59 protein-coding genes and 1 pseudogene are annotated in these 57,671 nt (G+C 34.9%); 18 read left to right on the top strand and 42 right to left on the bottom strand.

Annotation, left to right across the window (positions count from 1 at the left end):
- Window positions 1-149: 149 nt before the first annotated feature.
- The 9 genes from AB447_RS24560 to AB447_RS26030 form a co-directional block, all read right to left on the bottom strand.
- Entirely contained in the window at window positions 150-611 is a 462-nt protein-coding gene (locus AB447_RS24560; RefSeq protein WP_048356194.1) for a NucA/NucB deoxyribonuclease domain-containing protein, read from the bottom strand.
- A gap of 282 nt (window positions 612-893) precedes the next feature.
- Window positions 894-1,037, bottom strand: coding sequence for a hypothetical protein (locus tag AB447_RS26040; RefSeq protein WP_156416023.1), 144 nt, complete (start codon window positions 1,035-1,037; stop codon window positions 894-896).
- The gene (locus AB447_RS24555) at window positions 1,027-2,160 is read right to left on the bottom strand and encodes a Rap family tetratricopeptide repeat protein (protein ID WP_057957794.1); all 1,134 of its coding nucleotides are present in this window, start codon (window positions 2,158-2,160) and stop codon (window positions 1,027-1,029) included. Before AB447_RS24555 ends, AB447_RS26040 begins: the two co-directional genes overlap by 11 nt.
- A 217-nt stretch (window positions 2,161-2,377) precedes the next feature.
- Window positions 2,378-2,533 carry a hypothetical protein gene (locus AB447_RS26035; RefSeq protein ID WP_156416022.1) on the bottom strand — a complete coding sequence of 52 codons (156 nt, stop codon included), beginning with the start codon at window positions 2,531-2,533 and terminating at the stop codon, window positions 2,378-2,380.
- 916 nt (window positions 2,534-3,449) lie between these two features.
- Window positions 3,450-3,692 carry a hypothetical protein gene (locus AB447_RS24550; protein WP_048356560.1) on the bottom strand — a complete coding sequence of 81 codons (243 nt, stop codon included), beginning with the start codon at window positions 3,690-3,692 and terminating at the stop codon, window positions 3,450-3,452.
- Between the two features lie 33 nt (window positions 3,693-3,725).
- Window positions 3,726-3,959: a hypothetical protein gene (locus AB447_RS24545; RefSeq protein WP_057957793.1), complete on the bottom strand. Its 234-nt coding sequence runs from the start codon at window positions 3,957-3,959 to the stop codon at window positions 3,726-3,728.
- Between the two features lie 686 nt (window positions 3,960-4,645).
- Window positions 4,646-5,059 (bottom strand): IS200/IS605 family transposase, encoded by a 414-nt coding sequence (tnpA, locus tag AB447_RS24540; protein ID WP_048354127.1) that lies wholly within the window; start codon window positions 5,057-5,059, stop codon window positions 4,646-4,648.
- Between the two features lie 439 nt (window positions 5,060-5,498).
- Window positions 5,499-6,668 carry a competence protein CoiA gene (locus AB447_RS24535; RefSeq protein ID WP_048354129.1) on the bottom strand — a complete coding sequence of 390 codons (1,170 nt, stop codon included), beginning with the start codon at window positions 6,666-6,668 and terminating at the stop codon, window positions 5,499-5,501.
- A 535-nt stretch (window positions 6,669-7,203) separates the two neighbouring features.
- Window positions 7,204-7,356: a hypothetical protein gene (locus AB447_RS26030; protein ID WP_156416021.1), complete on the bottom strand. Its 153-nt coding sequence runs from the start codon at window positions 7,354-7,356 to the stop codon at window positions 7,204-7,206.
- Window positions 7,357-7,754: 398 nt separating this feature from the next.
- Here AB447_RS26030 and AB447_RS27135 point away from each other — a divergent pair.
- Window positions 7,755-8,151 (top strand): annotated as a pseudogene (locus AB447_RS27135) (hypothetical protein).
- A gap of 653 nt (window positions 8,152-8,804) precedes the next feature.
- Here AB447_RS27135 and AB447_RS24525 read toward each other — a convergent pair.
- Together AB447_RS24525 and AB447_RS24520 are read right to left on the bottom strand one after the other, a co-directional pair.
- Window positions 8,805-8,984 (bottom strand): hypothetical protein, encoded by a 180-nt coding sequence (locus AB447_RS24525; RefSeq protein WP_048354130.1) that lies wholly within the window; start codon window positions 8,982-8,984, stop codon window positions 8,805-8,807.
- Window positions 8,985-9,201: 217 nt separating this feature from the next.
- Window positions 9,202-10,065: a hypothetical protein gene (locus AB447_RS24520; protein WP_048354131.1), complete on the bottom strand. Its 864-nt coding sequence runs from the start codon at window positions 10,063-10,065 to the stop codon at window positions 9,202-9,204.
- A 793-nt stretch (window positions 10,066-10,858) separates the two neighbouring features.
- On the opposite strand from AB447_RS24520, the gene AB447_RS26025 reads away from it, so the two are divergent.
- From AB447_RS26025 to AB447_RS24490, 4 genes are all read left to right on the top strand, one after another.
- On the top strand, window positions 10,859-11,035 hold the full coding sequence (locus tag AB447_RS26025) for a hypothetical protein (RefSeq protein ID WP_156416020.1): 177 nt from the start codon (window positions 10,859-10,861) through the stop codon (window positions 11,033-11,035).
- A 204-nt stretch (window positions 11,036-11,239) separates the two neighbouring features.
- On the top strand, window positions 11,240-12,202 hold the full coding sequence (locus tag AB447_RS24505; protein WP_057957791.1) for a trypsin-like serine peptidase: 963 nt from the start codon (window positions 11,240-11,242) through the stop codon (window positions 12,200-12,202).
- A 2-nt stretch (window positions 12,203-12,204) separates the two neighbouring features.
- Window positions 12,205-12,585: a DUF2606 family protein gene (locus AB447_RS24500; protein WP_048354134.1), complete on the top strand. Its 381-nt coding sequence runs from the start codon at window positions 12,205-12,207 to the stop codon at window positions 12,583-12,585.
- Window positions 12,586-12,996: 411 nt separating this feature from the next.
- Entirely contained in the window at window positions 12,997-13,386 is a 390-nt protein-coding gene (locus AB447_RS24490; protein ID WP_053075390.1) for a helix-turn-helix domain-containing protein, read from the top strand.
- Between the two features lie 711 nt (window positions 13,387-14,097).
- Here AB447_RS24490 and AB447_RS24485 read toward each other — a convergent pair.
- The 26 genes from AB447_RS24485 to AB447_RS24350 all read right to left on the bottom strand — a co-directional run bounded on the left by AB447_RS24485 (window position 14,098) and on the right by AB447_RS24350 (window position 36,346).
- Window positions 14,098-15,450, bottom strand: a complete 1,353-nt coding sequence (locus tag AB447_RS24485) for a replication initiation protein (RefSeq protein ID WP_048354136.1) — start codon at window positions 15,448-15,450, stop codon at window positions 14,098-14,100.
- A gap of 1,027 nt (window positions 15,451-16,477) precedes the next feature.
- The gene (locus AB447_RS24480) at window positions 16,478-17,146 is read right to left on the bottom strand and encodes an SEC-C metal-binding domain-containing protein (protein ID WP_048354137.1); all 669 of its coding nucleotides are present in this window, start codon (window positions 17,144-17,146) and stop codon (window positions 16,478-16,480) included.
- Window positions 17,147-17,175: 29 nt separating this feature from the next.
- The gene (locus tag AB447_RS24475) at window positions 17,176-17,469 is read right to left on the bottom strand and encodes a hypothetical protein (protein WP_053075391.1); all 294 of its coding nucleotides are present in this window, start codon (window positions 17,467-17,469) and stop codon (window positions 17,176-17,178) included.
- 122 nt (window positions 17,470-17,591) lie between these two features.
- Window positions 17,592-18,257, bottom strand: a complete 666-nt coding sequence (locus AB447_RS24470; RefSeq protein ID WP_048354139.1) for an ABC transporter ATP-binding protein — start codon at window positions 18,255-18,257, stop codon at window positions 17,592-17,594.
- Window positions 18,257-19,540 carry an ABC transporter permease family protein gene (locus AB447_RS24465; protein ID WP_048354140.1) on the bottom strand — a complete coding sequence of 428 codons (1,284 nt, stop codon included), beginning with the start codon at window positions 19,538-19,540 and terminating at the stop codon, window positions 18,257-18,259. Before AB447_RS24465 ends, AB447_RS24470 begins: the two co-directional genes overlap by 1 nt.
- Window positions 19,541-19,546: 6 nt before the next feature.
- Window positions 19,547-20,533: an ABC transporter permease family protein gene (locus AB447_RS24460; RefSeq protein WP_048354141.1), complete on the bottom strand. Its 987-nt coding sequence runs from the start codon at window positions 20,531-20,533 to the stop codon at window positions 19,547-19,549.
- 30 nt (window positions 20,534-20,563) lie between these two features.
- Window positions 20,564-20,953 (bottom strand): hypothetical protein, encoded by a 390-nt coding sequence (locus AB447_RS24455; RefSeq protein ID WP_048354142.1) that lies wholly within the window; start codon window positions 20,951-20,953, stop codon window positions 20,564-20,566.
- 411 nt (window positions 20,954-21,364) lie between these two features.
- Window positions 21,365-21,664 (bottom strand): hypothetical protein, encoded by a 300-nt coding sequence (locus tag AB447_RS24450; protein WP_048354143.1) that lies wholly within the window; start codon window positions 21,662-21,664, stop codon window positions 21,365-21,367.
- 118 nt (window positions 21,665-21,782) lie between these two features.
- On the bottom strand, window positions 21,783-22,031 hold the full coding sequence (locus AB447_RS24445; protein ID WP_048354144.1) for a hypothetical protein: 249 nt from the start codon (window positions 22,029-22,031) through the stop codon (window positions 21,783-21,785).
- A 113-nt stretch (window positions 22,032-22,144) separates the two neighbouring features.
- On the bottom strand, window positions 22,145-22,417 hold the full coding sequence (locus tag AB447_RS24440; RefSeq protein WP_048354145.1) for a hypothetical protein: 273 nt from the start codon (window positions 22,415-22,417) through the stop codon (window positions 22,145-22,147).
- 248 nt (window positions 22,418-22,665) lie between these two features.
- Entirely contained in the window at window positions 22,666-22,863 is a 198-nt protein-coding gene (locus AB447_RS24430; protein ID WP_048354147.1) for a hypothetical protein, read from the bottom strand.
- A gap of 536 nt (window positions 22,864-23,399) precedes the next feature.
- Window positions 23,400-24,125 carry a sigma-70 family RNA polymerase sigma factor gene (locus AB447_RS24420; protein ID WP_048354149.1) on the bottom strand — a complete coding sequence of 242 codons (726 nt, stop codon included), beginning with the start codon at window positions 24,123-24,125 and terminating at the stop codon, window positions 23,400-23,402.
- Between the two features lie 386 nt (window positions 24,126-24,511).
- Complete coding sequence (locus AB447_RS24415) at window positions 24,512-25,285, bottom strand: hypothetical protein (protein WP_048354150.1); 774 nt, start codon at window positions 25,283-25,285, stop codon at window positions 24,512-24,514.
- Window positions 25,286-25,535: 250 nt separating this feature from the next.
- Window positions 25,536-25,829 (bottom strand): hypothetical protein, encoded by a 294-nt coding sequence (locus AB447_RS24410; protein ID WP_048354151.1) that lies wholly within the window; start codon window positions 25,827-25,829, stop codon window positions 25,536-25,538.
- A gap of 55 nt (window positions 25,830-25,884) precedes the next feature.
- Complete coding sequence (locus tag AB447_RS24405) at window positions 25,885-27,174, bottom strand: lysozyme family protein (protein ID WP_053075392.1); 1,290 nt, start codon at window positions 27,172-27,174, stop codon at window positions 25,885-25,887.
- 14 nt (window positions 27,175-27,188) lie between these two features.
- Complete coding sequence (locus AB447_RS24400; RefSeq protein WP_048354152.1) at window positions 27,189-27,536, bottom strand: hypothetical protein; 348 nt, start codon at window positions 27,534-27,536, stop codon at window positions 27,189-27,191.
- Window positions 27,537-27,737: 201 nt separating this feature from the next.
- On the bottom strand, window positions 27,738-28,520 hold the full coding sequence (locus AB447_RS24395) for a metal-dependent hydrolase (protein ID WP_048354153.1): 783 nt from the start codon (window positions 28,518-28,520) through the stop codon (window positions 27,738-27,740).
- 192 nt (window positions 28,521-28,712) lie between these two features.
- Window positions 28,713-30,203, bottom strand: coding sequence for an ATPase, T2SS/T4P/T4SS family (locus tag AB447_RS24390; RefSeq protein WP_053075393.1), 1,491 nt, complete (start codon window positions 30,201-30,203; stop codon window positions 28,713-28,715).
- Window positions 30,204-30,241: 38 nt separating this feature from the next.
- On the bottom strand, window positions 30,242-31,111 hold the full coding sequence (locus AB447_RS24385) for a hypothetical protein (protein WP_048354154.1): 870 nt from the start codon (window positions 31,109-31,111) through the stop codon (window positions 30,242-30,244).
- A gap of 13 nt (window positions 31,112-31,124) precedes the next feature.
- The gene (locus AB447_RS24380; protein WP_048354155.1) at window positions 31,125-31,871 is read right to left on the bottom strand and encodes a hypothetical protein; all 747 of its coding nucleotides are present in this window, start codon (window positions 31,869-31,871) and stop codon (window positions 31,125-31,127) included.
- A gap of 29 nt (window positions 31,872-31,900) precedes the next feature.
- Window positions 31,901-32,389: a hypothetical protein gene (locus AB447_RS24375; protein WP_048354156.1), complete on the bottom strand. Its 489-nt coding sequence runs from the start codon at window positions 32,387-32,389 to the stop codon at window positions 31,901-31,903.
- 27 nt (window positions 32,390-32,416) lie between these two features.
- Window positions 32,417-33,082 (bottom strand): hypothetical protein, encoded by a 666-nt coding sequence (locus AB447_RS24370; protein ID WP_048354157.1) that lies wholly within the window; start codon window positions 33,080-33,082, stop codon window positions 32,417-32,419.
- A 33-nt stretch (window positions 33,083-33,115) separates the two neighbouring features.
- On the bottom strand, window positions 33,116-34,438 hold the full coding sequence (locus AB447_RS24365; RefSeq protein WP_048354158.1) for an acetate and sugar kinases/Hsc70/actin family protein: 1,323 nt from the start codon (window positions 34,436-34,438) through the stop codon (window positions 33,116-33,118).
- Window positions 34,439-34,956: 518 nt separating this feature from the next.
- Window positions 34,957-35,280 (bottom strand): hypothetical protein, encoded by a 324-nt coding sequence (locus AB447_RS24360; RefSeq protein ID WP_048354159.1) that lies wholly within the window; start codon window positions 35,278-35,280, stop codon window positions 34,957-34,959.
- 207 nt (window positions 35,281-35,487) lie between these two features.
- Window positions 35,488-35,811: an HU family DNA-binding protein gene (locus AB447_RS24355; RefSeq protein WP_048354160.1), complete on the bottom strand. Its 324-nt coding sequence runs from the start codon at window positions 35,809-35,811 to the stop codon at window positions 35,488-35,490.
- A gap of 1 nt (window position 35,812) precedes the next feature.
- Window positions 35,813-36,346 (bottom strand): hypothetical protein, encoded by a 534-nt coding sequence (locus AB447_RS24350; RefSeq protein WP_048354161.1) that lies wholly within the window; start codon window positions 36,344-36,346, stop codon window positions 35,813-35,815.
- 552 nt (window positions 36,347-36,898) lie between these two features.
- Between AB447_RS24350 and AB447_RS24345 the strand changes: the two genes are divergently transcribed.
- Both AB447_RS24345 and AB447_RS26020 read left to right on the top strand, forming a co-directional pair.
- Window positions 36,899-37,657: a hypothetical protein gene (locus tag AB447_RS24345; protein WP_048354162.1), complete on the top strand. Its 759-nt coding sequence runs from the start codon at window positions 36,899-36,901 to the stop codon at window positions 37,655-37,657.
- 418 nt (window positions 37,658-38,075) lie between these two features.
- The gene (locus tag AB447_RS26020) at window positions 38,076-38,291 is read left to right on the top strand and encodes a hypothetical protein (RefSeq protein ID WP_156416019.1); all 216 of its coding nucleotides are present in this window, start codon (window positions 38,076-38,078) and stop codon (window positions 38,289-38,291) included.
- 241 nt (window positions 38,292-38,532) lie between these two features.
- On the opposite strand, the gene AB447_RS24335 is transcribed toward AB447_RS26020, so the two are convergent.
- A complete protein-coding gene (locus AB447_RS24335) occupies window positions 38,533-39,036 on the bottom strand; it encodes a MerR family transcriptional regulator (RefSeq protein WP_048354164.1) in 504 nt (167 codons plus the stop codon).
- Between the two features lie 493 nt (window positions 39,037-39,529).
- On the bottom strand, window positions 39,530-40,960 hold the full coding sequence (locus AB447_RS24330; protein WP_053075394.1) for a hypothetical protein: 1,431 nt from the start codon (window positions 40,958-40,960) through the stop codon (window positions 39,530-39,532).
- Window positions 40,961-41,584: 624 nt separating this feature from the next.
- Here AB447_RS24330 and AB447_RS24325 point away from each other — a divergent pair.
- The gene (locus AB447_RS24325; protein WP_048354165.1) at window positions 41,585-42,346 is read left to right on the top strand and encodes a CPBP family glutamic-type intramembrane protease; all 762 of its coding nucleotides are present in this window, start codon (window positions 41,585-41,587) and stop codon (window positions 42,344-42,346) included.
- 62 nt (window positions 42,347-42,408) lie between these two features.
- Here AB447_RS24325 and AB447_RS24320 read toward each other — a convergent pair whose 3' ends face one another.
- Both AB447_RS24320 and AB447_RS24315 read right to left on the bottom strand, forming a co-directional pair.
- Complete coding sequence (locus tag AB447_RS24320; RefSeq protein ID WP_048354166.1) at window positions 42,409-42,780, bottom strand: helix-turn-helix domain-containing protein; 372 nt, start codon at window positions 42,778-42,780, stop codon at window positions 42,409-42,411.
- An 893-nt stretch (window positions 42,781-43,673) separates the two neighbouring features.
- On the bottom strand, window positions 43,674-44,660 hold the full coding sequence (locus AB447_RS24315) for a DUF1002 domain-containing protein (RefSeq protein ID WP_048354167.1): 987 nt from the start codon (window positions 44,658-44,660) through the stop codon (window positions 43,674-43,676).
- Window positions 44,661-44,969: 309 nt separating this feature from the next.
- On the opposite strand from AB447_RS24315, the gene AB447_RS24310 reads away from it, so the two are divergent.
- The 10 genes from AB447_RS24310 to AB447_RS24265 all read left to right on the top strand — a co-directional run bounded on the left by AB447_RS24310 (window position 44,970) and on the right by AB447_RS24265 (window position 54,298).
- On the top strand, window positions 44,970-45,644 hold the full coding sequence (locus tag AB447_RS24310) for a hypothetical protein (protein WP_048354168.1): 675 nt from the start codon (window positions 44,970-44,972) through the stop codon (window positions 45,642-45,644).
- Between the two features lie 174 nt (window positions 45,645-45,818).
- Window positions 45,819-46,967, top strand: coding sequence for a hypothetical protein (locus AB447_RS24305; RefSeq protein WP_048354169.1), 1,149 nt, complete (start codon window positions 45,819-45,821; stop codon window positions 46,965-46,967).
- 53 nt (window positions 46,968-47,020) lie between these two features.
- Complete coding sequence (locus AB447_RS24300) at window positions 47,021-47,743, top strand: hypothetical protein (protein WP_048354170.1); 723 nt, start codon at window positions 47,021-47,023, stop codon at window positions 47,741-47,743.
- Window positions 47,744-48,568: 825 nt separating this feature from the next.
- Window positions 48,569-49,507, top strand: a complete 939-nt coding sequence (locus AB447_RS24295) for a hypothetical protein (protein WP_048354171.1) — start codon at window positions 48,569-48,571, stop codon at window positions 49,505-49,507.
- 18 nt (window positions 49,508-49,525) lie between these two features.
- Entirely contained in the window at window positions 49,526-50,395 is an 870-nt protein-coding gene (locus tag AB447_RS24290; RefSeq protein WP_082634705.1) for an AAA family ATPase, read from the top strand.
- Window positions 50,396-50,441: 46 nt separating this feature from the next.
- A complete protein-coding gene (locus AB447_RS24285) occupies window positions 50,442-51,722 on the top strand; it encodes a hypothetical protein (RefSeq protein ID WP_048354173.1) in 1,281 nt (426 codons plus the stop codon).
- Window positions 51,723-51,818: 96 nt separating this feature from the next.
- On the top strand, window positions 51,819-52,058 hold the full coding sequence (locus AB447_RS24280; protein ID WP_048354174.1) for a hypothetical protein: 240 nt from the start codon (window positions 51,819-51,821) through the stop codon (window positions 52,056-52,058).
- 142 nt (window positions 52,059-52,200) lie between these two features.
- Window positions 52,201-52,809: a single-stranded DNA-binding protein gene (locus tag AB447_RS24275; RefSeq protein ID WP_048354175.1), complete on the top strand. Its 609-nt coding sequence runs from the start codon at window positions 52,201-52,203 to the stop codon at window positions 52,807-52,809.
- Between the two features lie 17 nt (window positions 52,810-52,826).
- A complete protein-coding gene (locus AB447_RS24270; protein WP_053075396.1) occupies window positions 52,827-53,609 on the top strand; it encodes a hypothetical protein in 783 nt (260 codons plus the stop codon).
- Window positions 53,606-54,298, top strand: a complete 693-nt coding sequence (locus AB447_RS24265; RefSeq protein WP_411801452.1) for a class D sortase — start codon at window positions 53,606-53,608, stop codon at window positions 54,296-54,298. Before AB447_RS24270 ends, AB447_RS24265 begins: the two co-directional genes overlap by 4 nt.
- An 87-nt stretch (window positions 54,299-54,385) precedes the next feature.
- Here AB447_RS24265 and AB447_RS24260 read toward each other — a convergent pair whose 3' ends face one another.
- The gene (locus tag AB447_RS24260) at window positions 54,386-56,518 is read right to left on the bottom strand and encodes a SpaA isopeptide-forming pilin-related protein (RefSeq protein ID WP_057957790.1); all 2,133 of its coding nucleotides are present in this window, start codon (window positions 56,516-56,518) and stop codon (window positions 54,386-54,388) included.
- Window positions 56,519-57,671: the final 1,153 nt, after the last annotated feature.

Here is a 57,671-nt window from a genome sequence, read left to right as displayed (position 1 = left end):
TTTATCAATCCTTATTCATTTTAAATCTCAAACCTAACAACTAAATTTTATTATATCATTTTTTTATTGATTGATTTAAAAATAATAAATCAAAAATATAGTAACAAAAAGAAGAAACCATTATCGTTTCTTCTTTCTGCTATGTATTGCTATTTGACTTCAAATAAAACCTTTGCTCCATCCGGCAATTCATGCAATTCATGTGATACCCATGATCCTGCACCCCTATTATCTTCCGGAGATATGTATTCAATATCAGCTCCCGCTCCACCTTCGCTACACATTGCCATTGGGTACTCGTCTCTGTCGTATCCCCGCTTCGTTGGAACGTCTTTTAACGATTCTTTTCTGTTCTCTTCCACTCCATCTCGATCAATAGTGCATATCTTAGAAGCACCTTTAGCAATGGCATCATTTATATGCTTAGCAGTCTCTGGATACTTCGATGACGGAAAACTTATTTTATAGTCGTATGTCTCGCTCGATGTTCCTTGGGCTACTTTTTCATTTTTCGTTGAACCAATTATGTCACTTAACCAAGAAGCATCTACTTTATAAAGCCCCGCTACAATCGCTATGACAACCACAATAACTGACAATAATTTTTTCATCAGTAACACCTCGTTTATTATTATAGTTTAATTATATAAAAACATATACTTTTAGTCAAATCGATTTCAGAAAATAAACTGCTGTCAAAGTACAACAGCAGTTTTCATTAATTTTCAGAGACCTGTATCCCCATATACGTCTAATCCAAGATTAACACCTACAGAAGATTTGTTATTGAGACCTTGAAAAATTAAAAAAGAGGCTTCATATAAGATAGCCTCTTTATCTTGAGAAAACATACCTCTATAAACTGACGCAGTTTAAACAAGACCAAGTACTCTTTATGCTAATTCAGATTTAGTTTCAATGCTCGAAGTGATCACTTTTCCAGCAACTTTATAAGAGTTAGATGATAGAGCGAAATTTATTGACAATGTTGCAATTGCGGCAAAAGATAGAAGTCCTAATAATAGCTTATTTTTCATAAAGCACATCTCCCCTTCTAATTTGTTTTCTTGCCAGAATACCTCTTCGATAAAACTGAGCTGACTCTTCAAATCTGTCAACTTCATTATAATATGAGGCGGCATCTATTGCCAATTCCTCAACATCAGCGTACAAGGATTTTGACTCTAAATAATCAAATCCTTTTTCTACAATCTTATGATCTGATTCATCTAGATATACGCCTTTCAAAATATTGAGTTGTGCTTCATGTTGCTTGTCCTCTAAAGACTTGGCGCTTCTTATCCCTTTTTCATAAAGATCTAATGCTTGTGGATAATTTCTTTGTTTAATGCAGACATACATTAACTGAAAGTAAGCTTTCGGCACATGAGAAAAACTTTCGGTTTCAAAAATTGTTAATGATTCTTTTATATATTCATAAGCTTCCGAAAATTTTTTCAAATAAAAATAACAGTTACCCACATTGAAGTATGCAGAAGCTAATAAATACTTGCTTTGAATATTTTTAGCCTCTATTAAAGCGTTTTGAAAAGGCTCTAAAGCCTCTTCGTATCTCATGCAGTCCATTTGATTTCCAGCCATGACAAAATAACAAAAGATTTTTTTCTCTTTGAGTGTTTCGTAAGCCTTGAAAGTGTCAAGCGCCATTGTAGCATAATTCATAGAGAGGTAATTCTGGTTGAGGTGATAATAAACTTCTGCCATCTTATAATTAAATTCAGCTCTTTCAATTTCGTCAGTAACAGACGAGAGTTTCTGTTCAGCTATCTTATAGCAAGTGATAGCCGTATTGAAGTTCTTTTGTTTAAACTCATACATACCTTTAAAGAACCAGAAATAATAATTGATCATTTCATCAACTTGGGTTTTTTCAATCTTTTCTTTTTTTGACTCAATATTCACCAAAGAATCTCTTATGTCTATAGCTTTGTTCGGTCTCAAATCTTTCAACATGATTTTATGACGAAAATCAAGCAAGTTATAATAAATGAGTACTTCTTGATCTTCCTCCATATCCTCTATCTCTCTTTTTATTTCAGCTTTAAGGAATTCTGCATCGGTCACATTGTTAAGTCGGATCATGGAGTACCATTCGTTCATTTTAGAAGCAACTATTTCTGATGGAATTTTTTGTTTCATGAATTGAATCCCCTTCCATTATTAAACTTAAATACCTTACAATCCAGTTATTGTATAATGATATCACATTTCCTATTCTTAGAAAATTAAGAATTGAAAATATTCGGTATACCGCAACTAAAAGAGTACAAAAAAAGCCTTGATATTTTCTCGCAAGGCTTATCGCTATTTTATTTAAAGTTTGCTAGGGTTTGCCTAGCCTGTTCCAATGACAATTCTAATGATGAAACAGATATCCTATTTGAGGTATGCGAGACCCCAACTGATAAACTCCATCTTTTTCTACTATAAAGACCGTTTTGTCTTTTAATTTTTTGTGTTCCTTCACAGAAAACCCTTCTGACTTTAGATAAGCAACAGCATTTTTATCCATTCTATAGCCTCCAATATATTTTTAATAATATTATATATCAATTTATACTTTTAGTCAAACGGATGGAACAAAAAAAGAGAGCGGCTCTTAGAACCAATCTCTTTCCAACGTTTCTTAACCTCTATCCTGCCTTTCTCAGCGGACTACCGTAACATGTATCATCATAGCACATAATGCCTTCCTCGCATTTCGTTCCATAAGAAAAAGGCAAGGGAGGGAGCCTGCGACTTTAGACGCCGGAGTCTTCCGTAGCTGAAGTCATCTGTTCAATTGCCCTTTGATAGGTCGTTAGCTTATTTAAGTATGAATCCAGATATACTCCACTAGCTTGCAATCCATCTGAATCATAAAGCGTTTCATTATTTTCAATTTTTCTTTCAAGATTCGCTATAATACCTTTAATTGTTTCAATTTGATTTATTAATGGTTTTTTAATTTTATATTAATTATAATTTTTAATATACTTTTTGTCAATAAAAACTCAGAGAGTCAACTCCGCAATTAACAAAAAAGAGAGCGGCTGTTAGACCGCTCTCTTCAAAACCTTCTTATACCCTATTTTCAGCGTTTCTCAGCCTCGAAACGCTGAAAATAGGTCCTGTTCTTAATTCCTTTAAAACTGCTGTTTTATACAATCTTACAGTCGATTTTTAACATCATTTTTATAATTTGTTGCGTAGAAATATCCATTCGGTACATTCAACTTTTACAATTGGTGTAAATTCATCTTTGTTATTTTCGTTTACTTCCTTATATTCATAACCTTCAATAACCTCATTATCTAAAATGTATTCATAGTTCCTACACAGTTAAATGTTGATTCAATAATTTTCATTGCTTCATAAGTGTTTTTATTTGTTTTAATAAATTCCATTTTCATCATTTCCCTTTCTGTTTAAAATTCTTGTTTTATTCTTTAGTTTTCAAAAATCAATTCTGAATTACTGTCTATTAGAGAATCCGACAGTATAACATTTTTATATTCGTCATATTCTAAGTCAGAAAGATAAACCTTAAACCCTTTTTTACTACTTGATTTTATAAGGCTTACAAGTTTTTCTGCTTCATTAAGCGCACTATCTTTAAATAAAAAACTACTCATCTTTTCCCCGCCGTTATTGGATTTTAACACTACACCGTAAAGAGTTTTGATACTCATATATACCATTTCCTCCTATGTAAAATTGTTGTTTTATATACTTCTAAAATTTATATAATCTTTTAGAACAATTTCACCATTTCGACTATCTTCGATTCTATAGTCTGTTTGGTTAAATTTCTTTTTATGTTCTTCATAAAACTCTTTTAATGCTCCTAAATCTTCCGATACCGCTATAGTTACCCATCTGTAAGACTGATGGGTGCTATTACTCAACTGTGTTTCTTTTACAATATGAGGTTCTGCGTAGTCTAATCTATAATTCACTTTAGCCGCTCCATTCTGTTTAAAATATGCATTTTATTCAACCAACTCTGTATTTCGATTTTATTATATATTTATATATACTTTTTGTCAAGTTCGACCCGAAAAGTCATAACCAAAATAAACAAAGAAGAGAGCGATCATTAAATCATCCTCTCTTTATCTCAATTACTTACTCAGAAACTTTTCCTTCAAGCACAACCATGCTGGCCCGTTATTTAACCCGTACTCATCCATTGAACTGCCATCCACTTGTTAAAATATAATATTGATGATAAAATGGATAATAAAAGTATTGCAATATTTTTATCATCTGACTATTTAATGTCATGATGTTAACTAAAAAGACTCGACTGCTGGGAACAGTCGAGTCAATCGCACAAAGCAGGCCATTAGCGGCCAAAGCTCTTTTGTGTCTTTTTTTGAATAGACTACCCCTGTAACTTTCCAGGTCTCAAGGGTGGTCAATTGCTGAATATTTCTTTTTTGGCATTATGAGAAAAGGTCATCCCATCAATGGGCGGCCTTTTCTTTTGGCATAAATACAGCTTTTCCATAACGGAATTAAAGATTTTCCGAACTATAAAGCCCACTCCTTTCGAACACAGCCAAACGATTTCGAGAAAACATCTCTTGTTCCTCTGATAGATAAAGTCTAAATTTGTATGCTTTCAATCGTTCCACAGGATTCACCTATCTTCTCTTTTATTTTGCCCTTGGCTTTGTATATATTGCTTGATGACTTCAATCGGAACGCCTCCGGTTGTCAAAAGACAGAAGCTTTTCGACCAGAACATTTCTTTCCATAGGTGTTCTTTTACTGTTGGGAAATCACGTTTTATCAGTCTGGAGCTGGCACTTTTGTAAGCATTGATGAATTTAGTCAGCTCTGTCTTTGGATGTGATTTGAACTTGATATGAATATGATCTTCGTCATGATTCCACTCTATCAACGTGATATGATAAGATTCAGCAATTCTAACGAATGTTTGTTTTGCGTATTCTGATATTTCATCATCAATCACTTTTCGGCGATACTTTGTCACTAACACTAAGTGATAATACAGCGAGAACACTGAATGGTTATTACTGTCTAATATCATAATATTATCAACCTTTCGTTCACATAAGACTGATTATATCATGGCACAAAAAAAAGAGACAACTCTTAGGCTACGCCTAACCGATATTCATCTCCCACTTACTCATTGGGCTACGCCCTACACATTCCTTGAAGTGGAAGTCTTCTGTCGAGAACTGATAAACACTATGTATACAGCCGCAATAATAACATTTAAAATCTCAATTTTCATAACAAAATTATTCAAAATCATTAATAGAAACATTACTAATGTCGTATACCACCATATAAACTCGTATTTTTTGTCACTCATACTTGGTATACCCCCTCTTTTCTCTACATTTTTCTGCCGCTCCATATCAAATCAAAACAGCGGCGATCTCCTTTGTTCCCGAGACGATAAATCCTTCTAATCACCTTTACTTCGTTCAAACAAGACGCAAACTGAATCTGTTATGAAATTATTTGAATTTAAAAAGCTGTTTAATTGACTTAAGAATAATAGTCAGCCATCGTTTATTTTTATTGATTTTTTCTTTTAATGGATTGTTGCTGTAATCATTGCTTTTAAAGTCCTGAATATTAGCATGTCTCTCTGGAGACTTGGCTTGAACAATGTTAGAAACTCTCGGCACATCTTCTTTTTTGTCACTCTTTTGATCCATCTTCGGTTTCTGAACTGAAACTTTCGAAATTTGAGGCTGATTAGACCGTTTGAAATGATCTATGATCGACTCGGTCTCCACATTCTTTTTTGACAAAAACAACTCGGCACTCTTTATTTGGATCCGCTCATCCTCCATGAACAGAAGAAAAGCAACATAATTATTAAAACGCTTGAGTTTTTCAATCTTGAAGAAAGCGGAAGGAAGGAGCTCTTTTAATTTAGAAAAGAGGTTTTTGCTCCCTGTCTTCAAATAACCATAGCCATAATACAAATTTTTCTTGCTATAAATCGAATCTTTTCCCAATTGACATAAAAATAACGATTTATTATTGTCTCTTCGAATGACTCTATTGAATTTGAAATCCATTTTCACTGGAAAGAACCTGTATTCACAAACCTTTTTTGTCTTGGGTGTTTTTTTGCCGGAACATTTTTGAATAAATCCCTTACTGTCCATGACAAAAAGAGAATCTAATCGAAGCATTTCTACTAATTCATACGGGATTTGTTTGCGTTTTTTCTCATTATGAAACTGTTCGTATCCAAATCTGTTGATATGGAAAATCCAAAGAACAGGATAACCAAGTTTATTATAATCCTGAGTTCGTTCTTTTACGTCTTTAAATTCTATTTTGGAAGCTTGGAACTCTACAACGAGCGTTTGAGACTGTCCGTAAATAACCATATCAGCTCTTCTATTTGGAATTAAACACTTTTCCAGCTCAATTGTTAGGCTAGGATATTTATTTTTTAAAAAATTAAAAAAAATCTTTTTCATATCGTAGTGCTCTTTACTCTCATTATCCCCTGAAAAAGGGCAGTCGACTAAAGCTTTATGAGCAAAATGAGGGCGATTTATTTCGCCTTTCCTATATATCATTTCACTATAACAATGCGGGCAATAATAGAGGTCGCCTCTGGATAACTCTTCCCATGCATAGACAATTTCTTTGGATTCATTCATCGCTTTTGCTTGCAGTGTTCTCCCCTTCTTTCTGAGAAAAAATACATTGTTCCTTCATTGCACCATCCAATTATGCACATATTTTCCTTCTTCTATTTTAACCTAATCAGTGTGAATTCGCCCATCTCTAGGCGGTGTGATGAGTCGCCTTTTTAGAGAATCAAATACAAGTCCTCCAATCCAGTGCTAAAACGCCCCCGAACAGGGATAAACACGTCTGAGAATATGCTCAGATTCACTTCTGAGGGGTTTTAGGCAAATGGGTGAGAAAGGAGCGGTAACATTAATGACGACAACTTATCCGCCCTTTAATGAGAGCGGACTCTCTTCTTATTATTAGACTCCATACGATATATCGATCTTCTGTCTTCTCAGTACAGCGGCCGCTCCCCTTCATTCCTCCGAGTCTAATCCTCTGGCATTTTTGCCGCTACATAGCGTTATAGTGCCCCCCTTACGTACACTCAAAAACCCCTTCACACACTGTGAGGGGTTCCTAACGTCGTCTTACTGCGTTCTTTCTCTTCTCTCTGTTTTAAAAGGGAAGGGAGTCATCAACCAAATCGCCATCTTTTTCTTTTCCCGGCTTCTCTTGAATTGATTCGGGGGAGAATGACCAAGCCACCACGCACAACAGGGATAGGCAATAAACGGTTATTTCTATAACTTGCAGTTTATCCTCATCCATTTTGAACCTCCAAATATTTAATAAAGATTGAAAGTTAAGAGTCGTAGATAGCAAAGCCGTTGGATTATCTAGGTCTAGCCGGGTTAGATTCCCGTATAGAAAACAACTGATCGAATTAAGTCTTGGACTGCAAAAGCCCCTTCATTTTCTCCAGAGAAATTTTATTAAGTTCTAAACTTAGTCAAGATCTTGCTCTCCGTAGCAACTTAAAACATCGGGCACTTTCTCTTCAATACAACATGCTTATGGCCTCTTTCTTCCATAACGCAATTCATGCATTTTTGTGTCATCGCTCCACCAATTTCCTTTAATTTGAATTAGTGTTATAATATGTAAACGAAAGGGAGGGATTTTTCATGAAAAAATTTATAGTTTGTACAATGTTATCTCTATTATTAATGCTGAATTTCAATGTACAGAACTCGATGGCAAAAATCAAAAAAGAACAGACAAAAGTGAGTTTCACAATGACTGAAGATAACATTGGGTTTCTCATGGGAGACGACAATAATCGAAATAATTCACCCAACTTGGCTGTTCTACAGATTTACAATATTTAATGCAGAAGGATGTACCCTAAACATTAAATTGCAGAGAATTACGCTAGGTGGAGACCTTTTAACATTTAGTGAGAAAGAGTTTACGGGGAATCATTTTGACTTTAGTGCAACGGACAAAGTAGAGGGACATCCGTCTAGAAACCATTATTTGAATATCACTAAAGTGTCTGGTTGTGGAGATGCCAAAATCAAAGGATTTTATGGTTTTGAACATAAAGAGCCGGACTGGTTCTAAAATGCTCGTTGACACTCCCACCCATAAATAGGCAAGCTGGCTAACGCCAGTGGGATTCTTGAATGACTAAGCGTTCTCAGTCCATTTCTGTTTTGAACAGCCTTCAAGATTGCGGTGTGTCATCACCACTCCCACGACAGACCATATAGGTTCGTAGGCTACGGCACTATGACCATGACGTACAGATGGTTTCGTTCTACATGTTTTTGCGTGTTGTACTTCACGACACATATAGTTTTACGTGCGAAATGACTTTGTTCGCAAAACCCCATACTATATCTAGTTTTCAACGAACGAGAGTGTTTTAGAGACTTTTGCTTGTCTATATGAAAATGATACCATTTCAAATGCTTGATGTACAGAACATACCTTCGGTATTTATCTGTACACTGCATTTGCCCTCACTATCATCCCATGTCTAAAGACGGGCTACGCCCTGCATGGGCTTTCTCGTTTGGAAAATCTGTAAACCCAAGAGGACTCATGCTTTGGAGTCCTCTTGGGTTTAAATGTATGAACCAAACTCTTCAAATGTACCCTCAAGAAGTTTTATCGCATGTTTACTATTAAGCATAGCTTAAGGAATGGCTTCTCACAGCATCTTTCAACCATGTTCTCTCCCTCCCCTCAATGGTACGTACCTAATCTCATTTTTAAACCTTTTGCTTATCATAGCCGAAAAATCCATGTTTCACTTTCACAGTGTGAACCCCTGACCAAAACGTTTCGACCTTAAAGTAGTACCAATCACCATTCTTTTTCAAAAACTCTTTTATATCGTAACCTTCTTTAATCAAGTATTCTTGAATTTCTTTCTTCTTGTCTCCAAACATACCATCTATCCCTTCCTTTTTTTAAAAATTTTACCACGATGCGTAGATAATTGCCTTTATTTTTCCGCTTTTTTCTGAGTCTCATTTCGTTTCAGCTATCGGGATATGCAACTTATAAAGTCGATAGGCGGAATTGTACCAAATTGAAATAATAACTGAGAGAAAGAGGAATCAAAAAAGGCCCCGAGAGCGGAACCTTTAACAATAATGATTTATTTTAATATTTGTAGGGCGTAGTTGAACTGAAAATGTACGGGATAGGATTTTTCGATCCGATATTCTCAAGCTTGTATCTGAATTTAGTGTTGAAGTCAAGGTTGCGAACATTAACTTTAAAGAACGTAATGCCTTTCTTTGTAACATAAAAAGTCTTGTAATCTTTCCAGCCTTTTTTGCTTTTATATTGCAATGTGGCTTTTATTTTCCCAGAACGTTGGGGCCAAATTGATGTACCAGGAGATCCTGTTACGACACCGTTCATTTTGTATGCATATCCATAGCCGAAGGTGTTTGTGTAAACGGCTTTTTTATAGAATAAATTTCCTTGTCGGCTAACGTCTACACCAAATTTAGTTTTTCGTATGGTCTCCTTGGTTTTTGCAGGGTTTAAATCAGCATATGCCTTTTCCTCAGCTTGGCTAAATTTTAATCTTGAATTTGACATAAAGTTGTATGGAATAGCCTTTTTAGAACCTATATTTTCAAATTTAAATCTGAATTTAGTTTTCAGGCTAAGGTAACTTTTTTCATGAAAGTACTTACTGCCTTTCTTTGTAACATAATATGTCTTGTAATTTTTCCAGCCTTTTTTGGTTTTATATTGCAGTGTAGCTTTCACTTTGCCTGATCGATACGTAGTGATTGATGTAAAAATCGTTCCGATTTGATAATAACCAAAAGTATTTGAGTATGTAGGTTTTTTGTATTTCAGTTTACCTTCTCGGTGAACTAGAATTCCAGATTTATATTTGAGCGTGCTATCTTTAGCGTGTGCAATATCAGAACTCACAAAACCAATTGATGCAAAGCTCCCAATTGCAACCATTAAGACTAACAAAAGTTTGATTGTTTTCTTTTTCAAATGAATTTCCTCCTATCTTCAATTAGACCAAATATCCTCCTTTTTATAATAATTAGAGTGGATAAAAATAACATCGGTCTAAAAAACCATTTAACAGAAATTCACTTGACATATTTTGTCGAATAAGATCGAAATAATGACTATTTCCTCATGATTAATTACCCTTTTTGCATTTTAAGTGGAGATAAATTTCCCCATTCCCCAGCTTCAAGAGTGTTTAATACAGAAGATGAATTCAAAGAAGTCTAAACTGACCACTCCCCATGATTAAAGTCAGGGGGTTCTTGGGGAAAGCGAACAATCGCTGATTCCAGTACACTTCACTAAGGTATCTTATCTTTCCTTAACGCTCCATTTCGAAAATTGCTATTATGAGCTTTTCATACACACCTCTTTGACGATAAGTATATAATATACTATAATTAAATTAGAATAGTGAACATAAAAGTTTTCATTTTTTGATACAGAAAGGTATGATGACTTGATGATTTGCAAATGGAAAATCAAACATCATAAAGTAGCTCACAATAGAAAATCGGATTTAGACGAATGGATAATTGAAGAGGTTGATTGGCATATCTTTAAAGAATATATCGAGATGTGGGTTGGGAAAAAATATGAGGGCGAACTTCCGAAAGTCGGAGAACCATTCACTGTTTCTTATAGACGCAAGAAATTCACGTTTGAGAGATTGAATTAAGTTTAATTTCATCTAAACTTAACGTAGGATACCCCCACTTCAAGGATTGTGAAGGGCGTAGCCCAATGAGTAAGTGCAGTAGGAGCCGTAAGCGTGACTGCTTTTGTTGGCATTATATCAATTGGTGCTTTTCTTTTGTTAAATCCCCTTGTGGTTCTTGGACTTGCAACTTCAAGTATGATGCTATCACTTTTTTCGGAAATGTTATTGTTTTTATCCGGCCGCAAGAAGTATCCATTTGAGACTAAAACCCCTGAGAAACGATTCTGAGCATTCTCAGGGGTATTCCTTTTATCTTCACTCCCCTTCACTCCGGGCTTATGTCACCTCATAGCAACCACAGAACAGCCACCGATCTCCCCTGTTCCTTACTTGCCTTTACATAAAATTAAGAAAATTTTTTCATTATTCGGTTTACGATAGGGATAACCTTCTATATATTCGGAATCGAGTTAATTATAGGAGGTATTGTAAGTGAAAATCTGTACAAACTTCAAAAAGTGGTTTCTTGTATTCTCTTTTTTCTCAGGATTATTGTCGATGGCCCTTTTCGCTAACAGCACTACTGTTCTGGCTTTTGATGACCGTGATCTCCCTACATCAAGTGATGGAAAAGAGATCACCAAAGAAGAAATGCAAGAATTTAAGAGAACTATGGGAGACAAAAACACTTCTCCTGCTTTTGAAGGAACAGGCGATTTGACTCCTTCTACAGATGGATCCTATGACGAAAAACAAAACAGCCTTGAAGAAATTACCCTCAATGGAGTTATCGGAAAAGATAATAGAACAAGAGTCAATAACACGACAACATATCCTCATAGAGCTATCACATATCTTGAAATAAGATATCCTAAATCTAAATCTCCTATTCAATGCACAGGATTTTTTGTGAACCCTGACACAGTTGTTACTGCCGGCCATTGTTTACATAACAAAAATCAAGGCGGCTGGGTAAAGTCTGTAAAAGTTATTCCCGGAAAAAACGGTAAGAGTCATCCTTATAGCCATGTTTGGGGAACCACTGCATATTCTGTTAAAGGTTGGACAGAATATCAAGACCCTAACTTTGATTATGGAGCGGTTAAAGTAGAGAGAAAGTTGGGGAACACAGTAGGATGGTTAGGTTATGAGTGGCAATCCTCAACCCTCTCTGGAACAAACGTTACTGTTCAGGGATACCCTGATAGTAAACCTCTAGGAACAATGTGGAAACATTCCGGGGAAATAATATTGACTGAACCTTATACTATTAGATACACGATAGACACATCACCGGGACAAAGCGGAGGCCCTGTATATAAATCAAATAATAAGGCTGTTGGGATTAATACGAAGGAGCATTGGGTAGGAGATAAAAAAAATTTCATTTACAATAGCGGTACTCGAATTACAAAGTCTGTATATGATAATATAAGCTACTGGAAGGGGCTATGATTTTGAAATTCATCTCGAATTTTATCCTTCTCACTCTGTCTTTCATAATTATTTGCGGCTGTAGCAACACCAATCATAAAGATCATCCTATAAAAGAGGACAAACCCATTTTGACATCGGTTACTATTAAAGTAAGCGATAAAGACAAGAAGCCGCTTCAAAACATACGAGCTGTAGAAGATGCGAAACCTGACAGAGAGAATTCGAGAGCGACTATCGGGCATACAATCGGAATTACTAATAAAGATGGAAACATTGAGTGGGAGGTAGAGACAGGAGAACATGTAATCATTCTATACGCCCCAAAACCCGAGGATGACTTCCGTAAGTACACAGTCAATATAACAGAAGATTCAACTACAATCGATTTAGTTTATAAATAAATATAAAAAGGCTCCCTTTCACTGAGAAGCGATAAAGCCGACTCATACAGCCTTATCAAATGAATATGGTTGCTGTTGTTTTTTCGTCCCAAATTAAAATATAAGCTTTTTGAAAAAGCCATCTCTGTATCGGGACGGCTTTTTCTATTATCAAGGCAAAGAGTGTTTGATCCCCAAGGCTCCATCCCCCTCTGCACCACAAAACAACGGCCGCTCCCCCCCACCAATCCCCCTTCTTACATATCGCTCATTCCGACCGTTCCCAAGCGCTATGTAGAAGACATAAAACCTCTTAGGTATAACTGAGACAAAAAATTGTCTTTAGCCGGAAAACAAGTCAAAAATGCTATATAATTTGAATATCAGATATGCAAAAGCGGCGGTGATTCATTGGAGAGGAGGATCACATCAATGAGTATAGGTCAAAAAATCAAAAAATTGAGAGATGATAAAAATTGGAGTCAAGGACAATTAGCATTAGCCTTAAAGAAGCACCAAACCACTGTTTCTCTGTATGAACTAGATAAACGAAAACCCGGACGAGATACACTAATCAAATTATCTCTGATGTTCAAGGTGCCAATGGAGTATTTCGTTGATAACGAAAATATAGCCGCTTCCAGTCACCCAAAAAAGAGTGTAGATCTAACAATATTTCCTTCTGAACTTAACCTTAAACTGAACGAAATCGCACAAAAATACAAAAAACAAAATAATGGAGAACCCCTTCTTACAATAGAAGAGGCGGAGCAAGCTATTGCATACATTGAAGAATTACTCTCCATGAGACATAACAAATGACCCCGCTGAGCCCTTGCTGTTCCATAGATACAAAGAGCAAGGGCTATTTGCTTCCAACCCTTCATATCAGATCAGAATAAAATCAAAGTTACAGCCAGCCTACTACCTAAATTCGGTCTTAAATCATCATCACATGGATTCCATGTATTAAAAATGCTCTTCCTCTTAGTTTTTCTCCATTGTTTATGTATGCTTCTTCAAGAACCTCTATGGCTTCTTTCAATTCGGAGTATTCCATATCCCCTTGTAAATTGGCATCTATATATCCAATCGTCCAAAGAAAAGACCATTATTAAAGATTCTTTTAAAGAAACTCTTTAATAATGGTCTTTTATACAAACACAATAACTCACCAAAAACACGGCTGACACACAGACACCTGACGTTAATTAATCACATGTTTCCGGACTTATTTGTTATTGTGAATTCATTATAAAAAAATACATGAAAACAGTCTCTGGTATTTCCGGGAAAAATTATGCCCTGCCGTCACCGCTTCTATATCATGCTGTAAATAAGCCATTTTCACATTTAGGCTCTTTTTGTCTCAACTTCGCTTAAAGAGCATTTTCAGGTGTATTCCTAGATTCTGCCCGCTCCGTAGCATTACAGAACAGGTGACGTTCTCCCGTCGTTCCACATGATCTAATGGCCGCTATTGATTGCTCGACATAAGCCCCCCTTAAGCATTGCTTAGGGGGGCTTTGGCGTTTAATAAGGGATCTCCTCTCTTTCAGCGGATCCCTGTGTGGGAGTCTTCTCCCACTCGTTAAAGTACGGTAATAATTCCTCGTAACCACTAAAATCCGAATGGGACAAACATGGATAACCATGTTTTACTCTACCTTCGTTTATTTCATCGATCAGACTAATAAGCTGTCGTTTCCGCTCTTTTCCTAACTGTTGAAGCGCTTGAAAGTCATCAGAAGTCTTTAACATCGCTTGATTATAACGACTAAGAAGATCTTTGATGCGTTCAATATCCTCTTCTGTCTTCGCTTTGACTTTATGAACATAATCTCCTGCCGCCATTCCATAGAGGGAGGATTCGTATTCATCATCTTCATAGCTATAAATGGATCCGGCGTAGTTATGCTTCATTGTCTGATAGATGTAGCCACTTAAGTTTTCAATACTCCCTGAATGAGATTGCATTCCTATAGCGTAATCAAGGTTTTCCTCAATATATCTAGGATGGTACTCTTTAATCCATGAAACAGCCACGGACTTGCTGATTCCATATTTCATAATCCGACTTAAGACGGCACGGACATCAAAATCAACAGCATCCTTAGATAAGAACTGCCGAACATTCTGGTCATTCTTATAAACGTAAAACACAAATGAATCGATCCGTCTACCGACTTTTTTATGTACTTCATACTCAAAATATATGTCTGTCTTCTCTTTAAGCTCTTCCTTCGCCTTTTCGATAACCACTTTTTTCAGGTTTTTTGTCTGTGTTAGCTTGTCATCCGGAATGTTTAATAATCGTCGCAATTCGCTGACACGTAGGATCCTTTTTCTTTGGAGCGGCTCTCTTTCTTTTAGGATCTCATACATTCTCCAAGAATACTCCGACTTAAGCTTTAACACATTATAGAGCCTGTATTTTGTATAAGACGTTTTCAAATTGACTAAATATTGAGCAAGGGCATCAGAAAGTTTTATTCTGACAAGACCCTCTCCCTTTAAATACGTGGCCTGTTGAATCCAGTTGATTTTGTCCACGATGATCGGATTGCCTTTAGCATCAAATTTCTCAACTACCAGCACTTTACTTTGTAGCTGGTCTATGCTCTTTTCAACCCTCTCATAGAAGCTGTGTTCACTTATCCCAACCAGCCTAGCTAAATCCTTAATCTGGAGGACATAAGTTTTCATCTCTTCATCTTCGGGCTGAACTAAACTGATTAAACTGTATATGATTCTTCGTTCAGTTAACGATAGATCCTGTCTCGAATTAATCAAATCGTTAGCTTGGTTCACTAGATAATATGGTTTAATTTCAGCTAATTCGTCATCGAAGGTGAGTTGTTGGGGCATTGGCAAATCATTGTTCACATCTACCACTCCTCCTAACCTAGATCCCTATTATATTTGAATATAGGGTTAATTGACATGAAAGTCTAGACAGGTTTTTCCTCTAAAAAGGCAGTTGGATTTAAGGCTACCTAAACGGGGCGCATATTTGCCATCATATCAAGCAGACTTCCTAAAAGGCTACTTAAACGGGGTGAAAAAATTTTTTGACCCATTGGCTACCTAAACGGGGCCTACCTCTTTTCAATAAAACCAAATGATTGATATCGCCTGCCTCTATCATCAAAATGACTTCAAGAAAGCAATTTTCAAACATATTTTCCGCCTGTTTTGTATAACCATTTTATAAGAACATCAATCATTCACACCGTTTAGGTAGCTTTTTAATACCCCCTATGGAGACTTACACCGATTTAGTAACCTTTTAACCCCGTTTAAGTAACCTTTCACTCGCTCTATGTAACCTCTCACACTATTATTCTAGCGGATTACACCGTTTAAGTAGCCATTCACACTGTTTTAGTAGAACAATAGTCTCTCAATCACTTGATAGATAAGGCTTTCCCGTACCCCTAAACATGAAAACAAAGTAAACATTAAAAACAGTTTAAGCATATAAAACATGGATCCTTACTTTACCCCATTTACCCCTTTTAAGTAGCCTTTGTACAAGACCTTGATTTTAACCAGTTACTTGACTCTTCCTGATACCTTAACCCTTTTTCCGCCCTATAGTTTTCTCTCTTCTTTCATCTATACCTCACTACAATGGTGAACTCCCCTATAAACACCATGACTCCCCTTAATAACAATCTAAAACGGCTACTTAAACGGACTCCACAGCAAAATCAAATTTGATTCTCTTCCTTGTTTCCAATCAATTTTAAATGTATCCATATCCTCGCCCTGTATAAGTAGCCTTGAAAAGATTAGAATGGGTGAACCCGTTTAGGTACCCCTTTTTAGATACTCAAATGGTTCACCCCTTTTAAGTAGCTATAAAGAACAACCGACTGTTATCCAGCTACAAACTGATTCCATTGTCCCTTCACTCTATAGCTTTAGCAACCGTTTTTTGAAAAACGATATGCCGATACTTGGATTTTAACTCATCATAATCTAAATGGATCCCGAGCCTAGTTGCAATCTCAATAACCTCACTCCAGAGCCCCATTTTATGACCTTGCCATCCAATCATGTAATTCCCGACAGATGTTTCGGTCATTTTTTGATACGTTTTATCTTTTGTTTCATAATCTGTATGAACACCGAACTCAATATCTGTTTCTGTAAAGCTCTCTAAATTGATCCCTTTAAAAATAGGAGCGGAGATTTCAGTGAAATAACTACCCGGAGTTAAGGGGTTTGCTCGATATAGAGCTACATCATAAGTTTCCCCATCAATCGTGATCCAAGAATGACTGAATGTTGCACGAGCTTTTTTGAATGATACAAAGCCTATTCTTAATTGCGCCTCTATTCCCTGCTCTCGGAGCAAAACATATAAGATACTTGAAACAGTATGGCAAGCTCCTCGCCAGTTATTTCTCATTGCTCTGTTGAAAACTGCAAAGAACGTCTCAATCAGAATTTTGTTGTCTGATATTTGATACGCTCTTTGTTTCCATTCTTCAAAAGAATTGGTTACTTTATTCAAGCAACATTTTTTATACTTTTTACCACTACCGCAAGGACAAGGTTCATTACGTCCACACATTTAATTAAGCCCCTCCTATTAGGTTAGATTTAATCTTCACCTTTTTTCAAATCCTCTAGTCTGTATGTTTTAACAGGAGAAACCTGATTATCTGATTCTCGCCACCCACGCCATACTCTATCGTTATATCGCTTCAATCGCTTGGCTTCTGCTTTCTTTTTTTCTTTGTTGCTCATAGGTCTGCTCATTTTATTTTCTTTTGTCACATATTTAGATTGCTTCTTTTCCAATCGTTTCTTTGCTTCTTCATACTCTTGTCTTATTCTCTTCTTTTCCGCTTTGCTTTTTCCTTCCAATGCTTTCAAATGTGTTTTTTCCTTCAAATTGGAACGCTCCTTTCTCCCGAGCAAAACACTTACAGACCCCTTGATTATACTACGTTTTTACATTGGGGCTAAAAACAAAAAAACAAGCATACCTGTTTTGATATGCTTGTTCTTTCAACTCACGATATGGCCCCATTATGAAGTTGTATTTGTCTTTGTCCTTGTTCTGCTAACTCCTTATTATGAGTCACTATGATAATTGTTTTTCCTCGCCGATGGAGATCACTAAGTAAATCAAATATAATCTGTTCACTTTCCTCATCTAGGGATCCTGTTGGCTCATCTGCAAGTATACAATCAGGATCATTAATTAATGCTCTTGCAGTTGCTACCCTTTGTGCCTCTCCCCCGGAAAGTTCTTTAGGATAAGCTGATAATTTATCCTCTAACCCCACATAATCCAATAACTCGATCACACGCCTATTTTTCTCCTCTTTAGTCAATCCACTATTCCATAAGGGAATTCTCACATTCTCTAATACATTCTTCTCGTCAATCAGAGGATAATTCTGTAGGATAATACCGATTCTATGTTGCCTGAAACTCGCCAGTTGTTTGTAATTCTTTTTTGTTATATCAATATCTTTATAGAAATAAGATCCACTCGTTGGCTTATCTAGACCGGCTATGATGTTCAGAAGTGTTGTTTTTCCACTTCCGCTTCTTCCTGTAATCATGACCAGTTCATTCTCTTTGATGGTTAAATCTATCTCATTTAGAACCCGTTTACTCTGCTTACCTGATTCAAAGACCTTAGATACCTGTTTAAATTTGATCAAATCCATTATTCTCTCCCCTTCAACAGCATTTGTGTCGGATGTTTTTTAAACTTTAAATAAAACGGAACAACTAACACGACGCTAAACATGACTGAAAGTGCCATTCCACCTACATAATAGGCCGCACTTAATGTTCCAAGTATGAGCGACATCATCGAAGCTACTAATGCAAAGGAGAAGAGACATAGGAATAAGATTTCAAAAAAGATAAAGGATAAGATGTGCTGTGCTGTTAAGCCCACCATTAAATAAATTCCATACTTTTTCTTGTTAAGCCTTAACTTTGCCCTTAAAACAAAATAAATGGTACCCATCGCAAATAGGGCCAGTGTGGTTGTGATCAAAATTAAGATTTGCTGGTTCTGCTCCAACATGCTAGACAAAACAACAATTCCCGTCGTATTAGCGCCAATGATCGTGAAGTCTGAGAAACCTGATTGACTAGCTATTTGATTGACTTCCTTTGTAGTCTTCAAACTGTCTTTCGGGGTAACGATATATCCATTGACACTGTGGAGCAAAACTTTCCATTGAAAATCATAAAACTCTTTGTCGTTCCGCTCGACGTGATCAAAATGCATCATTGGCAAGACCATGTATCTGTCTAAATAAACTTGAGAGTCTTGGCCAATTGTTGTAAACGTGTTTTCTTTCATAAATCCACTTACTCGGACGTCCATCTTTTTAAATAAGTATTCAACAGTGATGGTATCGCCAACATTGTAGATCCCTCTGTAACTGGAACCGAGTAAAACTGGAATCTTGGAGTTTTCTTTATATTTAAATGCTTCATTCGGGAGCGGCTTACCCTCTGATAATTGAATATTAAGTAAATCAATAGCTTGTTTATTCACCTGTACAGCTTTTACAGTATCGTATATTTGATGATCTATTTCAGATTCATACGGCTCAATAATACTGTTTTCTTCGTACCCTGCCAATAAAGTTTGATCCCCTTTAAAATCGAGGACTCCGATTGGTTGTTGGATGATATTCAAAAACTTAAATTGGTCTGTCGAATCAAACTTTTCATACAACACACGAAGTTTTTCTACATTTGCCGGATCACTTAGGAAGGCATCTTCCTTTTCATCCCGTAATTGATCATCTATTTGGTAAACATTCTGGTTATCAAAAGAGTTCATAAAACTTTCAGCATGTGTTTCAGACTTTTGATAAACTAAAAACAATATTGACATAAAAAACGATAGAACAATTAGCTCCAGAATGACTAAAGCGGTAATCAACTTTTTTGAAGTTATGCTCTCCCAACATTCTTTTAACACCATTAGTTTTTACCTCAGTCTTTTTATTATATTTTTGTAAGACTTTCTCTGAAACGCAATAACAAAACTAACGACTCCCAATACGGTAGTCACAGCATAGCTTAAAGCAATTATTTTCAATTGATCATTAGAGAAAGGCAACATGAGTTTTCCTGTTAAGAGCCCCAATGCGTAAAAGCTTTGAGTTGCTAGTAGATAGTGAAGGAGGAGACTCCAGAATATTTTCCCTTGTTGAAAGCCAATTAACTGTTTGATTGTGATTAACATCGTTTTGCGGTGAATCCAGTATACTGAAATGAAAATTGATGTCAGTCCAATAACACAGAGAAGTACATAGAGGATAAGAAGACTTTGTTCGGCTATTCCTGTGATGCGATTCAAACCCTTGTCCTCTTTGTTTTTTATGGTTATACGTGCATCGTTAACTGTTTTTTTCAATTGGTTGATAACATTTTTTTGATCTGAGTAGTCATCAATCACATAATAGTTGGTGTTCCCTCTTGTAATTTCATCAAATGCGTCAATATTGATGAGCACTTGCTGATCAATCGATGTTGGTGTTTTATTCCCCATACGCCCGATAATCCTAAAACGTTCACCTTCATAATAAAAATATTCTGTTTCTTTTATAGCTTTTCCTACGACAGCTACCTTTTTATTTTTATAAAAGTCTTCTGGCTGAAAAAATCTGCCTTCTTTAATTGGAGGGACTACATCAGTGCTACCTTTTGAAAAAAAGCCCCTGACATGTGTATCACCATCAGAGGCTTCTTTGAAAATGGTATACTTTTTATTTAAGTCAAATTGATTCCAATTGAAGGGCTCTTTTTTCTTCGTGGTGATATGTAAATACACGCTGTCATTGCTATACAAAGAGTTAGAAATTCTTTCGAGCTTTTGTTGATCAGTTAAATAGTGTGTATAGGCCGCAATTATCAAGCTCATAACAAAAAAGGGAAGGCTTAAATAAATAAGCGTAGACACTCTTTGTTTCATAAAGAACCACCTTCAATTATAAGTAACTACTTAATTTCCCCAATAGGTTCTTGCTGTACCACCTTGGCACCAGCCAGACTTAGCGACAGTCTTTCCGGTTCCCCAAACTCGGCCGCTACTTGTAATAACACCAGAGAAAGGCCATCTGCGTTCGTACCTTGCTGTTGTATAATGTCGTTTACCTTTCCATTTTGTCACTCCTACTGCCCTATGTCTATTCATCTTGTAATTTAGTTCAGACCAGCCTTTGTGTGAATCAGGCTTATTTTTGGCAGAGATAGAATAGTTATCAGGGTTTACAATCCCTGATTCTTCATCCCAGCCTAAGTACTCTGATGCATGGGCGTTAGAAGGTATTAGGCTACTTCCAACCAAACCAGCTAAAGCAACAGCCGACAGGACAACAGACTTTCTTTTCATTGCCTCACTCCTATGATTTTTTTGTGAACCACTACTTTTTGGTAATGATCACAACTAAATATTAACACCATTTCCAATATAGTCAATACTTTAGGAAATTATTGAAAATGGTCTCTTTCTTTATTTTTTGTGATGATTCAAAAATATTAAAATTCAATAATTGATTACATGAATCAATCCAATAATAATCTGGTAATAAAGCATTTCCCTTACTGTTTTTTTGTAGTGTATTGATTATTTTTTTGTCAAAACTAAAGATATTTAAATAAAAAAATATTACGGCACTTTTGAAAAATCGAATTGTCTGTGAAGAGAATGAGAGTTTATCGAGTTTACGAAAAATAACATATTGAAATTAATATATTTAAAATTAACGCCATTATGTGTCCCTGTAGTTGAAGTTGAAACTGATTAGAATAAAGAAATTTGCTCCCATTTCTCCGGTGGAAGGTCTTCGAGCTCCTCTTTTATGTTCATATCGACTTTATTTGTTTCTATGTTCGAATTTAAGGGAATGTCAGTGTTCGTATCCGGTACATCTTCCAAATGTTCTGTAACCGTAAATAAACTTTGACGATAAGCTCCAACGTGAGCATTAACACTATTAAACTTAGAAACATAGTAATGACTCTCTCCCAACGGGAACAAATAATAACAAACTCCTTGATCTAAATTCACGTTTCCTTCCCCTGTATACTTTCCTTTGAACATATAGAATCCTCCCTTTTGAGTTTTAGTGATTTAAGTTTATTCGTTTATCCTAAGAGTTCTTTTTGAACATTTCCGTCTAACCATGCAAACCGTTCTTCTCTGAAAGGAGTATCAAGTTCTAAAAGTCATCTCGAAGCGGCAAAACAAACGTTTCATCTTGCCCTATTCTACTATCATAGATTAGTTGATAACTATCCCCTTGTTCTTGATATTCAAGAAAATATTGCTTTAAAGTATGGGGGAATCTTCGTGTGTGTCTCTGGTAATCATATATAACGCTTTTGAGGATTGATTGCTTTACAATTCCCAATGAAATCCCCACAGCGAGAAGTTCTCCTGTTATTGAAACAACTTTGCCAATGAACAAGTACGTTGAATCCTCCTTGTATAAACTTTTTATAATATTCCATTTGATACTTTTAATCAAATAAACTTTTTTAAAAAAGAGCCTGTGACAAGGCTCTGGAAAAGAAGTGATTATTATTGAGTTGATACATCGTAAGCCGCTCGGGTTTCATATCTGATGACCGTTTTGCCGTTATGCGTTCCATTGTACATCGGGCCTGCATAATCAAAAAACAAAGGTTGACCTTTTAGTTCTTCTCTGCCGGAACTATTTTGACCTCTCACAATTTTCTTTTTTTCTTCCTGTTGTTTTAAAAGTTCTTGGTAGCTCAATTTTTCAGTTTTAAGGAAGATACCGTCTTCTTTAACATCAACAAATTCATAGATGTAGTTATCAAAGTTCTTCAATATACTCACCTCAAATTAAAATTCATAAATAATTATATCATATATTATATGGAATTATAAATAATAAATATATTATTTAGCGAATTCAACTTTTGAGCCTCTATCAATCAATACAGCGTGTTTTTTGGAGTAAGGGACAATCTTTTTGGCCTTCTCTTTGTTAACTCCCTTTTCGAATAAAGTCATTACGACTAACTCCTCATTATCGACCGTTAGAGTTTTATGTTCTACTAATCTTCTCGTGTTTGTCATCTTTCACTCACTCCCTTAACCGGAAAAGTAAACCCTTTGCGAATAGCCCTTGCGTCGCCTTCCGTTTTTACAAACAAGGTTTTCGTATCGTGGTTGTTTTCAGGATCTTTATAAGAAACTCTTATCTCCCACAAACCCTCTTTTGGGTTGAATTTAGGAGGGGACGTGACCTCAATTACTGTGGCAATTCTCATCAAGAATATCACCTCAAGATTATTGATTTTCCTTTCCGTATGGAATACACATTAAATTTACATTTTGTTATTTTTCAATATATACTTTTAGTAAATGCAATTGTAATAAAAAACTCCTTTGTCGTAGTGTTTGAAAGGAGGTTTTCAAAGGTGAGCTTTAAGCTAAGGATTCTTATTTCTTTAATCATTTTCTTTTTCTGTAGACCTTTGACTTTCTTCATCATTCAAATGTATTTTCTCTCCGCCGCAATAAGGACAGAATATATATGTCCAACGAAACTTAGAGGTTGGATTTGGCCGCAAATAAACGGTTCATTACAGATTTTCCGAACGAGAAAGCCCATGCAGGGCGTAGCCCACGAACCTATATGGTCTGTCGTGGGAGGGGAGGCTGTTCAAAACAGAAATGGACTGAGAACGCTTAGCCAGCTTGCCCATTTTATGGGTGGGAGTGTCAAATTGTGCACAACGCCATTCAATCAATCTTTGACTACTGTTCATTCTATATCCCCTTTGATGGATTTTTCACCAATAAGTTAATGTGCGAACTCTTTGTATTTTTTTAATACTCTTTTTTTAACTAAGTTAGCATAACCGCCGCTTTTCCCAATTATTCTCCCTAGCTCTCTGTAACTGTAACCATCCATTAGCAATTTGATCGCTTTTCTGTCATCGGACTTTAGAGTAGATAAGAACACATTCACTTCAACAATAGAGGTATCGTCAGTTGTCCCGACTATTACTCCCCAATGCTTTTCAGCATCACCATAAAGAAAAGGATCTAAGCGGATTGCTTTTTCATGTCTAATAAAGGCTAATGCCATTTCTGCCTTAAACTCACTTACATTCAATCGCTTTGAAATATAAGTAGGATCCTTTTCAGTAAGATCCATTCTTTTTATTTTGAATCCAATTGTTTTCACTTCTTGTGAGAAAGACAAAGCACCAGAAAATCGTGTTATAGAATTAAATATACGGCTAAAAATGATTTTGTGAGCAAATGTAATAAACTTATTTCCTTGTTCCTCATTGTAGTGGTCAAATGCAGTGACCAAGCCTTCAAATCCACTTTGAACCAAATCATCGAAATCTAATCCGGTTCGCTTTCCTTGACCCCAAAAGTATTTTGCTATTCGTTTCACTAAGGGGGTAAATTGTATAATGGTTTGGTCTTTGGTTAGAAATTGACCGTCGATATATTTGCGACCAACTACTTCATCAGCAATCATCTCTTCCTTTAAATCTATTTGCGCTAAACTCATAACTTTACCTCCGATAATCTTTTGTGTTCTTTTATTATAAATTAATATATACTTTTAGTCAATTTTATTTTTTATGATTTGTTGCTTTTGTTGGACTACAAAGGTTTATTCATTTTTTTGTTGTTGTATAATTATTATGATTTTCACCCAAAACCAACTTTAATTAGAGTAGCTATTAAGGTTAAATGCGGCTTCACCGAATGTTACCTTTTTCGATCCCTTATTCGTTATAAATATGTATTCTTAAATTTGATATAAAAATGTTCATTGTTTTTATTTTATAATTCAAACTTATATATATTACGTCAAATAACTTGATCAACTTTAGATTTGTACTGTTAATTTAGCATAAAAACCCCTCACCTACTTGGTGAGGGGTTTTGTTCTTATTTAGTGCTATCAGCTTTTGCTCCAGCAAGGTTGTTCAATTTACTATTGATTCCGCCAGCCTCATCTTGAACTCTTTTAAATTCGTTGTTCAGATTGTCTTGAGCTTCCTGTGAAAGTTGACCGTTCAAGCCGGACATAACTTGTTGAGCTTTTTTGAAAGCGGCGGCGTATTGTTGTTCATACATCCGTTTCTGCTCTTCTTCCATCTTAGGGTTGCCGGACAAAGCTTGAACCGCTGATTCCATTCGAGCAATTTGGTTCTGAGCTTCTTTTGTTTTCTGGTCTTTCGTTTGGTATTCAAGTTGTTTGCTATAGGCATCAGAATCATATTGGTAGATTTCTTTAGCGATGTCTAATCTACTTTGACCAATATCGATAACAGCAATAGCTCCTTTAGCAAGGTTAGTGGCAATTTGAACGTGTAAGTTCGAAACCAGAATCATTGCTAGGACAAAGCCTACAAAAAAGTGTCCGAAGGATTGCTTAAAGAAGTTTCCGATTCCCATGTCAACACCAAACGATGTACCACCATTTGGATTTAATACTGTCTGTAACCAGCCTTTTTCCGCTTTGATAGGGAGCCCTATGAAAACCGAAAGCCGCAGGGCAACTACAAATAAGCAAAACCCTAGACCAATAATGATAATGAAGAAGACCGCCTTCATCATCAACATTGTAAATAGATTCAACAAATAGTTGTCATAAGTCAACATCGGTTGAAACTCGGGCCGATTAAAATAAGTTGTAATCTGGTCGATAGCCGGATTCATCTCTTAACCTCTCTTCCATTTTAGTTTCGATAAAAATTCGCGAATTATTATAAAATAATTTTTCGCTTTTTATCTTTTTTAATTTTACAATATTGAAAAACGAATGTAAACATAATCAGAAACAACAACCTTCAAAGTTGTATTTTTTGTTGAGATTGCTATTTTAAAGCGCAGATATAATCTGAATACTGTTCTATGACTCTTTTAAAGTTTTCGGCAGGGATATCGATATTGACATGGCATTTCAGCTCTAACGTCCTTTTATCAAATCAACCGAAGTAAACTCAATTAACTTCATTTTATGGCTTTCTCTATCTTCTTCATTGTCCTTACTTTTCAATACATTAAATCTTGCTAATACTGTATAAACAACATTATCAATAATCATTTTCGAATCGACAGAAAATTCTTCACCTGCGCTCAGAACAAAATTCCTTACCTGTTCCTTCATATTTTCGATGAAATTCTCAACAGTTGACGTGATACCATTTTGATTGAATTCAACCTCTAATTGAGGTCTATTTACAAGATAAACACCAGTCATTCTTTTAACCCCTTTCCATTTTTAAATTCTCTTCTCATCATCAATACCTCTCTCCTTAAAAGATCATATCGAGTAAATCAGAGATTAACCTAGCGAACATTTCAAATAACATAGGAAGTGCTCCGGCTAGTGCCACCATTGCCACTATCAATGCTATGAAGGTACGGAAAATGAGTTTTTTAGCAACTGCTTTTATGCCGCCTTCTTTATACACCATTGATTTGTTATTGAATGTAAATGTAACTATCGATACCGCAGAGTACTTTACAGGCGCATTTCCATAGCGTAATGCTGCGAAATCAAAGAATAGACAAGCCCACATCAAGAAGATGTATAGGATGATAAAGAGGAACATGAAACCACAAGCTTTTTGTATGAAAGCTCCTCCGCTAGTGTCGTTCAGATGTAACATGTCGAATAGTTCGAATCGCCATGCTCGATCTGTTAGTGAATCTGCATTTTCAGCGCCTATCACAAGGTCTCTTCTATTCATTTGAGAGTCATCTGGTTCTTTGAGAAATTTTTCTTTTGCTTTTTGTTTATCTTTATCACTATCAGAACTTTTGTCATTGTTGCTGAAAGATGCTTTTGAAGTGTCTATATTGTCTTCATCGTATTTGTGAAGAACATGAGGCACATAACAGTCATCGCCGTAGTTTCCTCCCTGATGAGCGACAAATGCTTTTACACCTTCTAAGCTATATTTGCCACCCTTAGCCCATTTATCGTTAATGTAGCCACTACCGAAATTATAGCCTTGCAACACTACAGCGAGCTCCGCATCTGTTTTTACTGATAAAGAGCTTAAAAACGCTTTAAATCCATTTTGAAAGGATTCTCTACCGCCTATACCATTAACACCTGCCCCAACACTCTCAGAAGACTGCATGACGTCTCCTAGACCTGTATTGTCTGTTTTGGCTGAAGGAGGAGGTGCGAAATTACTCTCTTGGAATGTTTTCGCTTTAATAAGCTCTTTAAACTTCAAAAAGTCTGGTGAATTGATGCTTTTTGCATATTTCTCAATTTCTTCATCGAACACTTCAAGAGCCTTTTTTTGTTTCTTTGAAAGGTTTTTAGGAACCTTTGCTTTTCCGAAAGGTGTAATATATCCACCAGTAAAATCGTATTCCTTTGTTCTTGTTAAACGGCAGGTATACTGTTCTCCTCGTGGCCGTTTTGCTTGGGTTTTATACTTGAACTCTGTATCTTTGCCTTTAACCTTAATGTGAAGAGTCTCTTCTTCTGCCGCTTTAACAACAGGAGACAATGACGTAATAAAAAAAGAGAAGAGAACAAAAACGGCCATTATAAGAGGTTGCATTATTTTTCTCTGATAGATCATAGTTCTCCCCTTCTCTAAGCTTCCTCGTAGTTGATATTGATTTCTTGTAAACTAACAATGTAACAGCCGTCTTCCATTTTCATAAAATTGAATTGGGGATTATTTTTTTCAATGATTCTAATGTATTCATCTACTTGTTGGTTTACCGGTTCCACCTTAATGGCTCTTCCTCCCGATTTTAGAACCTCACGGAATTTATTGGTTAAACCACTTTCGATGTCTTCTAAAGCCCCTTTCTCAATAGACTTTTTCTCCATCAATTCTAAGCGGATTTTTCTTTCTCTTCTGTTTTCTTTTCGTTCTCTTTTGCGCTCCTTTACACCTTCATTCCAAAACTCTTTCCAAGCATCTCTTAAAGCCATGAACCGACCTCCTCATATTAAATTTTTTGATGGAAACCATCTAATAAAACCTTCTCCCTTGAAGGTTCTTTGGTAAATCAAATAGTTGATCTATCAGTACTTATTATAATATAAACCCATATATGTTAAAATGATTTTTTGCCAAAATCGAAAATTATCAAAATAAAAAAATTGAAAAAAGGCCACTCGAAGCGAGTAGCCTTAGAATATCGAAACACCTAAGAAATACAGTACATTTACACCGATCAAAATATAGATAACGATATTAACTGCTTGTCTAAAACTGATTTCCCAATGACTATCAGTAGAGAACCATTGAGATGTATCAACAACATTGCTGAATGGTTTGATGATGAAAGTGGGAACGATTTTAACCTTTGTTCTTTTATTCGTGATTAAGGACGCCACACCAGAAAAATATACACCTTCTCTTGTAGACATATCACCAAACATGTGACTCATAGCTCCAATCCATGCAAAAATCACAAATACTTGAGCTAAACTGATGAATGCCCCCCCTTTTCCAAAGTTAAGCATAAACAGATACATGTTGTTTGAAAGACTTTCTTCTGTAAGTAAGCCCGATATTGCACTCGGGATAAGGAAAGTAACAAAAGAGTATGTAATAAAAAATACGATTGTCAATGAATCTATGCCATGTGAAAATTTACCTCTATGATTAACACCAGTAATACGGTAAATGAACGATAACCCTTTGTTGAAGATATTAGCATTGGCAGGAATACTACCCGGAGAATCAATATCAGGAAAACCAGATCCATATAAAGAAGCCCATAATGCAGTACATACGATCAGAGCATAATAGATAAACGAAAAGGGATTAGAAAACTGTAATGTGTCAATACCGAACGCTGGTAACAAATTGTTATTTTGTACAAATTCAGATGTTGAAATTGCACTTACTACAGGTATGCCAGCTAAACCGAATGCATAACCTAATTTTTTGTGTGTTGGATACATCATGTAAAACACCGACCTTCATTTATTTATAGTTTAATTATATTTTGTAATATACTTTTTGTCAAATTGTTTTTTAAAAATGCTGATCTTAAAGGTCAATTTATTTATTTTTTATTGTTATGTTATTCGATTGTATTCCGAGATTACAATAAACAAGCCCCAAGGCCGTTACGACCTTTGGGGCTTACTCTATCTTTATAGAATTGCTGATTCTTGTACTTTTTCTTTTAAAACTTCATACTCATATTTAGTCAAATGTGGTTCAAATGTTGCGATTGGGATCTTTTTCTTTTCACAAAGGTACTGGGCACAGTTTAACTTCGTGAACCAAAATGATGATTTGTTAGCAATTATTTTTTTTCCACTGTTTTGATTCTGAATTTCCTTCATAAAGTCAAGGAATTTATGAACACTAAACAAATTTGTGTCGTTTAAGGCTTTGTCCATTAAGCTTGCTCTATCATCTTCATTTAGATAAAGTATTTCAACAAGCGGTACAACTTCATCTTTCCCGCCTATAACCTTGATAAGTTTTTGGTTGATGATGCAAGCTAACGAGTTCAAGAGCATACTTTGAGCTTTTATAACATCCGAGCTGTCAAATATGTTTAGGAGGCGGGATACAGTGGCCGGGATACTTTGACCATGAATAGTAGTGAAGGTAAGAATGCCTGTTTCTGCAATCTGTAATGTTGCTAACGCTGTGTCTGCATCACTCTTTAATTCTCCGACAGATATTACATTCAGATCGTCTCTTAAATAATGATCTATCGCTTCTGAGAAGCTTCGAACATCTACTCCAACCTCTCGTTGGATGATCAAAGATCTTGTGTTTTGAGGCATTACATATTCAATCGGCTGTTCAATCGTCCCAATAGCAGAGCTATCATCCTGAGCAATTTTAGCTAGTGCGCTGGCTACGGTTGTTGTTTTCCCCATTCCCATAAGCCCGGAAACAATTATAAGCCCGTTTTTTAAAGAGGCAATACTTTCGAAATATTCTTTGGGTAAATTCAATTCTTCAAAAGTCGGGATATCAATGCTAAGGATCCGGATTGTGGCATAAAAATTACCGCTTGATCTACCTACATTTATTCTTAATCGGTAATTTTTTTTAACTTGATGCATTATTCCACTGTTATCTTTGACAGGGATAGTAACCTTTGTTGTGAGCATCTTTGTTATGCTCTGTTTTTCTTTTAATTGTTCATCATATTCTTGAATATAGTCTTCAACCTCAATCTCGCCATCATCGTTTTTATACATAAACCCAAAGGTATCTCTATATTCTTTCCATTCTTCTTTCGTATTGAAGCTTTTCATTAATTCTTTGGATTTTTTTTCATCAAGATAACGATCATCTATATAAGTGATAGCATACTCTTTAGCAAGGCCAAAAGTTTTCAACACATTTATCATGTAATTTCCATCGATGTCTTCGCCATCAGTAAGTCTCGGGAATTGCAATAGACTTCCTTTATTACGTAATCGAATAAAGTTGAAGGGCTGTAAGTGGATGTCTGAAACACCTAGTCTAATACAACGTGACAACAGTTGTGTAAAGTGTCTCTCAAACACCTCATCTATTCCATAACCAATTTTGACTTTTCTGTATAATTGTCCTTCATTTTCCATTGTTTCTTCCAAAATTTCTATATCATTCTTATTAAAATTACTATAATTCATTCTATCCTCCCCTTAACTACAAAATATGAACACCGTTATTATTCATTGTCCTTATCTGCGGAAAAAAGCTTATCCATTTCGTAATAGAGTTTGTTTTCTTGCGTTTTTAAAACCCCGTAGTCATACAAGCCCTTCATCAACTTATAATTTGTATATTCACTATAATCACGACCTTCGCTTATCCTTTTCTGTACAGCTTCATAAAATTCATCAGAAAGAATAGCGGCATGTTCTGGATCCCTTGCAATAGCATACAGTCGAGCAATAGGATACGCTTTGTCATCCGGAAGATTAGATGCCTGCTTCTGATACATCAAAGGGATTCCGTTGAATACACTCTCTATCTCGTCAATTGAAGAGATTGTAAGCAAGCTCATCTCTAAATCAAACTCTTTTGTTGCTTGTTCCTCAAAGGCATCGATTTCTTCATTGGTCTTATATCCTTGTTCGGCCAATTGTTCAGCGGATTTTTCTTTTTGTTCTTGCGTTGCATTTTTATCATATCGATAGTCCATGTTATAAGCTCTGAAAGACTCAAGCAATTCCTTATCGATGGTCTTTCCATCAACAACAAGATACATGAGAGGATTTTCGCTTGCTAATTTGCTCGCAAAACTTGGATCTTCTTCTTTTTCAGCCTTAACCAATTCTTTTAATAAGAATTGTTCTTTTTCGTCATCTAGTTTTTTGAAGGCACTTGCTGATTCGCTAATAATTTCAGTCTTTGTAGGGGTTTCTGACACATGCTTTTTTTCCACTGGTGCATCTGATTTGTCAGTTGCTGTAGAATTATAATTAAATGCTAAGACAAAGCCAGTCACAATCAGAATTAGAATAATAATTGAACCAATTATTGAAATGGGAACAAGTTTACTTCCCTTCTTTTTTCCGCTTCTCCTACTTTGCATTTTTCTCCCACCTTCACTTCATTATGTTTAATTGCCTTTCAACTTCAGCTAAATCAATATCAAATTCATATCCCTCACGTAAATATCTTATTAGATAAGATTCCGGAATATCCAGAACACTCATGATTTCTTCTTTAGATTTGTTTTTTTCAAGCATTCGATCTATTTGTAAGGTTAAAAGGAGATGCGCTACTACTGAAAACACATTTTCATATGCGTATACATCCTTAGTGCTTTTTTTACTTGCTTTATCAATCAAGCGCTTTCGGATATCACCTTGATCCTTTTGTACATCGGCGAATGAGGTTTCTACAGTTAAAGTGTCAGAAGTGGGTTCGTATTTTTGGAGCGGCATATTATTTTCGGATGTAGGTATATTGATTTCTTTATTTAAAAGCATTTGCTCAATCTTTTTATATTCTTCCTTCGAGATCTTTAAAATACTCCGCACCCCAAAAAATGTTCCTCCATTTACAATGTGCTGTACAACATAATTCTGAATGATGCTTTTCACTTCATCAGGCGTCTTATGGGTGACTATCGCAATACTTTCATAATCTCTTATATCGTAAGGGTTATTGTAGGCTTTAATGACTTCCTCCTCAGAATATTCAGTTTGACCAGGCTTGGCATTCATATCTTTAAGAATCTTGTTTGCATCCCTTGGAGATACTGGATAAGCTTTGACCACACTTAAAAGGTCACCGTATTTGTATACATCTTTTATAAACGGAATGATTGTTTCTCTTTCCAAGCTCAATATTCCATCACCTTCCCAATAGCAGATGTCTAGAGTATTTTAATTTTTGTATCCTTCTGAGACAGTCCCTTTGCTTTAATTTCTGCAACATATGTATTTTTCATATTTTGAGCTTCTTTAAGTTTCAACTCCACTCTAAATGTAGTTGACTCAAAACCGTCTTCTTGTGAGGAGAAATCTTCGACATGAAAGAATATTTTTTGAGTTAATCTCTCTAGCAATTCTTTTTGTTGAAAAGACTGTTTTAGTTTCCCTTCTGTGGTAAGAAGCGTATAGCCGCCTTCATCTTCTGTTGTAAAACGGAAGAATAATTTTAGGAGGTCGTTTTCCTTTTTAATACCGATTTGCCAATATCCAAAACCTTTCTCGGTAATCAGCTCTTTTAAATGTTTGTTCATAGTTATGGCAATTTTAATGAGATTGTTATACATTCGGCGCTCAATGTTAATTTTAAGAGGGTTGGGAGTTGTTTCTTCTCCAAACCACTGTATATTATTATCTTGGTTAAGTTCTTCCAATTTTGTCAGCCACCTTTCTAACAAGACTTACATAAACATTTTCTTCATCTTTCCAAGTTGTTTTCGCTTTTTCTCTTCTTCTGACATTGTTTGTTTGTTAACGCTCTTATCCGACTTGGTATTTGAGTTCTGTTTCGACTCTGTTGTTTGAGAGGTTATTTCGTCTTTTCTTTCGGGTTTACTTTGGGTTGTTGTTTCTCCATAGGTGTGTTGAGCTTTTGAACTATTATTTTCAGACTGTTCTATGGTGTTCTCGGCCTGATCAACATTGCTTTTTGTTGCTATTGGTGTCTTGCCATCATTATTCTTAGGTTCTGCAACCTTCGGATATTCTTGTAGCGATATTTCATGGTTCGTTTTACTAATTACAGGAGAAATATTTTGATTTTCAGGAATGTTATTTTCATAATACAAGTCTGATCTTGGACGAATACTATTTAAAGCGGGTTGCTGTAACGCCGAAACGTCAAGCAACCCTTTTTTGTTGAAATAAAGAACAAGTTCTTCTAACGAGTCTAAATGCTTAATTTCAGACCATTCAATTTCTCCGTCAGTTAAATTTTCCATCAGCTCAACTAAATCATTTACTCTTTTATTGAAACCCCTCGGTTTATCTTTTAAAGAATAATAGACGTTCTCTTTTAAGAGAGCACGAACCTTGATTTGCTTTTCAAATGTCATTTTCTTTTCCAAGGGAAGCGCCTCCTTTCGCAGTTGACATGTCTATCATTCTTTAACTTGAGGCTCTAGTTCTTGTTCTTGTTCTTCATAAGTTTCAAGATCAAAGAAGTCTCCAGCGCCATTTACATTCAAATCTCGAACGCTTTCAACTGGAGCATCTTCATCTTCCTCATCTTCCGGATCAATATCAACAATAAGCAGTCCGATACCTTCCTCCTCCAGCGCCTCTTCTTTTTGAAAGAAGGAATGAAGTTCTTTAGCTGAGTTATTAACCCCATCTGGAGCAACTGAGCCTCCCCCACTTACTAAAAGATAGGCAATATTGTAGCTTGCAATACCTTTATTTGCGAAGTAATCCATCCTAATTTTAGTGTAGAGTTCATTGGAGAATTTTGTTATTGCTTTTTGGACAGCCTCTTTAACGTCTTTTTTTCCTCTTCCTATTTTGATTTTTCCCGTTTCTAACGCTTTAATGGAGTCTTTAAGAGTGATCTCTGGGATAGAAGAGAATTCTTGTTTAATCGCATTCCCTATGTATTGTAATAGGACATTGCCATTTAGTTGAGTGAATGTTTCATTTGATTGCGGCTGGTATTTACCATCTTCAAAAATTGAAAGGTTTGTAGTTGAATTCCCAATATCAATGAATAGCAGTGTATTTTCGTTAATAACCTCTTCTATATCAACATCATCATCATTATCATCATCCAACTTTATTGACTCTGTCATTAACAATCTAGCTAACGCCATTTTCATTTCTTCTAAGGCTTCATAATCTTCATCATCAATTGAGAACTCGAAAATTTGTCCAGTTAACAAATTTGTTACTTTGTAATTACCACATAAAACTCCTTTTGCAATGTCTTCTGTTTCACGTGCATTATCAGGGGTTAATTCATTTGGAGGAAATAAAGTCTTCAATCGAATTGAAGTGTTATCGACACCTCTCTCATCCATAACCATTGTGATTCCTGCAATAACATTTAAATAATATGAAATCTGCTGATGTTTAAATTGTTGAGGTAACATTTTTTCTGAGTTCCCAACTCTTTCGAATTTTGTAGCTGCTCCAATAAGAAATGAACCGTTTTGTAATTCTTCAACAATTTTGTTGGCAACCTTATTATCACACTCGTTCCCTTTTTCCTCCAGCTTTGCAATTTTTAGATGAAGTTTCTCTGAAAAAAGAAGTTTCTTTTCATATTTCATTTCCCTCTTGTAATCAGCATCTTCAGATACACGAATATAGTTGTTGCTATTAACAAGTTTCTTCTTTTCACCAAAATCAGTGCAATCTAACGTCCGGTTTTCACTAGAACCTACATCTACTGCAATCTTCAACATTGTATTCGTCATAATTTCAGGCATTAATAAAAATGCCTTGCACCACCTTTCCATCTTCCAGTTTTTTGTTGTTTTCTTGTATGTAACTTAATTTCCAAAAAACATTTTTCATATTCTAACATCATTTTCAAAAGAATTAAAAACAATGTTTATTTGTTTCTGTATTCATCTTAAATGATTCCAGAATCTTTTTCAAGTATTTTTTTCTTTTTTGGAAATTTTCCATGAGAATAAATTTTAAAATATGTTATTTCTCTTTTTCAATCATTAAAATATCCACACAATATTTTTTGAAAATTCTTGCTTTAGAATTGTTTCATTCTTTATATGTTTTATATACTTTTTTAATATTTCCTGTTATTCGAAAAGTTATTTTGAGGTCAATTATTTGAGTCATAGGTGCAGATAAAGTCTCAAAACCCGAAAGAGCTACCGTGACGTTTGTTGAATCTTTTAAGGGAGAATAGGATCTGGATTAACTTGGGGATCAATAAAAAAAGCTTGTTCTAACTTAGAACAAGCTTTTTTGTTTGTGGTGTACTTTATTTTATTGTGAACCTAAGAACTTTTTCATTATCTGTATCTGTTGTCAAAGAATCAATTTCTTTTTGATCCACACCAACATGCTTAAGGAATTTTTGGAACTCTGTTGTACCAGTTCCTGTATAACCACTTGCAAAACCAGTTGTAATAGCTAATGTGCCTTTGCGTCCTTCTACTACAGTGACATATTCAATTTTTTGTTTGTTTCTCTTATGTATGATTGAACCGATTGCTCCTATTTGATTTAAAGCGTCTATCGCCGCTTTCAAAACCTCTGCCGATGATCCTGTATCAATAACAATATCAGCATTCTTTACATTCATTGCTATTCACCTCTTTGAAATTTATATAATAATAATAATAAAAATTATACTTTTTGTCAAATAGTAACCGGTTTATATTGAATGATATGAAGTGATATATCCTCTCAGTTAGCCGCTAAATCTGAATAAATGAAGATTAGATAAATCAAAATAAATTATTTAGACATATTCTCAAAAAAAGAAAAATCGCCTGTAGCAACAGGCGATTTACTCAACCTCAACTTCTTTTGGAATGGATTCTTTTAATATAGCTGTTGTTGGCGCAGTTAGCTTGGTACTTGGTCTTGCTACAAAGGAATAGTTTCCTGTTTTTAATTGTCTAGGAAAAACATCAGCTACCCCAGGCAATCTTACTCCATATCCTTTCGATAAAAAATCCTTCATAACATGTTTAAGGCTTTTCACTATAAGCTCAACCTCTTCTTCCTTTACTGATTTTTGTTTAGCTATTGAAGCCCTAATAGCGATAGCTTCAATTAACTCTTCGGTTGTTATAAATCTCTGGTTTTTGATCGGGGCTGTTCTAGTCATTTTACTTTCCTCCTTTAATTAAATAGGCTTTGGTAACATTATCGATTGTCGCAAGTGCCATTTCTTTCAAGTCAGATGAGTATTCCAGATCTTCGTGCATCCTTAAGTGGTTATCGATAAGGGTGTCAGCAAACCCTCTTGTTCTAAAGCTTTTGTTCCCGAATATATGAGTAGGACGCAAAATAACTTCTCCTTGTTTTTTAACCATCTTTTTTAATCGAGCATTTATAATTTGATCAAAGCTTCGGCCATCTTTCGCCATCAATTTAACAGTTTCAGTGGTGGTTAAACCATATAAATTATTGGTTTTCACATCACGAATTACATAACCAATGATTCTCCGATTTGAGTAGTAATCATTAGAATTTTTGTATTTCATATTGAATAAATCAGAGAATTTTGAACCGTGCAATAATCCCCTCAATATTTCATATGGTTGTTTTGAAAGATCGACCATTTCTTTCGGGATTCCTAAACAAGTGTACTGATAAGCATCCCATAGTATTCCTTTCGGAATAGGTTTTTCTAGAATCATTACAGCCCATCCTTTTTACAAAATGTATATATTATATTATAACAAAATGCCATTTAAAATAAAGGTAAAATATTTTCACAGATAAACTTTTTCATTTGATAAAATATATTAAAAGTTAAACCTTTTCTTGTCACTGAGAATTGAAATATTTTAAAAGATAAACCTTTTTAAACTTTCCCCTAATAAAAATATTTTCATAGATAAACTTTTTGGATTTAATTTAAAATCCAATTCATAAAATATTTTAAAAGAACAACTTTTTTGGATCAAAAACGGCCAAAAAGGAACAAATTTATTGCAATTTTCTTACTTCAAATCCTTTGAAATTCATATTACTCAAAAATCCTGTGGAAATTCAGTGATTTCTTTTAAAAAGAGTCTAGTTACTGTCTGCTTGAGCTTGCAATTTGAATAAATCATCACAAATATTCCAAAAAAGATCAGATTTCTTATTTGACGTTAACAAAATGATTATGATTGATACTTCTCAAATAACAAAAAAAAATGCATAATAAAAAGTGAACAAAAAATAGAATAAAGGAGTTTTTTTATATGAGTATACTGCTCATTTTAATAATTCTGCCTATAGTCAGCATAATAGTCTTGCGAGTATTAAAAGAGGTTATAACAAGTTTTATCCGTGCCATTATAGCCGCACTAAGTGTTTTTCTTTTGATACTTGCTGGCTATATTATTATGTGGGACGTAATGGGAGTTCACATTCCATCGACTCCACCTGCTGGTATATCAGAAATCATTAAGAGGGTAAACGAGTCTCAAAGCTATAGAGTGTTTAAAGAGAAGTTCGCAGATAATAAAAATAAGGAGTATGATTTGCTCGGTAACGAAAGAAGTTCTTCTCCGCTTAATGGCGCTACGGAAGATATCAGAGAAAAAACAATGGATAGCACTCATCATAAGAAAGAAATTGTTCAAGGGTCTAACGATGAACAGTTAGGTTTCATTGATACCTCAAAATCACTATTTTATTCGGTATATGAATGGAACGAAGAAGAAGGAGAATTTAAAATGAATAATCCAATGAAATATAGAGATTATTTAGAAACTGAACCATTCTTTCAGCAACCTCTTATAATGAAAACTTTAGATGCGGAAAATAAAAAGTACACTGCCATTTACAGAATAGTCCTTAAAGGAGATAGTGCGAAACTTTCAAAGTTTAAAAAAGAAGTACCTCTATTATCAAATAGCAAATTTGATATAAAGGAAATTAGAAAGCACAAAATATCTAGAAGTTATGATTTAATAACCTTTGGAAAAGATGTATATATCCTTAAAAACAGCGAATAAATTGCTGTTTTTTGTTTTGTTAAATTTAGAGGGGGATAGTATCTATATCAGGAATATTATAAAAAGTTTAAAGAAGAATTTAAGAAAGTTTATAAAAATATTAAGGATTTATTATAAAACCCTTATAAATTGCATATAATTTTCTTATAAGAAGGAATGAGTTGATCCTTGAATAAAACCGTAAATTGAAAGAAGGATTTAGAAAAAATCACGTTCTCGATTTCCATTCATTTTATTTGAAAACTGTTTCTTGCAGAATATTTTTTGAAAGAAAGAGAATAGTTTATTGAAAAGGAAAGGGTGTTCTTTCAAAATAATTTTTAAAAAATATTTTAAAAGAACACCTTTTTTGTTTTTAAAATGATTGACAAAAAGTATATATAAATATATAATCATTTTAAAACATGGAGGTGATCCTGTGGGATTCTTACTTGGGCTGGGATTACTTGGCTTAATTTTATTTGTTGCATTCTGTTTAATTCGTTTCTTAAAATTTGCTTTTATTGTGCTTTTAATTGTCGCTATTATTGTTTGTTTAACAAGGATTATTACTGATCCATTAGGAATTTTGATTATCGTGTTAATTGGGTTAATAATTTTTGCATTGTTAGGAAAAATGGGCTCGGGAAGGTGATAAGAAATGGAAACAGCTATCCATATGGTGGCAAACCTATTGAAGTTTGCCTTGAATGTCTTTCTTCTATTGCTTACAACAAAGATTCTATGGCGATTATTCACGTTTACAGTTGGTGCAATTATTTTTGTGAAGTACATTATTCCTTTATTCCAATTTTGATTGGAGAGATATACATGCTATCGCAAATAACAGTATGAAGCTCTTTTCTAGACTACAAGATCTCAGAGAAGAGCTTTAATTATGTCTTAAAAAGGTCTCCTAGTTTTCTAAAAAAACCTTTTCGCACTTGCTGTGAATTACTTTGTGACAAGCGTATATTCTCTAATAAAAGCTTGTCTCGTTCTTTCGCTCTTTGGTTCAATAACTCCTGTTGCTTATACAGAGCCATGTTTATTTGAATTAGTTTCTCTTGGTTCCGGTCTATGTTCTCAAGGGTGCTATAAAATCGTTCCAAGGTCGCTACAGGCGTTCCTTGGTATGGAGCAGGGGGCGTTACTATTTGTTTCTTTTGTAGCTCTACAGCAAGTTTTACAGCGTTCTCAACCGGCATATGATTTTTGTTAACAGCCGTTATGAACTGCTTTAGAATTACGATGTCTCTGTTATAAAATAGGCGGGCGTTATTTTGTCCTCTTTCAAACTGATATCCTCCTTCTTCAAGTGCTAAAGCGTATTTTCTAAGAGTGCTTGAACCTATTCCCAAAGTCTCTGCAACCTCAGAGCTTAGCAATGCTAACTCCATATGTATCACTCCTTATCAATACTGTTCTTCATTGCTATTATTGCTTTTCGTCACCATAAAACCCATATCCTTTCACTATTTCTGTCTAACAATAGGATGTTTTGTCAAAGTTCCGAAGAAGAACTAAATTCAATTTCGGAAAAGAAAAAACAAAAAGGCTCCGTTATTCCTCGGAGCCTTACTTTGAACTCTTAAAGTGAAGGGCCTATCATCTTAATAAAGAGACCAAAATTTGTAGGATATAGCCTTTTTAGAACCAGTGTTCACAAGTTTGTATCTGAATTTCGTTCCCTATTTAAGCTTACTTCGAAAACTTAGAGATGTTGTGCCTTTCTTTTTAGCGTAATATGTTCTGTAATTTTTCCATCCTTTTTTTGAAAGTCGAATTAAGTCCATTTACTCATGTCTAATGGCTCTGTATTTTTCAAATAAACCCCGATAGTTAGTATATAAATCGTATTTTAATAGCCAAAGGAGCAATAGGAAGTCCTGCTTAAGCTTTAGAATAAGCTTTTATATTGTCTAATGCTAGAAGCATCTGTTGTTTTTTAGCCTCAAACTCTTCTGGATCCATTTTTTCAATATCAGGATCCTTCTCTTTTTTGTTTTCTTCTAGCCAATGTGGTGTCTTTTCTTCTCGGACAGGATGTGACCGCCTTGTTTTTTCAGAGGATTCTTTTAATATTGCAAGATTATTAAGTTTATTAGTTACCCCGGTATTCAAAGTGGCAGTAATACTCCGGATAGGGGAATTGGTTTTTTGAAGAACAAAATCCACTACTTCTGCGTATTGGGCGACATTAATAACATCTTTATGGGCATTAAAATGGTTTTCGATTAAAGATATATTAATACAATCAGTCACTAAACGATCAACGTGACGAATAAGCACCTTTTTAATAACTATGTCGAGTGAAGAGTTTTCAATTTTGTTTATGGTGTCTTGATGTGGATGACTCTGAATTAAAACAGTTTGTAGCCCTTGTTTAATCAAGATATCAAGATTGTTTTTTAAGTTTGCCAAATTGCTTGTTTTAAGCACTTGCTCTAAGCATGAACTGTAGATTTCAACAGGCAAGATCATTGAATACTTATCAAAATGAGATTTAATACTATCTAGAATAATATTTCCATCAATCAATCGATCAATGTTTGCATATAATATTTTTTTAATTTCTAAATCTATATCTAGAGAGTCGATCTCATTCTGGATTGTTTGATAGGTGTTCTTTGAAGAAGTCTTTGAAGAAGTCTTTGAAGTAATCTCTGGTATTGCTCCTTCATTTTGAAGCTTCGTATCTTCAATTTGCAGGTTGGAACCTTCATTTTGCAGATTCGAATCTTCAATTTGCAGGTTCGAATCTTCATTTTGAAGCTTCGGTGCATCTGTTTCTTCGGACTTCACTTCCGAACCTTCATTTTGAAGCTTCGTATCTTCAATTTGCAGGTTCGAAGACGCAGGCTTTTCAATAAAGAGGGAATAGCCTTCTAGCGAATAGCCAAGTTTATGCAAATCTTTCTGTATTAGCTGTAAATCTACACGGTATTGCCAAGTTTTATCCCACTTGAACTTGGGATTTCTTCTTCGTTTCAGCCACCCGTTTTCCACTAAGGTCTTACAAATTCGCTCCATTGTTGTTGAGGAGCATTCTAACATTGTTTCATCGATTAGCTCTTCTGCCTTTTTGTATATCCAGCCATTTTGAAGATTTTCTTTTATGTCATCTTCCGTTTCAACGGATCCATCAGTAAACTTTCTAATACGTGTCATCTCTTCTTTGAGAAATGTGTCTGCATCTTTAACTCTCTCGCTCCAGTAAATAAACTGGTTTAAAACCATGGCTAAATTGGGTTTTCCAGTTAGAGCAACAAGCTCTTCTTTTACAACTGCTCTTTTTAATTTTCTTGGTTCTTTGTTTAACATAAAAAAGCTCCTTTCATGGCCCCTTCGATAATGCAAACAACAAAGAAGAGATCTGAAAAAGAGCGTAAAATTCAACCTATAAATTGAATATTAGCTTTTATTTATAACAAAAAGATGTTATAATAAATCTAAGTGAATAAGTTTTTTCAGAATCTCTGTATAAATGTTGGTCGGCAAACTCGCATTTATCTCAGGGATTTTTTTTATTTTCTCTTAAGAACAGTTACTATTGTAACAAACTGAAACTTACTGTAAGAGGGTAATATGTCACGAAATACTAATAAACGGCACAAAACGACAGGATTATCTTTGGAAATAAAATGGGTAAAATGTAGAATTTACAAGGGTTTATAAGGCTTTCTTGAGTCAGGAAATCCCTCTCAATAAAGTCCTGAAAATGGGTGTTAAAGAAAATGAAGTAAGATAAAAGAATCACCCATCCAAAAAAACCCACAAAAGCATATTCATTTACAAATGAACCATAACCAAACAATTAATTTCTGGATATACACCTCTCCATCAGTTGATTAAAATTATATTATGTTATATACTTTTTGTCAAACGGACAAAAGTCACTTGTTCTGCAAATAAATTAAGGAGTGAGTGTTTTGGGGATTTGTATCAATGTTTAAATTAAATAATGAACATAATGAAACAGTTGGTATATGGGAAAATTCAAAAATTATATTTCAAGAACTGAAACAGGAGAAATTTCTGAGATGGGCTTTCTTCTTATGTGTTGGAATAGGATTTTACACCTATTTTATAAGTCCTTACTCTGATTGGATAGGACATTTTTCATTCTTGAAAGAATGTATGTTCTCTTTCGTTTCGACCACGGTTTTTTTGTGCGCCGCTGGAAATAAAAGGAAATATTTTTTTCGGAAAATGGGTTTCTTTAGACTGATGGGGTCAGCGTTAATTGGATGTATCATCACATTTGTTTTTCTGGTTATTTCGGTTGCGATATTGACTAGCATGAATTATGAGTTTTCTTCCACTTCAATCGTGGGAGGTGGAGGAGGCGATGGCCGGAGCATAAATTATGTGATTATCAGCTCGTTGATTCAGTTATATGGTGAAACTATGATTATAATTTTCCCGTTCTGTTTTTGTATGAAGATTTTATCGATGTTCATGCATTGGAGTAAAATGGTGACGGTGATTTCATTGGTTTTTTCAGGTGTGTGTTTTGGTTTAACTCATTACAGTACGTATGACGGGAACCTGATTCAACTTATTTTGGTAATAGGACTAAGCAGTGTTGGATTTTTGATTACCTTTCTTAGGGTCAAGAATATTCATAGTGCGTATTTGGCTCATGTTTTTTATGACGGTATTCTTTTATTTATACCACTCCTTATTCTTCAACATTATTACAGTTGATCTGCTTTTGGCCGGCCAATAAAGACAGGTTAATTTTAGACATAAAAAACAAAAAGTCCCCATTATTGTGAGGACTTTTTGTTTTTTAAAATTAGATCTTCAAAGTTAATGTATTCGATTTTAAGTTGATAAGCCCGGTCACTATTTTCGCTGTAGACTAAATTTGCATGGATATCTAATGCGTTAAGAACCTTTTCATAGGTGCTTAAAAGGGAGTTGCTAATACCCAATTCCATGCTGGAAATCGTTCTGGAGTCCATATCGGTGATCCTAGCAACCTCTTTTTGTGTTAAGCCTAATGCCACTCTTCTTCCGAATATTAATTTCCCCAATTTTTCTTGTAGGGAAAGTGGTTCGTTAATCTCTTTTCGCTTTCTTTCAACAAAAGGTTTGTTTTTCTCCTTTGCTAAATTGTTTTTTCGAATACGAGCCATATTATCATACCCCCATAACTCAGCTTTATTTTCAGACAATTTAGGTCAGGCTTTGTATTATATAATACCCCTCGACCCTTGTCTTGTCCTCTCCCCATTTTAATTTTTTGTTTGAGTTTAAAATTTTTTATAAGTTTAAACTTTAAAATTGAATAGAGTTTTAAACTTCATTTTTAATTTTAATTAATCATTGTTTAAAAAGGTGGGCGACGGGGGAAAAAGAATAATTTTTGTCTAGTTAAAAATTTAAGTATTATTATAATTTAAAATTCAATTAATTTATCAACATTATATTTAAAATCAGGATTTTAAGTATAAAATTCGTTTTTTATTTTTAATCAAAATTAACTGTGATTTTATTCGCTCGTCAGAGCGAATTTAAAGGGGAGAGAGCGACAAAAATTGCCAAGGAAAACTCACATTGCCTTCCCTAAATTGTCTGAAAACTTTATAAATGTTTTATTAAACACATAAAACAAATTTATAAGAACCTTATAAAACAATTAGATATATATTTAAAAACATATATAAAAAATATAAAGAAATAATAAAGAAAGAATTAAGAATAGAAGCATAAAGGGATAAAACAAATATTAAAAATCGAACTTTAAGTTATTAACGGGTTTAGAAACAAAATAATAAGGACGGTTTTTAAGGGGAGATTGGTTGTGATTGTTAGCAACAAAGTGATTGGTCGGCAATTTTTTTTAATAAAGATCCGCCCACCAAAACGGATGGTTTTCGAGTTGGGGAACTCTGTTTGATATCATTGCTTCCTCAATATTTCATTTAAATGAAGGATTTAAGGTTAGTTCCTCTGGTTAGCCCGGAGAGTTATACACAAAAAAGCCACCGTCTTTTAGGTGGCTTTTAATTTAATATCTGAAAAAATTTTAAGCGAATTGTTCCCCGACCCAGTTGAAGAATCCTCCTATTAAGTCAGCGATCGCTTTGAAAAAGTCACCAATTGCCTTGAATATATTTTCAAAAAAACCGCTGTCTTTCAATTCTTCATATTTTTTTGTTCCTTGGTCTAATAACTCTTTGGCTTTTTCTTGTGACTCCTTCGCTAGATCATCCAATTGTTTCTTAGCCTCATCAAAGTTTATGTCATTCGTTCTGTATTTATCAGCAAGGTTGATAAGTTGTGTTGTTTGTTGTTGAGTTATAACTTGGTCGAGATTTGCTTTTTTCAATTCATCCTGAACGATCTTTTGAACATCCTCTTTTGTGGCCGGCTTATTTTCAGCCATTTCCTTTTTAATTTCAGCTAAAGTTTGAGTGATCTGTTCACCGTTAATGTCCTTGTTGTTGTCCGAAATTCCTGAGATAGTCTCCAATTCATCATTTGCTACATCCATCCGCTTATTATCAAGCTTTTCGCCTTCGCTATCATAAGCTTTATAGATCCCGGTCAATGCGCTTTCACCTGTAACTTTGATAGGGGAAGCAATTGTAATGCTGGCATCAGTTACCCCGGCTGTTATTGCGGCATTTTTGTACATTGATTCAGTAACTTTTGTTATATTTTCTGGCTTAACAATCTCTACATTTATTCCATTTCCGCTATCAGTTCTTTCGACTTTTGCAGAGCTGTACAGATTGCTGTCGGGAGATCCGTCTTTTAAGTATTTAACCAAATCTTGACCGGAAACACTTACAGATTTCACTTCATCTAAATTATTAATTTTCAACAGCTCTTGTGTTTCTTTCTTTTGTTCAGATGATAAAGATGCACCATATGCGAAAACAGGCTTTCCCCATTTTTCATTAACCGCTCCGGAATCTTCGGCAAGTGCACATTGTCCCCCGATACTGAGACCTAAAGTGAACAATGATGCGACTCCTAGTGTTTTTAAATATGTACCTTTCAATAGCATTGGATAACTTCCACCCTTCTTTAATATTATAAATTAATTATAATATAATTAATACTTTTAGTCAATATTTGTTTTGGTTATCCGGTCATTTAAGAACCGATGATCTTGTTAGAAAAAGTATATCACTAAAAAACTCATTTTTGACAAAAAGTATAATAACTTCCGAAATGAAAAACAGAAAACAAAAAAAGAACGAGAAATAATATTTGCAAAAAATTATGATATAATTCTTACAAACGTGTTCCTTTCTGATATAATAAAACACGAAAAATAACAAAATCAAATTTCCCTTGAAAGGAGTATTTGTGCATGAATAGAAGGAATATCAGGAACATTGCAGAGTATGTTCTTGGTGACGATAATTATGCTTTCTTTTTCAACGAATTGAAGAGAAAGCAGTATAGCGACCTTCATATTGAAGGATTGTGGTATGTCTGGAGGATTGTCAAAAATACAAGATATTTTAATGAAGAAGAGAGAACTTATTTGACAAATATGTTTATGACGGTTAAGGATGCTTTAAAGATGAAAGGTAAAGAAGTGACAGAGAATGCGGCGAGGGCATTTAATACGGGGATAACTCGAAAATGTAATAAATTGATTGAACGTATTGGAGCTGACCTTTGGGATTTAGATCCTCATAAGATAAGCGAAGATGAGTTGCGAAGATACTGTACAAGGGCTAAAAAATTTTACGAACAACAAGCTAAGCTTGTTGAAAATCATTTAATCATTGATCAAATGGAGCTTCTGAATATCATAGGTAAGTCGCTCCCGGAGCATCAAAATTCAAAAAACATGAATAGTGAGGAGGTAATTGAAGTAGCACACCGACTTAAAAAGACGAATCTCCTCAATTACTTGAAGGAAAGAAAAGAAGTGGTTGAGTTTATTTTATATCACACAATGTATGATACAAGTCATCTGGCTCCTGCTGAAAGAAAAGTTAAAGAGAAGTTAGAACACATATTAATTAGTCGATGAAAAATTAAAGTTTTTTTATAATAAAAAGTTGATTTTTTGAGAAGAAAGTTATTTAATTAAAATAGATATTATAATTGCTCAGGGCATGTCTGAGCGCTATATTATTTTGAAAATGAATGAACTTTCAATTCATAAAGAAAGGATGTGAGTGGCGGTAAGTGACCGCTAAACATTATGGCAAATGAACGAGGAGGAAGAAGGGGGAGAGGATCTTACTCTGCTGGGAACCCGACAAGGGGGAATGCAAGAGGAAGTGGTCAGCTCGCGAGAGGAGTAGGAGGAAGTAGGGGTGTTCCGAGAACGACATCTTCAAACCCAAATTTTAAATCACGTAAAGCTCCTGATAATAGGGCCCCTATTCAAAAACTGTTATCCTGGCGTAACCAACCTGATTTTGAGGAGTTTCATAAAGGTAGGGGTTGGATTAAATATAACCCCATTGCTTGGTTGGTATATGGGTTTTATCTATTTGCCTATAATGCGATAGGGGTTCCTAATAGAGGAGACAATCGAGTAAGTCGTTTGTTTCTTGGATTGAAAAAATTCGGTACCTTTATGGTATTCATGCTATTTGTCTATATGACAAGTATGTTAGTTGTTGGTCTTGGTACTACTGCATATAAATATGCAACTGGGACAGGCGAGGGCCCTCCAACATCACTAGTCAGTCAGTACAGAGATTCATTTGAAAAAGTATATGAAACAGAAGATGAATCGGTTCCGGGGCATCCGATATACATTGCAGGTGTAAAAGTACCTGCTGGTATGGGAAAAGACCAATATGCGGCAGTTGCTCACGAAGTGATTAAAGAAAAACTAGATGAAAAGAAATATTCTGGGTTTAGAATCGATTTTTCCCCATCTGCTAAACTTTTAAAAGCAGGAGATGTGGTTAGTGGATATGTTATTTATGGTTATGGCGGACAATTGGACAGTCTTAAAGATCACAAGCCCGGTAATTACTTTGGGTTCAAATACAATCTAGAAAACGTTAAACCGTCGAATTACTCACCATACGTCATTACAGATAAGGATATGGACGCATATGCAACATTAAGATTAGCGCAACTCCAAGACTCAGAAGATTATTCTGCGGCTTCACAGAAAGTCAAAGAGGATTATCAAATTAGCGACATTACTCAATTCCAAAACAAGATGGAGTGGGGTGTTGCAACCTATAAGTTAGAAAATAAAGACCAAGAAATTAAACTATTAGAAGAAGTCAAAGGGAAGGACGTTAATCAAATCAAACCAGTTGTCAAAGACGACAACTTCTTTGGAAATTCACAAGCTGGAAAAGCTAAAGCGAAGTCTGAACAATAAAAAATAACCCCCTTGTCCTGTGGCAAGGGGGGTTTGTCTAAAGGAGAGAAAAGATGGATAGTTCATTTTCTGAATTGAGTAAACCGTATTTTCAAATGAATGAAGTACAGTGGAGTATTACTGCGTTAATAGCCATAATGTTTCTAGTGTTTTGGGTAGTGGAAATGACTTATCTCCAACAAAAGATGTTGTCTAAAGGTAAACAAGAGAGCGCCCCTTTTATGTACCTTGCAACTCCCTTTCTATTTGTGGTTACAGTGGCACTTTTCGGCTTTACAGTATCCCGTTTTTTGGTTTCTATAGCATTCCCGATCTTTCTGGTGGCATTGATTTTATTTGCGATTCGTTTTTTTATTCCGACAAAACATGTTAAAAACATGGCTTATTGCTCTACAAATTGGTCTAAGGTTAGAAACGGACTCTTTTGGTTCACTGCTTTCGCTCCCCCGGTTTATTGGTTCTATTTGCAATTAACTGTGGACACAATTGCTCAAAGCGTTGCGTTTCCGATTATTCTTGCATATCAGTTTACGTTTCCGCTATTATTGGTTTTCTATATCTATAAAAAAATGAACTTTAATGTGTGGCAAACCTTAATCTCATTTTTATTTCTAAGTGTGTTTGTAGCTGGTTTATGTGTATTCACTTTCTCGACAGCAAGTTCTGTTTTAGGCTATAGTATCGGCATTGCTCTGTTGGTTGTCACTTTAATAGGGTTGGTAATGGAATTTAACAGCGTTAGGGTGATCTTGAAACATAATGGCAAAATGGATTGAACAAAAAACCATTAAGTATATTGTATGAACTTAAACCCGTCTATTTGGCGGTTTTTTTTTGGTCTGATCCTAAAAATTATGACTAAAGGATTATTAAGGGAAATCAAGGATAAAAGAGGTGAGTTTGTTACAATATACCTGCGCCTCAATAATGACAAAGGATGAAGAGATTGGAAAACCGAAAAAAACATGCTTTTTTGTGGATTATAGAGGTGAATTGGTGATACAATAGGTTTAACGAACTATTACAATTGTAACCATATGGTTATCCGGCATGATCCTTTAGAACAAAACAAAAGGAAGATTGAGGCCACTTCGTTAGGTCGAAAGTGGTCGTTTTTTGCGTTATTTTATCCATTTTGTGAACATTTTTATATAAAAATTCGAGTTGTCAATGCTTATATAAACCCATTTATTTAAGAGTCAAAATGATTATATGTCACAATTGACGGATCATCAGGATGACGTTAAGTTATTCCTTGGGCGGAAAAAAATAAATACATAAACAAATGTCGAAACTGTTGAGAAATGCTGATATGTCGGCATTTTTAGGCGGTTTTTCTTTATGATAAGGTATGCGTTTAGGATGAATCGATTTGATCATTGGGATTAATATCGTAAAACAAATTGATTTTTTGTATAATCTTTCAAAAAAATGTCGAATATACGGAAAGATGGAACGATCTACATAAGGTTGATTTTAAATATAATAATAATTATAATAAAATTAAAAAACTGTTTCTGAATCAAAATTTTTAATAATTTAATCATTGAAATAATGCCTAAAAATTTAATTTGAAGCTAAGTGAAAAGGAGTGACAACAAGTGGCGAATAAAGAGTTGGCTAACATCGATTGGTTACAACAAAAGGCAAAACAATTGTCAGAAGCAACAACTAAGTTGTTTACTGACTGGAAAAATGATTTAACAGTGGATGATAAGTTTGTGCCTAGTGAAACGCTTTTAGAAAAAGAGTTGGCTGAAATTATAGAGGTAGAATTCCCGTTAGAAATAAGAGATCTTATTCGGGATACTTATGTGAGCACGTTTTTATTAGAAAAGGCGTGTAGGATGGAAAATTACTTTCCGGCAATTAGAGAAGCGAATAAACTAGATGAAGAACAGTTGTTAAAACGCTTTATTAGAGAGCGTAAAGAGGGTATGTATGTTGACTCTCCAGAAAAAGTCAGTCCTCAAGTTCTATATATTATTAAAAGACGCCATCAAACTGTGTACTCAGCAAAGGAAAGATGGGAGGAACTCCGTAGAGAGAAACTCGGTGATTTTGGTGTAGTTGTTGAAGGAAATGAAAAAGATGATGAAAAAACTTCCTTTGATAACAAAATTGAGGACTTGAAAAGAGTGTTCAAAGAAACAGGCATCCTACCTTCTTACAAGAAAGAGAACAGGATGCTTTATGATAAGAACTTTCTCTTTTCTGCTGTTGGGCACTACAATACAACAATAATCGGTTTACAACGAATTGTTTCGAATTGTATAGATCCCGCTTTATTGCCAACTTTCAAGAAAATATATGATAAATCTGAGTATAAAATGAATGTCATTATACTCAAACAAAGAATTCGGGAATTTATCGAAAAAAACCAAGGCGAACAGTTGACTATTAAAAAAGTCAGGGGAGGGTACTTCTTGGTTAACCATATTAGAGAATACAATCCTGAATTTAAAGATTTACAACCAATTAAGGTACTTAGTCACTTTTATCATGAGGTTAGAGAGGAAATAAAAAAAGAAAAAAAGTAATGCAAGGGGTGCGTATAATTGGACAGAATAAGTGAAATTTCGAATAGAGCTGATACCAAGTATAGACACTCCTATAATAAAGTTTTTTCGTTTCTAAACGTGTCAGGGTCATCAGGAGCGACGACTGTGGCTCTTATGGTGGCAGAGGCTTTAACTATAGCTAACAAGCGTGTAGCGCTTGTAGATTGCGATTTTTCATTTTCTAGTGGGTATGAAGCTCTTGAACCTCAATTGAAGCACTTGCCGCTTTCTGATGGGGATGCTCAATCAAGATCTCTTTTTGGCTTTTTTCATGAAGGGCAATCGATACTGAACTCTTGTTATAAAATGATTAACGAGGACATAGATTTGTTTGCAGTATATAAGCCTAACCCGTTTTATGCTTCTGAATTTGTCGATGATTCTATGATGTCAATTTTGATCGAAGAACTAAAAGCTAATTATGATGCTGTTATCTTGGATGTCCCTTTCAATCCGTACTTATTTTCTTCGGTAACTTCTGTTTTGAAGGCAGATATGACGTTTTGCGTGACGAACTTCTTTCAAAAAGGGGCTGTAGATGTTCTGAGAGCAGTTCAATATTTCAACAATATACATCCCTTTATTGAGAGTATGAAAAATACGATTGTTAATCTTTCCGAACCAAACGAATTTTATTCTAAACGAGAAGCGTTGATAAAGGAATACATAAACGTTTATCAAATTGATTTTGATCCGTGCTTTGATATGATCATGGAAAATAATATTGATTCTTATATATTTGGTAAAGAGGATAAAGCTGTTGTTCCTGTTGAAATTCAAGAACAATTTTTAAAAATCATAACCAGTATGAAAATATTGAATGATCAAGAAGAAAAACTGATTATTGAAAGAGATATAGAAATTTAGATTGACGATATTGGGCCAATCAAAAATCGATAGTGGAGGTGAAGAGATGATTACAAGTGAAGCTTATAATGCACTTGTGAAACAGAAAAAACAATCTTTAGGTAGCCACTCGGGAAATAATAATATTGGCGGCTGGGCATATTCTGCTATTCTGGGGAGGACTCAAGTATACATAGATAATATATCTTCATACATAGAGAGTCAGGTGAAACAGCTTTATAATGGGGCAGACAATTCAATAGTAGCCAAGCGTATTAGAGAAGTAAAGAAAAAGAACATAAGATTATTTATCACAAGAAATTTTTACAATGAATATATAATTGGTGAACAACAAAACTTGTTTGAGAGAACGGTTCAGAAAGTAACAGAGGATATCCTAGGTTTTGGAACACTATTTAAATTACTTGATGGCGCTAAATTTAAAGGTCAAGAAATTCATAAAGTATTTGTTAATGATTATGAAAAAATATATATTCAGGGGTTTGGTGGGGGCATTGAAAATGTAAGAGCATCAGATATTTTCCACTCCCGAAAGCAATATCTCCAATATGTTGATCGTCTTCTAAAAGAAGATGGAAAGTCCCTTGATTCTACACACTCTAAAGTTGAATTTATTATCGATAACAAGTATAAAATCACGGTCATACCGGCTGTGATGTTACATACTGAGGAACCAGCCATTATTATAGAGAAAGTCAAACTCAGTAACGTAACATTGGAAGATTTAGAAGAGCAAGGTATTATCCCTTCTGAGTTTAGTGAGAGATATATCCGGCAATACCTAAAAGAACAGTCGTATTCTGCACTTGTTGTTGGTGAAAACGGCGGTGTTCAAAATGTATTTGGTGCATTGATCAACGTATTAGAGAAGGGGAATAACCGAATTGTGTGGAATGTTCCATATACCTCTCAAGTAAAACAGAATGAATTGGTTTCTAATTTAAATAGCTACTTGTCAGGAGTAGGTGAGACGGTTATTGTTTCACAAAACTTAGGAACAGATATTAAAATAAATCAATTTTACGAGGATATTTTAAAGGGGACTCAGTATATCACTACCCATGTATCGAAAACGCTTGATACGGCCCTTCATGATATAAAAAGCCAGTTATTATCTCATTTAAGTATGCCTGATAAGATTTTAGAAGAATTTATATGTCTGGCATTCCCTCTCCAAATAGAGGTCTCAAATGTATTGGGGAGACCGAAGATTTCCACTTTGAAGGTTCGTAAAGATGACTGGAACCAAGGTCAGAAAACATTAGAACAGCGATATATGATTTTTAAATATGACACAATTTTTGAAAAGCTAAAAGAAGAAAATTAAAATCCACTCTCTTCTATTGAGTGGATTTTTTTAGTTTGACAAAAAGTATACATGATATTATACTAAATGCAAAAGGAATACACGGAGGTTTACAACATGAGTGATGGAAAAAGACCAAAAATTGAAGATATAGAAGTAAACTTAGAATTAATCAAAACGTTACGAGACAATTCGCCCTATCGACTTGAAGATCTAACAAAAATACTTGGTTTGAGATATTCGGCCAGTTACACAAGAAGAGAAGATGGGGAGGTTGGCTTTAAGCCGGAAGAGCTTTATTTGTTATCTATATTATATGAAGTCCCTCTTGATACACTCTTTATTGAAAAGTCATAATGTAAAAAGCAGCATGATGAAAAGAAAGGTTATACGCCTTTCTTTTTTTTATTTGTGAAGTTTCTCTATTATTACTCAAATTGACAAAAAGTATAAAATAAAATATAATAATATATGATAATGAGAGGAGTTTGATATTTCTATGCTTAGCTATGTGAATTTAATAGGCAGGATAACAAATGAAATCAAATTAGAATACACTAGCAAAGATAATGAAAAGGTCTTCTTTTATCTCGCAATCGTAAAACCCATGCAGAAGAAAGAATCGTTCACTATTCCAGTTCTAGCATATGGCGATACCGCTTTACGGATGATTGAGAATAATGTTAATAAGGGTGACTTGGTTTGTGTTGAGGGTGTTCTTGATGGTTATCAAGAGGGGCGAAAAACGATGATCACTACATTGGCTAAAAATGTTGTTTATCTGGAGCCGCAAGAGATCCGGACAAAAAGACATATTGAACAAGGTATTAAATTACCCAATCAACACAATCAGAGGTATGATGATCATCGGAGATGGAACGGGTATAGTGAAGACCATAAATCGCCGGATTACGGCCATTCTTCGAAAGTCGATCATACATATGGTGATCGAAGTCAACCCCAGAGAGAAAAGGGGGATCGGAGGCAGTATCGAAACCGTGGTTTTGATAATTATCAGAATGAAAGAAATCAATATGGTAGAGGTTATGGCGGTAAAAGACGAGGGGGGGAACGGGGATATCAGCCTGATGATGAATTACCTTTCTAATGAACAGGAGGCACAATATGACACAAGACAGCTTTAAAGACTTTGTGAATCAAATATTTCAAGATGAGCACAGTCATATTTCTCGTACGGGGTTGATTCCTGTTGAGGACGTTTATTCAAAAAAACCGAACTTAGAAAAACGCATAGAGAAGCTGTGTGAGCTTTTAAGCTTGCCGGATGACAAAAACCTTTACTATAGTCAGAAAGGCGTTATGGGGAAGTATGTATACCTTGATGAGAGCTTTTATTTTACCTTCTGGTCTCTCGAAAGGGAATATATTGAGCAATTTGTTCAGAAGGGCTTCCATAAGAAAAAAGACTACTGCAAGAAATTATTAAACGATAGAGACTTTGGACGTCTACTTTCAATTAATGATAAAGTGATTGGTTTTCACTTGTTTGAATTGCATTATAAAAAGATCCCTGTTGATGAACGGAAGGCGTTGTTTATTGATATTTACAGTCGAAGTGAATATGGTTTTAGTGATCTTGATAAAGAAATGGTTGAAGAGGTGTTGCGACTTCCAACACCAAAGGAATTCATGTTGCCTCCCGCTCTCGATCAAGCTATTTTGACAGTATATAGAGGGCAAGGACTAAAGTCAACTAGCTATGACGAAGCGTTTTCGTGGACTTTAAGTGAAGAAGTTGCTCGTTTCTTTGCTAACCGGTTCTCGGGAAATGGTACCGTGTTTAAAGGTAAAGTGAAGCGTGAAGACGTGGTCGGATACGTGGAGAGAGAAGAAGAGATACTGGTCTTTCCGGGAAGTGTATTTGATATAGAAAGGATACAGGGATGAGGAAGATGAGGAAAATATCAATAATAATTGGCATTATTCTTATTCTTGTAGGAGTTGTGTTTGGGGGAAGTTCCTTATGGGAGTTATATGAAACAAAAGCTAAAACCAGCGAATCATTGAAGGAAGCGAAAGCGTTAGTAAACAAACAGGAGAAACACGTTGAAGACACTGACACCAATCATCCGAATACAGTGATTGAAAAAAAAGAGCGTGAAAGCGTAAGGACAAGCGACGATTCAAAGAGCTCTGAATCTAAATCGAAGAATCTGAAAACGAAAGAAAAATACACACCAAAAACGGGTGATGTTGCAGGATTGTTAACAATCCCGGCGATAAATGCCGAACTGCCTATTGTTGAGGGAACCGATCCTAATGACTTAGCAAAAGGTGTTGGACATTATAAAGGCAGTTACTATCCAGATCAAAACGGCCAAATCGTGTTGTCTGGACATCGAGACACCGTCTTCCGCCGAGCTGGAGAATTACGAAAAGGGGATATTTTAAGGGTTGATACTGGATACGGCGGCTATGATTATGTTATTAAAAAAATGAAAATTGTCTCGAAAGATGATGATTCAATTATCACACTACAACACGAAAAAGAAGAATTAATCCTCACAACTTGCTATCCTTTTTCCTACATAGGGGATGCGCCTGATAGATATATCATATATGCATATAGAAAATAATCCGCCTATTTATGTATGGCGGATTATTTTTGGTCGTATTAAACTGATAATAGATAAATGACAGCCCGGCAAGGCTGTCATTTATTCTTAATTGGTGCGTTTTTGTTTCCTCTTGAGATTAAACAAGAGGATACCAGCACCGATAATAAGGATGATGGAGCTGATCAGTAACATCCGGTAAGTTTGGAACATGCTTGTGTTAGGGAGAGAATGGACTGTCTTTTTCTCGACATGTGGGGTGTCGTGTTTTTTGACAGTTGGAGGTACTGTATCATTCTCTTTCTTTTTGTCTTTAACCGTGTGTTTGATGATTTGCCCATCTTCCTTAATTTCAAAAGAGAAAGTCTCTTGATTAATTTCATAGCCGTTAGGGGCTAGAGTCTCTTTGTAAGTGTATTTACCAAAAGGTAAGCTGTTAAAACGAGCTACACCATCATCATCTGTTTTCCCCTTGGCTACTTCTTTACCGTTTTCGTCCGTAATTGTGAATTCTGCACCTTTTAGACGAGTGTTTTCATCTGCTACATCTGTCTTAGTGATTTCGAGACTGCCTGTGATTTTTTTGTTTGTTGCAGTTACTTTGACGGTTTCGTTATTTTTAGAGATCGAGAATTTAATAGGTTCTTTGTTAAGGACATAACCTTTTGGAGCTTCTTTTTCAACAAAAGAGTAAGATCCGTATTTAAGGTTTGTTACAGAAATTCTTCCGTCCTTATCAGTTGTATATTCACCGATTGTCTTCCCGTCTTTATCCTTCAATTCAAAGACCGCTCCTTCAAGAGCAACATCCTCATTAGAGCCATCTTTTTTGATTAATTCAACATGACCTTTAATAACCTTATTCGAGATCGGCAGTGTGATTGTTTTACCGTTATCTTTGATACTTAAAGGGTGTTTTGTTGAATCGAGTACATAACCTTCATTTGACTTGGTTTCTTGGACATAATACTCTCCATAAATCAGGTTAGTAAATGTTGCTTGGCCGTTTTTGTCAGTAACCTTAGAAACCACTTTTTTTCCGTCTTTGTTAAAGAGGGTAAATGTAACGCCTTCTAACGCTTTTTTGTTCTCATCTGTTTTCAAGATGCGGATGTTACCACGAATGTGCTTATTCACGAAGCTCAATTTAGAGGTTTCATCAGCATTAACCGTAACGCTTTTGGATGCGGACTCTAAAACATAACCCGTTGCTGTTTTCGTTTCTACTACAGTGTATTTTCCTAAAGGTAATTTTCCGGTAGTAGCAACACCGTTGCGATCTGTTTTGACAGTTTCAACGATTTTCCCGTTAGAATCTTTAATGTCGAATGTTACACCTGATAGAGGCGTTCCATCTTCGCTTGATTTAACGATTTTAATACCTCCAGATGTTTCCCATGACGCTGATACACCGACTTTAACGCTTTTTTGAACTTCTTTTAACGAAACGATGTTCTGATAGGTTCCGTCAGAATTATATTTCATTGATACCATCTTTTTTAAATCAGCTTTTACGTTCACTTCGATTTTAGAAGTTGGTGTGTCCTTAGGAAGTTGTACTCTAAATTGTTCTTTTGCGTTGAAAGTTTTTTTAGAAACCCCATTTACATCAGTTACTTTAGCTTTGCTTGGAGCGTTTTCTAAAGTAACGGTGTATGTACCTGTAGCAGAACTTTTAACTGTGTACGGATCCGTAACGAGAAATTTTCCTTTGACAGTTGCTTTTGCATTTTCAGGAGTCACGCTAAAGCTCACGTCTTGCGTGTCTTTTTTTGTTTCCGCAAGGTTAAGAAGATAAGAAACTGCTTTTTTTACAGAATTGTCACTGTAAGTGATGTTTTTTTGCTTAACCTCTCCAACAGCAATCCATACGGCCATTTGTGTAGCGTAATGAGCTTTTGCACGGCTACTAACGCCTAATTTGCTTGGTGAAATGTTAGGGTACCCATAAGACAAAATCCGGTACACTTTATTACTCATTTGACCGCCTGATGGCATATCAACGTTGTGTGGAGAGTGCTTTCCTGGCTGTAAACAGTAAGCGAACCTTGATGGATCAGAAGTTGATTTTATCTGTTCTGTTGGCAAGAATCCGCCTGTGCTTGAATCATAAGCCCATCCTTTAACCTTCGTATTTGGGTCGCCACTAAATGAATCGGCAAATGCCACATGAGATTGCAACGAAAACAAGGAACATAAAGTAATGAGCAATGCTGTTAAATATACAAAAGCTTTTTTCATGGTTCTCTTTCCTTTCATATGCGTTTTATATTGAATAGGGATATGGAAGAAGAAAAGAGCCATTTAACTGTCATCGATGAAGGCTTCTTCAATATTAAATTGTGAATTCAAACTCGACATAAACACCTCCTAGCAACTATTTAAGTTTATCTTACCATAATCTCAGTTTTTTTAAAACGATTTTTTTGAATAAAAGTAAAAAAATAAAATAATTATTTTAAAAAAGACGATGGATGTTTGTTCTTCGTTTTATAGTTAATATAACATTTGTGTAGGGGATTATAAAGGTTTCGAATGGGGTTATATCGAAATGAGAAATGTGATTTTTAGTACAAGTTATTGATTATTAAATAATAATCATTTGTGAGGATGCAGGGTGAAAACGTGTCAATTTTCTTCACCCATTATTATACACGAAGTTAAATTTAATTCAAAAATAATTAGTCGTAGTCAAGAATAAGTTGATCTAATAAAATATTCCGGTTTATTTTGATAATCCTTTTATTAAAGGTTTTCTTATAATTTATGTTGATGAAAAGTATATGGTATAAAATTTTATACAAATAATAAATTGGGATATTAAGAAGTGGCGGAACATTGGATGTTTGTTAACAGAAATAATGGATAAGTGTTTACAGATGATCGATAAAATATTTTTTGCGAAAAAGGACAAAAAATCATTTTTTTAAAATCCAGAAATCGAATGAAATAGAAATAATTATATGTGATACATTGAATGATGAAACCAATGTACATATATAGATTTAATGATCTTTTGGATATTAGATTGACAAAAAGTAATGATTATTGAAAATTAAATTGCACCATTTCATTGACGAAAAGTATATACAATTATATAATTAAAACAGAAATTGAATCAGGAGGATGTGATTGAAGATAGGGTTTACCTACCTTTGCCACTATGAAAGAAGAAGAATCAGATATGCAGTCTACACCAGTTGAGTACACTTGCCATAATTGCGGTGTGGTTGAGTGGGATGTAGAAGTTGTTGTGAAAAAGAAGTGTAAGAATTGCCAAGAAATAATGAATTGCGAAGAGGAAATCGATGATCTGTAACAAGTAAAATCATCAATCCTGTGAGAGGAGGTTTCATAATGAGAGAAAGTATTCTCCGGGTTAACCCCCTAATTT

The organism is Bacillus glycinifermentans, from assembly GCF_001042475.2.
In the GTDB taxonomy this organism is placed as follows: Bacteria; Bacillota; Bacilli; order Bacillales; family Bacillaceae; genus Bacillus; species Bacillus glycinifermentans.
This window is presented reverse-complemented; position numbering and strand designations above follow the sequence as displayed.

Excerpts from the sequence above, each read along its gene's own strand:
- AB447_RS24285 (WP_048354173.1), top strand. The coding sequence starts at position 50,442 with ATGATTACAAGTGAAGCTTATAATGCACTTGTGAAACAGAAAAAACAA.
- AB447_RS24490 (WP_053075390.1), top strand. The coding sequence starts at position 12,997 with ATGAGTATAGGTCAAAAAATCAAAAAATTGAGAGATGATAAAAATTGG.
- AB447_RS24390 (WP_053075393.1), bottom strand. The coding sequence starts at position 30,203 with ATGAATTATAGTAATTTTAATAAGAATGATATAGAAATTTTGGAAGAA.
- AB447_RS24450 (WP_048354143.1), bottom strand. The coding sequence starts at position 21,664 with ATGTTCAAAGGAAAGTATACAGGGGAAGGAAACGTGAATTTAGATCAA.
- AB447_RS24315 (WP_048354167.1), bottom strand. The coding sequence starts at position 44,660 with ATGCTATTGAAAGGTACATATTTAAAAACACTAGGAGTCGCATCATTG.
- AB447_RS24480 (WP_048354137.1), bottom strand. The coding sequence starts at position 17,146 with ATGTGTGGACGTAATGAACCTTGTCCTTGCGGTAGTGGTAAAAAGTAT.
- AB447_RS24555 (WP_057957794.1), bottom strand. The coding sequence starts at position 2,160 with ATGAAACAAAAAATTCCATCAGAAATAGTTGCTTCTAAAATGAACGAA.
- AB447_RS24335 (WP_048354164.1), bottom strand. The coding sequence starts at position 39,036 with ATGGAGTTAGCATTGCTAAGCTCTGAGGTTGCAGAGACTTTGGGAATA.
- AB447_RS24270 (WP_053075396.1), top strand. The coding sequence starts at position 52,827 with ATGACACAAGACAGCTTTAAAGACTTTGTGAATCAAATATTTCAAGAT.
- AB447_RS24420 (WP_048354149.1), bottom strand. The coding sequence starts at position 24,125 with ATGAGTTTAGCGCAAATAGATTTAAAGGAAGAGATGATTGCTGATGAA.
- AB447_RS24345 (WP_048354162.1), top strand. The coding sequence starts at position 36,899 with ATGAGTATACTGCTCATTTTAATAATTCTGCCTATAGTCAGCATAATA.
- tnpA (WP_048354127.1), bottom strand. The coding sequence starts at position 5,059 with ATGATATTAGACAGTAATAACCATTCAGTGTTCTCGCTGTATTATCAC.
- AB447_RS24355 (WP_048354160.1), bottom strand. The coding sequence starts at position 35,811 with ATGACTAGAACAGCCCCGATCAAAAACCAGAGATTTATAACAACCGAA.
- AB447_RS24300 (WP_048354170.1), top strand. The coding sequence starts at position 47,021 with ATGGATAGTTCATTTTCTGAATTGAGTAAACCGTATTTTCAAATGAAT.
- AB447_RS24415 (WP_048354150.1), bottom strand. The coding sequence starts at position 25,285 with ATGAATCCGGCTATCGACCAGATTACAACTTATTTTAATCGGCCCGAG.
- AB447_RS26030 (WP_156416021.1), bottom strand. The coding sequence starts at position 7,356 with ATGGATGAGGATAAACTGCAAGTTATAGAAATAACCGTTTATTGCCTA.
- AB447_RS24455 (WP_048354142.1), bottom strand. The coding sequence starts at position 20,953 with ATGAAAAGAAAGTCTGTTGTCCTGTCGGCTGTTGCTTTAGCTGGTTTG.
- AB447_RS24325 (WP_048354165.1), top strand. The coding sequence starts at position 41,585 with ATGTTTAAATTAAATAATGAACATAATGAAACAGTTGGTATATGGGAA.
- AB447_RS24400 (WP_048354152.1), bottom strand. The coding sequence starts at position 27,536 with ATGGCTTTAAGAGATGCTTGGAAAGAGTTTTGGAATGAAGGTGTAAAG.
- AB447_RS26040 (WP_156416023.1), bottom strand. The coding sequence starts at position 1,037 with ATGAAAAATAAGCTATTATTAGGACTTCTATCTTTTGCCGCAATTGCA.
- AB447_RS24360 (WP_048354159.1), bottom strand. The coding sequence starts at position 35,280 with ATGAATGTAAAGAATGCTGATATTGTTATTGATACAGGATCATCGGCA.
- AB447_RS24550 (WP_048356560.1), bottom strand. The coding sequence starts at position 3,692 with ATGAGTATCAAAACTCTTTACGGTGTAGTGTTAAAATCCAATAACGGC.
- AB447_RS24465 (WP_048354140.1), bottom strand. The coding sequence starts at position 19,540 with ATGGTGTTAAAAGAATGTTGGGAGAGCATAACTTCAAAAAAGTTGATT.
- AB447_RS24470 (WP_048354139.1), bottom strand. The coding sequence starts at position 18,257 with ATGGATTTGATCAAATTTAAACAGGTATCTAAGGTCTTTGAATCAGGT.
- AB447_RS24265 (WP_411801452.1), top strand. The coding sequence starts at position 53,606 with ATGAGGAAGATGAGGAAAATATCAATAATAATTGGCATTATTCTTATT.
- AB447_RS24460 (WP_048354141.1), bottom strand. The coding sequence starts at position 20,533 with ATGAAACAAAGAGTGTCTACGCTTATTTATTTAAGCCTTCCCTTTTTT.
- AB447_RS26035 (WP_156416022.1), bottom strand. The coding sequence starts at position 2,533 with ATGGATAAAAATGCTGTTGCTTATCTAAAGTCAGAAGGGTTTTCTGTG.
- AB447_RS24405 (WP_053075392.1), bottom strand. The coding sequence starts at position 27,174 with ATGATCTATCAGAGAAAAATAATGCAACCTCTTATAATGGCCGTTTTT.
- AB447_RS24320 (WP_048354166.1), bottom strand. The coding sequence starts at position 42,780 with ATGGCTCGTATTCGAAAAAACAATTTAGCAAAGGAGAAAAACAAACCT.
- AB447_RS24310 (WP_048354168.1), top strand. The coding sequence starts at position 44,970 with ATGAATAGAAGGAATATCAGGAACATTGCAGAGTATGTTCTTGGTGAC.
- AB447_RS24260 (WP_057957790.1), bottom strand. The coding sequence starts at position 56,518 with ATGAAAAAAGCTTTTGTATATTTAACAGCATTGCTCATTACTTTATGT.
- AB447_RS24410 (WP_048354151.1), bottom strand. The coding sequence starts at position 25,829 with ATGACTGGTGTTTATCTTGTAAATAGACCTCAATTAGAGGTTGAATTC.
- AB447_RS24385 (WP_048354154.1), bottom strand. The coding sequence starts at position 31,111 with ATGCAAAGTAGGAGAAGCGGAAAAAAGAAGGGAAGTAAACTTGTTCCC.
- AB447_RS24525 (WP_048354130.1), bottom strand. The coding sequence starts at position 8,984 with ATGTTTGGAGACAAGAAGAAAGAAATTCAAGAATACTTGATTAAAGAA.
- AB447_RS24275 (WP_048354175.1), top strand. The coding sequence starts at position 52,201 with ATGCTTAGCTATGTGAATTTAATAGGCAGGATAACAAATGAAATCAAA.
- AB447_RS24535 (WP_048354129.1), bottom strand. The coding sequence starts at position 6,668 with ATGAATGAATCCAAAGAAATTGTCTATGCATGGGAAGAGTTATCCAGA.
- AB447_RS24305 (WP_048354169.1), top strand. The coding sequence starts at position 45,819 with ATGGCAAATGAACGAGGAGGAAGAAGGGGGAGAGGATCTTACTCTGCT.
- AB447_RS24280 (WP_048354174.1), top strand. The coding sequence starts at position 51,819 with ATGAGTGATGGAAAAAGACCAAAAATTGAAGATATAGAAGTAAACTTA.
- AB447_RS24395 (WP_048354153.1), bottom strand. The coding sequence starts at position 28,520 with ATGATGTATCCAACACACAAAAAATTAGGTTATGCATTCGGTTTAGCT.
- AB447_RS24365 (WP_048354158.1), bottom strand. The coding sequence starts at position 34,438 with ATGCCTGAAATTATGACGAATACAATGTTGAAGATTGCAGTAGATGTA.
- AB447_RS24330 (WP_053075394.1), bottom strand. The coding sequence starts at position 40,960 with ATGTTAAACAAAGAACCAAGAAAATTAAAAAGAGCAGTTGTAAAAGAA.
- AB447_RS24430 (WP_048354147.1), bottom strand. The coding sequence starts at position 22,863 with ATGAGAATTGCCACAGTAATTGAGGTCACGTCCCCTCCTAAATTCAAC.
- AB447_RS24560 (WP_048356194.1), bottom strand. The coding sequence starts at position 611 with ATGAAAAAATTATTGTCAGTTATTGTGGTTGTCATAGCGATTGTAGCG.
- AB447_RS24350 (WP_048354161.1), bottom strand. The coding sequence starts at position 36,346 with ATGATTCTAGAAAAACCTATTCCGAAAGGAATACTATGGGATGCTTAT.